This is a genomic window from Bradyrhizobium sp. 192, from assembly GCF_023100965.1.
Taxonomy (GTDB): Bacteria; Pseudomonadota; Alphaproteobacteria; order Rhizobiales; family Xanthobacteraceae; genus Bradyrhizobium; species Bradyrhizobium symbiodeficiens.
Map to the genome: position 1 here is coordinate 914,786 of NZ_CP064690.1, position 57,671 is coordinate 972,456.

Consider the following 57,671-nt stretch of genomic DNA (forward strand, 5'->3'; position numbering starts at 1 on the left):
TTCTTCCAGTCCTATTTACCGAGCCTGTTCAGCGGCTACTTCTTTCTCGCGATGATCCTGGCCTTCATCGCCTCCGGTGCGTTGGGAATGCTCGTGGAATGGGTGCTGATACGGCACCTCTACAAGCGCCCGCTCGACACGCTGCTGGCGACCTGGGGCCTCAGCCTGATCCTGCAGCAGGCCTATCGCTCCGTGTTCGGCGCGCGTGAAGTCGGCGTCGAATTGCCGCAGTGGATGCTGGGATCGCTGCACGTCACCGACAGTATCGAAGTCCCGATCAACGGCGTCTTCGTGATGTGTCTGACCTTGCTGATCACCATCAGCGTCGCCTATGTCATGTACAAATCGCGCTGGGGTCGCCAGGTGCGCGCCGTTGTGCAGAACCGCATCATGGCCGGTGCTGTCGGCATCAACACCGAAAAGGTCGATCGCTACACTTTCGGTCTCGGCTGCGGCATCGCCGGAATCGCCGGCAGCGCCTTCACGATGATCGGCTCTACAGGCCCGACCTCCGGACAGCTCTACATCGTCGACACGTTCCTCGTGGTCGTTTTCGGCGGCGCGGCGAGCCTGGTCGGCACCATCGCCTCGGCCTTCTCGATCTCGCAGACGCAATCCACCCTCGAGTTCTTCATGTCGGGCTCGATGGCCAAGGTGCTGACGCTGCTCGCCGTTGTCGGAATCCTGATGCTGCGGCCGCAAGGGCTGTTCGCCCTCAAGGTCCGCAAGTGAGAAATAGAGGCTGATGCAATGACCGACAATCGGTTCTTCAATCGATCGGAGCTCATCGGGATTCTCGTGCTCGCGGTCTTCCTGGTGGTGGTGCTGCCGCTCACGCTCGACGTCTTCAGGCTCAATCTGGTCGCGAAATACCTGACCTATGCCTTCGTCGCGCTGGGATTGGTGATCTGCTGGGGCTATGGCGGCATTCTCAGCCTCGGCCAGGGCGTGTTCTTCGGGCTCGGCGGTTACTGCATGGCGATGTTCCTCAAGCTCGAGGCATCGAGCGTGGAGAACACCAAGATCCAGTCGACCCCCGGAATTCCGGACTTCATGGACTGGAATCAGATCACGTCGCTGCCGCTGTTCTGGCAGCCGTTTCACAGTCTCACCTTCACCATCCTCGCCATTATCCTGGTTCCCGGCATCTTCGCGCTGATCATCGGCACCGCGATGTTCAAGCGCCGCGTCGGCGGCACCTATTTCGCGATCATAACCCAGGCGGTTGCGGCCATCCTCACCATCCTGATCGTGGGCCAACAGGGCTATACTGGCGGCATCAACGGCATGACCGATCTGCGGACGCTGAAGGGGTGGGACATCAGGCCCGATCACGCCAAGGTCGTGCTGTACTTCTTCGAGGTCGGATGCCTGCTCGTCTGCATCATGATCGCGCAGTTCGTCCGGCACTCCAAGCTCGGACGCATCCTGGTCGCGATGCGCGAGAAGGAGGATCGCGTCAGGTTCTCCGGCTACAGCGTCGCGAATTTCAAGATCTTCGCCTTCTGCATCGCCGCCGTGTTCGCCGCGATCGGCGGCGCCATGTTCGCACTCAATGTCGGCTTCATGTCGCCGTCCTTCGTCGGCATCGTGCCGTCGATCGAAATGGTGATCTACACCGCGGTCGGCGGACGGTTGTCGATCCTCGGCGCGGTCTACGGCACGCTGCTGGTCAATTTCGCCAAGACCAGCCTGTCGGAGACGTTTCCCGAATTGTGGCTGTTCGGACTTGGCGGATTGTTCATCGCCGTGGTGCTCGCATTTCCGAACGGCCTTGCCGGAATCTGGGGCGACTATGTGCAGCCGCGCATCGACCGCCTGATGCCGTCGCGCAAATCGAAACCCGACGGTTGGACCGATAGCTCGGTCGCCGACGGCGCTCCGGCAGAGTGAGGAGATAGATCATGCTCGTCGGTCATCAGCCCAAGGAATTCCTGCTTGCTGTCGAGGCCCTCACGGTGTCGTTCGACGGGTTCAAGGCGGTCAATGATCTTTCCTTCTACGTCGATGAGAACGAGATCCGCGTCATCATCGGTCCCAACGGTGCCGGCAAGACCACGGTGCTCGACCTGATCTGCGGCAAGACCAAAGCCACGTCGGGTTCGATCCAGTTCCGCGGCAAGGAGCTGACGCGGATGAAGGAGAACGAGATCGTCAAGACCGGCGTCGGCCGCAAGTTCCAGAACCCCTCGATCTACGACGATCTCACGGTGTTCGAGAATCTCGAGATTTCCTATCCGCGCGGACGCTCGGTGTTTGGCGCGCTGACCTTCACCCGCGATGCCGCGGTGCGCGACCGGGTGCACGAGGTCGCCGAGATGATTTTCCTGAAGGATCGGCTGAACATGAGCGCCGATCTGCTCAGCCACGGCCAGAAGCAGTGGCTCGAGATCGGCATGCTGCTGATCCAGGATCCCGACCTTCTGATGCTGGACGAGCCGGTCGCCGGCATGAGCGTGTCCGAGCGCACCAAGACCGCGGAGCTGCTCAATCGCATCATCAAGAACCGTTCGGTGCTGGTGATCGAGCACGACATGAAGTTCGTCGAGGACATCGCGCACAAGGTCACTGTGCTCCACCAGGGCCAGATCCTCTCGGAGGGGACCATGGAGAAAGTGCAGAACGATCCCAAGGTCATCGAAGTCTATCTCGGCCACTAAGGAGCGCGCGATGCTGGCTATTTCTGATCTCCACGTCGCCTACGGCCAGAGCGAGGTGCTGCACGGCCTCAACGTCAAGGTCGCGCCCAACGAGATCGTTGCGATCATGGGCCGCAACGGCATGGGCAAGACCACGCTGATGAAATCGCTGATGGGCATCCTCCCTGCGAAGAGCGGCTCGGTGACCATGGACGGCGCCGAGCTCGGCGGCCTGCCGAGCTATGACCGCGTGGCCAAGGGTCTCGCCTATGTGCCGCAGGGCCGCATGATCTTTTCGACCATGACGGTGAAGGAGAACATCGAGACCGGTCTCGTCGTCTCCGGCGGGACCGAGGTCCCCGCCGATATCTACGAACTATTCCCGGTGCTGCTGGAGATGAAGGGCCGCCGCGGCGGTAATCTCTCCGGCGGACAACAACAGCAGCTCGCCATCGCGCGTGCGCTGGCGACCAAGCCGAAGGTGCTGCTGCTGGATGAGCCCACCGAAGGCATCCAGCCCTCGATCATCAAGGAGATGGCGCGCACGCTGAAGCGCATCCGCGATGAGAAGGGCTTGTCGATCGTCGTGTCCGAGCAGGTCCTGAGCTTCGCGCTCGATATCGCCGACCGCGTGCTGGTCATCGAGAACGGCGCGATCGTGCGCGACGATCCGCGCGACGCCGTCGATGCCGCGCAGGTCTCGAAATATCTGTCCGTCTAACCAACCGTGTAAAAGGGGAGCTTCTCGATGCCAGAGACACTGATCAAGGTCGATCTCACCAAGTCGGCCTACGAAAATGACATGGTGCACAACCGCTGGCACCCCGATATCCCGATCGTGGCTTGGGTCAATCCCGGCGACGATTTCATCATCGAGACCTATGACTGGACCGGCGGCTTCATCAAGAACAATGATTCCGCCGACGACGTGCGCGACATCGACCTCTCGATCGTGCACTTCCTCTCCGGTCCGATCGGCGTCAAGGGCGCCGAGCCCGGCGACCTTCTCGTCGTTGATCTGCTCGACGTCGGCCCGATGAAGGAGAGCCTCTGGGGCTTCAACGGCTTCTTCTCCAAGCAGAACGGCGGCGGCTTCCTGACCGACCACTTCCCGTTGGCGCAAAAGTCGATCTGGGACATCAAAGGCCTCTACACTTCGTCGCGCCATATCCCCGGCGTCAACTTCGCCGGCCTGATCCATCCCGGCCTGATCGGCTGTCTGCCTGATCCGAAGATGCTGGAGACCTGGAACAAGCGCGAGGCCGAGCTGATCTCGACCAACCCGACCCGCGTGCCCGGCCTGGCCAACCCGCCCTTCGCGGCGACCGCCCATGGCGGCCGCGCCAAGGGCGACGTGAAGGCCAAGATCGGCGCGGAAGGCGCCCGCACCGTGCCGCCGCGCGAGCATGGCGGTAATTGCGACATCAAGGATCTCTCCCGCGGCTCGAAGATCTACTTCCCGGTCTACGTGCCCGGCGCCGGTCTTTCGATGGGCGATTTGCATTTCAGCCAGGGCGACGGCGAGATCACCTTCTGCGGCGCCATCGAGATGGCCGGCTGGCTGCATCTGAAGGTCGAGGTGATCAAGGACGGCATGTCGAAATACGGCATCAAGAACCCGATCTTCAAGCCGTCGCCGATCACGCCGAACTACAAGGACTATCTGATCTTCGAGGGCATCTCGGTCGACGAGGCCGGCAAGCAGCATTATCTCGACGTTCATATCGCCTACCGCCAGGCCTGCTTGAACGCGATCGAGTATCTGAAGAAGTTCGGCTACTCCGGCGCCCAGGCCTATTCGATCCTCGGCACCGCGCCGTGTCAGGGCCACATCTCCGGCGTGGTCGACGTGCCCAATGCCTGCGCCACGCTGTGGCTGCCGACGGAGATCTTCGACTTCGACGTGATGCCGTCGTCGGCAGGTCCCATCAAGCACATCAAGGGCGATATCCAGATGCCGATTTCGCCGGACAAATGATCCCTGCACGACGGGATGCGGGGCGGTGTGTACTTGCCGCCCCGCACCCGCCGCGAGGAGTGATGAACAGGCGACAGCGTGGGGATGATGCGATGCCGGTCTACGAATATCTCTGTGACGATTGTGGTCCGTTCAAGGATCTGCGCCCGATGGCGGAATGCGACGATCCGCAGAGCTGCCCGCACTGCGAGACGATGGCGCCTCGGGTGATCCTGACCGCACCGAATTTCTTCTGCATGCCGTCGGAGACGCGTAAGGCGCATGCCGTCAACGAGCGCAGCTCGCACGCGCCACAGACGCTTGCGCAGTACAAGGCCTCGCACGGTCCCGGCTGCGGCTGCTGCTCGTCGGGCAAGACGGTGAAGGACAGGGGCTCGCCGGACAAGAAGAAGCCGGCGCGGCTGGTGACGAAGACCAGGAGCGGCGCGAAGGGCTTTCCAACGGCGCGTCCCTGGATGATCAGCCACTAACGCAGGCGATGACCTCAAACGAATAAAAGACAGGAGCGCTCAACATGCTTCACGGTGACATTTCCAGCAGCAATGACACGGTCGGCGTCGCCGTCGTCAATTACAAGATGCCGCGCCTGCACACCAAGGCCGAGGTGCTCGACAACGCCCGCAAGATCGCCGACATGGTGGTTGGCATGAAGGTCGGCTTGCCTGGCATGGACCTCGTCATCTTTCCCGAATACTCCACGCAAGGGATCATGTACGATTCCAACGAGATGTACGAGACGGCATGCGCGGTGCCCGGTGAGGAGACCGCGATCTTCGCCGAGGCCTGCCGGAAGGCGAAGGTATGGGGCGTGTTCTCGCTGACGGGCGAGCGCCACGAGGAGCATCCGAACAAGGCGCCCTACAACACCCTGATCCTGATGAACGACAAGGGCGAGATCGTACAGAAGTACCGCAAGATCATGCCGTGGGTCCCGATCGAAGGCTGGTATCCCGGCAATTGCACCTACGTCTCCGACGGCCCGAAGGGCATGAAGGTCAGCCTGATCATCTGCGACGACGGCAATTTTCCGGAGATCTGGCGTGATTGCGCCATGAAGGGCGCCGAGCTGATCGTGCGCTGCCAGGGCTATATGTATCCGGCCAAGGAGCAGCAGGTCCTGATTTCCAAGGCGATGGCCTGGGCCAACAACGTCTATGTCGCGGTCGCCAATGCCGCCGGCTTCGACGGCGTCTATTCCTACTTCGGCCACTCCGCGATCATCGGCTTCGACGGCCGCACACTCGGCGAGTGCGGCGAGGAGGATTACGGCATCCAGTACGCACAGCTCTCGAAGCATCTGATCCGCGATGCGCGCCGCAATGGCCAGTCGCAAAACCATCTCTACAAGCTGGTCCACCGCGGCTATACCGGCATGATCAATTCCGGCGAGAGCCCGCGCGGCGTTGCGGCCTGTCCCTATGATTTCTACAAGAACTGGATCGCCGATCCCGAAGGCACACGGGACATGGTCGAGGCGATGACCCGCTCGACGCCGGGGACCGACGAGTGCCCGATCGATGGCATCCCGAATGGCTCGTCTCCGAGCAACTACTAAGGCATGATCCGGGAAAGTGCGCAGCGGCTTTCCGAAAAGATCATGCTTGAACACAACCTGAAGCGCGATGGCGATCTATCCTGATCGCATCGCGCTTTAAGGCATTGCCGGCACCAACCCCCGCTTCCGCGCGCGCAAGGGCATCGTGCGCTGCGCGTGATTCTATCGCTTCTGCTGTACAGGTTTGCGCGGCGGGCGCGGTGCGGCGGCGGGCGTGGGCGTCCCGCTCATCTTGTTGGCGGCCTCGCTGACGTCGAGCAGCGAGCGACGGATGTCCTCGAGGTAGCCGGCCGATTTCTTCTTCATGGTGTCGGCAAGCTCGTGCAGCCCCTGTATCTTTTCGAACAGTTCGTCGGCCTTGCCGTCGACGAAGCCGGGCACTGCGCCCTCGATCTTCGTGACCGCCTTGTCGAAGCCCGCGAAGGCGCTGTCGACCTTGGCCATGACGGAGTCGATTTCGCCGCCCTTGCTCCGGAGATCAGCGGTGTAGTCCTCGAACGTGCGCAGGCCTTCCTTGATCGCGGGTGCGTTGCTGACGATCGTGCGGTCGACGCTGTGCAGGGTGTCGACGATGGTCTCGGCGTCGCTGAGGTCGGCGGTCAGTACGGGGACGCCGTCCGCGTCCAGCGGCACCGGCGGCGCGGAGGGCGCGCCCCCGATCAGCGAGATCGCGGCAACGCCGGTGAGGCCCTGGAACTCGATGCCCGCCACGGTGTCCTTGCGGATCGGCGCGGTGTTGTCGAGCATCACCAGCGCCACGATCCTGCGCGGGCTGTCCAGCTTGATCGACAGGATCTGGCCCGCGGGCACGCCGTCGAAATTGACCGGTCCGCCGCGGCGCAGCCCGGAGGCCGAGCCGCCCTCGAATACCACGCGCAACTGGCTGCGGCTCTGGATGGTGCGCCATTTCTGCAAGCCGAGCACGCCGCCGAACGCCACGGCGATCACCGCCAGCGTCGCCGTTCCAATCACCAGATGACTCGCGCGTGCCATGCGGGAGGTTTTACGGCCAAAGCAGGGAAGTTGGAAGGAGTTCGCGATGTTAAGTGGGGCGAGTTAGCGCAGCGTAACCCGCCGCCGTCTTCTCCCCCCGCGGCGGATTACGCTGCGCTAATCCGCCCTACGCGTTTCTGGCGCTTCAATGCCCGGCCGCGCGTTTTGCCGCGGCGTTGTTGAGGACGATCAGGGCGTCGACCGCCACGCCCGTCCGGGTGTTGATGAGGAACGGGTTGATGTCGATCGAGGCGATCCGATCGCCGGCATCCGCGATCAGATTGGACAGGCCGACCAGCGCCTTCACCGCGGAGGCTTCATGCAGGGCCGGCTTGCCGCGATAGCCGCGCAGCTTGATACCGGCCTTGGTGCGGCCGATCAGGAGCCGCGCCTCGGCCTCGTCCAGCGGCGCACCGGCGAGCGCGACGTCCTTCATCAGCTCGATGTCGACGCCGCCGGTGCCGAACAGCACGACCGGCCCCATCTCGGCATCGAGCGAGGCACCGACCACGAGCTCCAGCTCGGCCTTGACCTGCTGGGCGATCAGGATGCCGTCGAGCTTCGGCCTGCCCTTCAGCTTCGCGACCCGTGCGGTGATGTCGGCAAACGCCTTCTTCACCTCGGCGGCGCTGTTCAGGTTCAACACCACGCCGCCGATGTCGGACTTGTGCAGGATCTCGGCGCTGACGAGTTTTGCCACGACCGGAAAGCCGATCTGCTTGGCGATCTTCACCGCCTCGGCCGCCGTCTGTGCGATCGCCTCCTTCGAGATCGGAATGCCGTAGGCCTTCAGCAGCTTCTTCGAGGCGACCTCGTCGAGCGCGGCACCGCTGGCCGATTTCAGCGCCTTCTCCAGCACGGCGCGCGCGGCGGGTTTGGAGCTCGAGACGATATCGGGTACCTCCTTGCGCAGCCTGGCATAGTCGAGCAGCGACTTGATTGCGGTCACCGCGCGGTCCATGCCCTGCATGACCGCGAGATGCGGCAGCGACTTGCGCAAGGATTTGGTGAACTCGGTGAAACCGATCGACATCGCGCTGATATAGATCACAGGCTTGCCGCCCTGGCGCGCCATCTCGTCGACGATGCGCAAATTGCGCTCGCGCAGCTCGTGCGGAGCCTTCGGCAGCTCGGCATCGACGATGACGATGTCGATATCCGGATCGTCGATCATCAGCTTGATCGACTTCATATAGACCGAGGGATCGACGACCGCGGCAAAGCCGGCGTCGAGCGGGTTGCCGACGATCGAGCCCGGCCCGAGCATCTTCGCCAGTTCGGCGCCGACATGCGGGCTCAGCGGCGCAAAGTTCAAGCCCTCGGCATAGAAGGCATCCAGCAGCATGCCGCGTTTGCCGCCCGACAGCGTGACGGCGGCGAGCCGGTCGCCCTTGGGCACGGCGGAATGAACGAAGCACTCGGTGGTCTCGATCAGCTCGTCGAGGCCGCCGACCCGGATCACCCCTTCGCGCGTTGCTACGGCGTCGAACGTCTCGATCGAGCCCGCGAGCGCGCCGGTGTGGGCCATCGCCGCGGCGCGGCCGCCTTCGGAGGCGCCGAGCTTGAGCGCGATCACGGGCTTGCTCGCGGCGCGCGCCGCCTTGCAGGCGTCACGAAACGCCTTGGTGTTGCGCACGCCCTCAAGATAGACGACGATCACCTTGATGCTCGGATCCTCGGCGAAATAACGCATCAGGTCCGGCGTCTCGAGTCCGGCCTCGTTGCCGGTCGTCACCATGTATCCGACACCGACACCCCGATCCTCCAGCGCCTGGCGGATCGCCATGACGATGGCGCCGGACTGCCCGGCGATCGCCACTGCACCCTGCTCCATGGTGACGATGCGGTCGTCGATGTTGGTGAAGAGCTTTTCGCCAGCGCTCAGATTGCCGAGGCAATTCGGGCCGGTGACGGCAAGTCCCGTCTCGCGTATCGCCGCTTGCAACTCGGCCGCGAGCTTCTGGCTTTCCTCGTCCTGCAACTCGCTGAAGCCAGAGGTGACGATGGTGGCCGACCGTGCGCCGGCTGCCGCGGCGTCGCGGATCACCTGCACCGCAAAGCGCGCCGGCACCAGCACCAGAACGTGGTCCGGCTTCTCCGGCAGGCTCGCGAAGTCCTTGTAGCAGGGCACGCCCCAGATGGCTTCCCGCTTGGCGTTGACCGGATAGAGGCCGCCCTCGTACCCGTATTTGATCAGATTATTCCAGATGCGTTCGGCATAATTGCCGGGCTTGTCGGTCGCGCCCACCAGCACGATGTTGTGCGGGTGCAGCATGGCGTGGATGCCCTTGACGATGTCTCCGGCGTCGGGCGATGGCGACCAGGGGCGCGGAGAAACCGATGCGGCGGGCACTTGAGCTTCCATGCGCTTCCTTCACTTCTTGTTCTTGTTGCAACGCGCTGTCGCGCGCCGGCTTCGGGGGCTGATCGTGGCCGCTCCATGCCGCGAGACGGAATGGGCAGGATGTGACGACAAGGCTAGCATCACGAGACTTTTGGCGAAAGTGCGAACGGTCCGGCAAGATGCCAGGAAACCGTGACCCTTATTCTCTCAAATGGCAGTCATGCCGCTGCTGTCCATCGTGGTGCCGACCCTCGATCGTCCCGACACGCCTCGCCACGCGCTCGCGACCATGGCGTGCCAGCCTGCGCATGCAGATTGCGAGTTCATCGTTCAGAACAATGGCGGCAATCCCGAGATCGCGAAGATGGTCGCAGATCTTCGATCAAGGTGGCATGCAGCACATAGCGCTCCGGGCCCGACGTGACGGCGTCGAACGGCCAACAGGTCGTAAGCACGAGTTCCACACCCTGCGTCGAGGGATCGATGCCCGACGTGTCGAAACGGACAACGGCCGAAGAATCCGCCCGATAGCGAAAATGCCTGCCGTCGCGGCGCGTGATCTCAAGCACGTCACCGACGGCGACATTCCGCAGGAAACGGAAATGTGTGTCGCGATGCGCTGCGTATACGGCAACTCCACGCTCGCCGGCATCAACCGTTTGCTGGATATGGCCCGGCCCGAAGGCGAGCGCCTGGCCGCTGGTGCCTTCCAGCACGATCACGCTGGCGCCAATCCGCTTCACCTCGATCCGCGCGACCGGCCAAGTGTCGGCCCATGCCCACGGTTTGACCGGCTCGCCCGCCGCAAGGCTCTTGTCGAAGGCGCGCTCAAGCAGCACCTGCGCCAGCCACGCCTTGGCGTGGATGTAGGCGCCGTCGCCAACCAGGATGAGGCCGATCAGGGCCAGAGTCAGGGGAAATAAGAGGCGGGGCATGGCATGGACTCTCGTCGCTTCGCTCGCCGCGATGACAGTACGAAAAAGGCGCGCGCGGCCGTTGGTATGGGACGGGCAGCCGCGCGCGCTAACAGGGGAGCTCGGGGAGGCTCCTCTCTCAAGCGGCGTCGGTGAGCAGGAGCCGACGCCGTTTGAACACGAACAGGCTTAAGGCGAGCACGATCAGGATCAGGCCTGCGATCATCTTCAGCTCGGCTGAGGTTGCGGTCTTGGGCAGACGGATCGCATCAGGCGCTGCGGGTGCCGGACGCCGCGCCGCCGGTGCGGTACGCGCATCGGCATGCCGTTCGCGCAACTGCGCCGGGATCTGCGGCCGTTCGCCGAACACCTTCTCGAAGTCCCAGCCGGCCGGCAGGTTGATCGGCAATTCGCTGAGCTTGAGCGGCGCGCCTTCGGGCCGGCTCGGCGTCTTGTCGACGGCGACAAGGCTGGTCAGGCGCGTGACGATCTGATGGTCGAGCGCCAGCGCCAGGATCACCTTGTCGGCCTCCTCGGGCGCGAGCTCCCGCATCGCGCGCGCCACTTCGGCGTCACCGATCTTGCGCTTGGCCCAGAGTTTCGACAGGCCGTTGCCTTCGGCGGCATCTTGCAGCGGCAGCGTCACCGACCATGGACGATCACCGACGCGCCCCTTGATCTCGAGCGAGCCTGCGAGCTTGTCGAGCCTTGCCGCCAGCACCAGCGGCTCGTCGCGATAGACGTCGGGGATGATCGCCGGGGTGACGTCGGCCCTGGCCTCGGAGAATTTCGCGGTGAGCCCGGTCACGGCCGGATTTTCGAGCTTGGCGAACAAGCCGCGCATGCGCTCCTCCACCTGCTCGACGGATCCGATATGGGTGAAGGCGCCCCGGCCGAGCTCGGCGGCGCGTGTCATCAGATAGGTGTTTGGCGCCGACCCGATGCCGACCATGAAGACGCGCGAGCGGCCGCGCATCGCCGTGATGGCTTCGAACAATTGCTGCTCGTTGCCGATTGCGCCGTCGGTCAGGAAGACGACCTGGCGAACCATGCCGGTGTCGCCGAGCTTGTCGGCCAGCGCGGCGCGCATCGCCGGCACCATCTCGGTGCCGCCGCGCGCCTGCAACGCGCTCACGAACGAGGTTGCCTCGCCGACATGGGCGGCGTCTGCCGGGACGGAGGTGGGAAACAGCAGGTCCATGGTATCGTCGAAACGGATGACGTTGAAGCGGTCGGTCGGCTGGAGCCGGGACAAGGCGTAAGCGAGGCTCGCCTTGGCCTGGACGATCGAGGTGCCGCCCATCGACCCCGAATTGTCGATCACGAACACGACCTCACGCGGTAGCGGCTTTTGCGCCGTCTGCTCGGCGCTGGGCGGAGTGACGAAGGCGAGCAAATAGTCGGAGTCGCCGACATGTTCGCGGAACAGGCCGACCGACGGCGCCTTCTCGGCGGCGGGCTTCCAGGTCAGCTCGAAGTCGCAGTCCGCCGGAACGGCGCCATCGGCGAGCGTGACGACACGCGCCATGTTGTCCGGGCTCTCGATCTTGACGTTATGGTGATGACTCCTGACCTCGCCGAGCGCGAAGCCGGCCTTCAGGCGCACCGTGATGCTGGTCGGATAGACCGGTGCATTCCTGGCGGGATCCAGCACAGGCGGCGTGATGCGGTCACGGTCCGGCACGGGATCCGAGGTCACCGCGCCCCAGCCCGATCCGTCCTTGCGGAAGTCGACGCTCTGGACGATCGGCGCCGGATTGTAGCGCGGTCCGACCACCAGCGGCAGGCGCAGTGAATATTCGTTGCCGGATTGATGCACCGGCTCCTGATATTCGATCTGCACCAGCACGGTCTCGCCGGGGCCGATGTTGGCGACCGAATTGGTGAAGATGTTCGGCCGTTCCTGCTCGGTGAGTGCCGCCTTCTGGCCGGCGCGGCGTGCCTCTTCGTAGATCACGCGGGCCTGCTGCCGTTCCTTGATATCACCGACGATGACGCGACCGCCGACCACCATCTTCAGCGTATCGACGGCGCCGCCGGTCGCGAGCGGATAGACGTAGGTTGCCTCGACCCAGTCCTTGGTCGGGTTGCGGAAGATTTGGGTGACGCGCGCGCGCAGCGTCGGGCCGGAGACCATGATGTCGATGTCAGTGTCGAGGCGGATCGCTTCGGTGGTGGCGCCATCCTCCTTCAGGAGCAGGGAGCCGGACTTGGCGTCGCCGGGCTGAAGCAGGCTCGCCTGCTCGATCGTTGCCGACCAGCTGGTCCCGAAACTGACCAGCAGGGCCACGAAGGCCATCAGCATCACCGCGACGCCTTGCGCGAGAAGAAACAACCCGAGCTTGATCAGCGCCTTCAACATGGGGTGCTCTTCGCTATCGGCCGTGTCGTAGGTGTCCATTGGTCTGCTCCCGGAGGGACGTTTGCTGGCTCTGAGCATTCGCTGGGAGGGGTCGATTTCGCGAGCAGAATGATCGGTCATGTTCCGCCGCGGCCGGCCCGGGCGGGCCGCCGCGGGGCGCTCATGTGCGGTTTTGTGCTGGTTTGTCCGCCCTGCTAGAGTGGCCGTGCTGGAGCAGGGCTAGCGATGCAGATGCAGGACAAGATCACCGACAAGCAGCTTTCGGACGAGCAGAGCCGCGAGATCGCCGAGACCATTCGCGAGGAGCTCGCCCGACGCCGAATCTCCCGGCAGACGCTGGCCGAGCAGGCCAAGCTAAGCCTGTCGACGCTGGAGAAGGTGCTCGGCGGGCGGCGACCGTTCACGCTGGCGACGACGGTCCGGCTGGAGCAGGCGCTGGGCGTCTCCTTGCGCAAGAACCCGGTCGTGGCGGCGCCTCAGGCCGCCAATGATGTCGCTCCCGACAGCCTCGGCTCCTATGCGCATCGCGCCGTGACCTGGCTCGAGGACGTCTACATCACGTTGCGGCCGTCCTTCGGCGACAAGGACGCAATCTTTGCGTACCGCACCGAGATCGTCTGGGAGCCGAAGGTCTCTTCGCTGGTCTTTCGGGAGGGCGATCGGACCGATGCCGCCTACGAGCATACCGGCGAGGTTGCCGTCCCGCATCAGTCAGGCTTCATCTACCTCGTCATCATCAAGCACGGCCAGCATCGCGTGATCACGGTGTCGCGGCCGACGGTCGCCGGCGAGATGTACGGAATCATCTCGACGCTCCGCGCCGGCCCTGGCTCGCAGTTGACGCCGATCGCGGCGCCGATCGCCTACGTGCCGCTGAAGAACATCTCGAAGCCGTCGCTAGGACGAATCGGCTCCGATGATGCAAGCTACGAATTATATCGAAAGCACCTGCGCCGCACAGTGGAGGAGTCTTTCGCGTTCTTCGTATCGGGATAGCTCGCCTCGCGGGTGCAAAAAAAATAGCGGCCCTTCGGCCGCTATTTCGTCGAGATCGGTTCGCCGGCCGCGACCTTAGCCGCCAGTTTCGGCGCTGATGATATCGCCGAACAGCTCCCATTGCCCCTTCTTGAAGCGCCACATCTTGAGCTGCTCGATCGGGGCGAAGTCGGTCGCGGATGTGTTGATCTTGATGCCGGGGATCAGTGTGTCAGGCGCGAAGTCCTTGAGGCTGGCGGCCTGCTTCATCACGTTCTCGCGGGTGAGATTGTCACCTGCTTGCTTCAGCACCTGCACCATGGTCTGCGACGCGGCGTAGCCATAGGCCAGGTTGGCGTCCGAGATGTTGGCGCCGGGCATGTATTTGTCGATGAACGCCATGAACTTCTTCATGCCCTCATCGTCTTTCCACTGGGGATCCGAGGGGTCCTTGAGGTAGCCCGCCGAGAGCACGCCCTCGGACGCTTCCAGGCCGGCCGGCTTCATCACCGCGCCGATCGAGACCGAGACGTCGGTCATCAGGTGCATCGGCTTCCACTCGAGCTCGGCGATCTTCTTGATCGCCTGTGCCGCGAATTTCGGGGTTGCGATGTTGACGAAAACGTCGGCGCCGGTGCCCTTGAGCTTGACGATATGGGCGTCGATCGAAGGCTCCGACGTTTCGTAGCTCTCTTCGGCAACGATCATCTTGGACGCCTTGTCGCCGAACACCTCCTTGATACCTGCGAGGTAGTCCTTGCCGAAATCGTCATTGGCATAGAAAATCGCGACCTTGCCGTCCGGCTTTTCCTTCAGGATGTACTTGGCGAAGATCTGGGCCTCGACCCGGTAGCTGGGCTGAAAGCCCATAGTCCAGGGAAAGTTCTTCGGGTCGTTCCACTTGCTGGCGCCGGTGGCGAGGAACAGCTGCGGCACCTTCTTGGCATTGTGATATTTCTGCACGGCTGTCTGGGTCGGCGTGCCCAGCGCGTTGAAGATCAAAAATACCTCGTCGCTCTCGATCAGCTTGCGGACCTGCTCCACGGTCTTGGGTGGCGAATAGCCGTCGTCATAGGAGATCCAGTTGATCTTGCGGCCGTTGATGCCGCCCTGGTCGTTGATCATCTTGAAATAGGCTTCCTCGGTCTTGCCGATGATGCCGTAGGCCGAAGCGGGGCCGGAATAGGCCTCGACATTGCCGATCTTGATCTCGGTATCGCTGGCGCCGGTGTCGTATTTCTTCTGCGCGAAAGCGCCCTGGTTGGAGAGCAATGTCAGGGCAGTTGCCGCGGCGAGCAGGACGAGTTTCTTGTTCTTCATGGAAATTCCTTGAGGTTTCTTGTTGGATGGAGCAGGCACGTCAAAAAGAAAAAGCGCCCGCGAGGGGCGCTTGGGGTCAGGCGTTGGCGACTTTCTTGTCGACTTCGGAAGTGACTGAGAAGTCCTTGCGCAAGGTCGGCTTGTGGATCTTGCCCGTGGCGTTGCGCGGCAGCGCTTCGACGAAGCGGATCTGGCGTGGGCATTTGAAACGCGCCAGATTGGCCGCACAATGCGCGATGACATCGGCCTCGGTCAGCTTTTGTCCCGGCTTGACCGCGACAATGGCAAGGCCCACTTCACCCCATTGCGGATCGGGAACGCCGATCACGGCGGCTTCGGCAACGGCCGCGAGTTGGTGCAGGACGTTCTCGACTTCGGCCGGATAGACATTCTCGCCGCCGGATATGTACATGTCCTTCCAGCGGTCGACGATGTAGTAGAAGCCCTCTTCGTCGACGCGCGTCGCATCACCGGTGTGTAGCCAGCCGTCGGTGAAGGAGGATTTGTTCGCCTCGGGTCTGTTCCAGTAGCCCGGCGTGATGTTGGGTCCCTTGACCCAGAGCTCGCCAAGTTCGCCGACATCGGCATCGGTGCCGTCGGGCCGCACGATCCGCACCTCGGTGTGCAGCACCGGTTTGCCGGCGGAGCCGGCCTTCCGCGCCGCATCCTCGCGGTCGAGCACCAGAACCGCCGGCGAGGTCTCGGTCATGCCGTAACCCTGCTGGAGCGCGACGCCTCGCGCCTCCCAGACTTTCAAGAGTGGCACCGGCATCGGCGCACCACCGACACCGCCGACGATCAGCCGGCCGAGATCGGTCGTCGCGAAGGCGGGGTGTTGCGCCATGAACTGGTAGATCGCGGGCACGCCGAAGAACACGTTGATGCCCTGCGCGGGATCGTTGATCAGGCCGAGCGCGGCGCCGGGATCGAACGCGCGCATGATCATCACGGTGCCGCCGGCGTGCAGCACCGGATTGGTGTAGCAATTGAGCCCGCCGGTGTGGAACAGCGGCAGCACGGTGAGCAGCACCGAGGCCGGCCCGATGCAGGCGGGGCCGCCGAGATTGACGCAATTCCAGAAGGTCATGCCATGGGTGATGGTCGCGCCCTTCGGATGTCCCGTCGTGCCGGACGTGTACATGATGGTCGAGACGTCATCGAGTGTGACCTGCTCGATCGTCTCGAGCGGCCGTGCGGCCGCGATACCGGCCTCATAGGACCCGCCGGGGCCGAGCAGCAGGCTGGTTGCGATGCCGCACCGCTTTGCAACAGCAAGGGCGGTCTCGGCGAGATCGGTGTCGTGGATCATCACCTTCGGCGCGCAGTCGGCGGTGATGAACTGAAGCTCGGGGACGGTGAGGCGGGTGTTCAGCGGTACGAAGATCGCACCGAGGCGCCCGCAGGCGAATTGAACCTCCAGCGTGTCGGTCGTATTCAGCGCCAGCACCGCGACGCGGTCGCCGCGTGAGACGTTCAGCGTGTGGCGCAGGAACGAGGCGAGGCGCGAGACGCGGGCGTCAAGCTGCGCATAAGTGAAACGGCGCTCGCTCGCGAGGTCGATCACCGCGACCTTGTCAGGCGTGCGGCGGCCATGATGAACGATCCAGTCGTAGTAACGAACGGCCAAGAATTCCTCCCTCGGCGGCTGGTGCCGCCTGCATCCCAATTGTCGTGCACCATGCCCGGCGTGGCCTCGGGGCCAGCCGGAGTTGGTGCATCGACGTCTTTTTTTGATTTGGAGTTGGCGCGCGAGGGGTCAAAATCGTCTTGCGTTGAGTTGCTAGGCCAGAGCCTGCGCTGAAGTGGTTCGCCGGTCAGCCACTCTGCGCAAGTGAGCCGCCGATGTTCCGGCCATGGTGAGCGAGACGAATCCGTCCGCGAGGCGAGACTGCGATGAAGAGCCCGTTCTATACCGCCGAGCACGACGCCTTCCGCGACATGATGCGCCGCTTCGTCGAGAAAGAGATCACCCCGTTTGCCCATGAATGGGACGAGGCCGGCGAATTCCCGCGCGCGCTGTACCGCAAGGCGGCCGAGATCGGCCTGTTGGGGCTGGGATTCCCCGAGGAATATGGCGGGATCGCCGCCGACCAGTTCATGAAGATCGTGGCCAGCCAGGAGCTGGCGCGGGCGGGCGCCGGAGGCGTCAGCGCCAGCCTGATGAGCCACACCATCGGCTCGCCGCCGATCGCGCGGGCTGCGCGACCCGAGGTGAGGGCGCGCGTGCTGCCGCAGGTGCTGTCGGGCGACAAGATCTCCGCCCTCGCGATCACCGAGCCCGGCGGCGGCTCCGATGTTGCGAACCTCGCCACAAAAGCGCGGCGCGACGGCGATCACTACGTCGTGAGTGGCGAGAAGACCTTCATCACGTCAGGGATGCGGGCCGATTATCTGACCGTTGCGGTGCGCACGGGCGGCGAAGGTGCCGGCGGCGTCAGCCTCCTCCTGATCGAGGGCGACACGCCCGGCCTGTCCAGGACGAAACTGAAGAAGATGGGGTGGTGGGCCTCCGATACCGCGACGCTGCATTTCGACGCATGCCGCGTGCCGGCCGAAAATCTGATCGGCGAGGAAGGCCAGGGATTCAAGATCATCATGCAGAACTTCAACAGCGAGCGCATGGGCATGGCAGCAGGCTGCACCGCCTTCGCGCGGGTCTGCCTCGACGAGGCGATCACCTATGCGAAGGAACGCAAGACGTTCGGCAAGCCGCTGGCACAGCACCAGGTCATCCGCCACAAGATCGTGGATATGGCGCAGAAGGTGGCCGCAAGTCAGGCGATGCTGGAAATGCTGGCGTGGCGGCTCGAGCAGGGCGAGAGCCCGGTTGCGGAAATCTGCATGATGAAGAACCAGGCAACGCAGACCATGGCCTTCTGCGCCTCGGAGGCCGTGCAGATTTTCGGCGGCGCCGGCTTCATGCGCGGTATCAAGGCCGAGCGCATCTACCGCGAGGTCAAAGTCAACGCCATCGGCGGCGGCACCGAGGAGATCATGAAAGATCTCGCGTCGCGGCAGATGGGGTTGTGAATGTCTTCTCCGTCATGCCCGGGCTTGTCCCGGGCATCCACGTTCTTGCTGCCGCGTGACGAAGGCGTGGATGGCCGGGGCAAGCCCGGCCATGACGAGCACATCAGAGATACCGAGAGCTGAGCTGACAAAATGCTATTCACCGCCGACCACGACGACATCCGCCGTTCCCTGCAAAAATTCATCGCCAATGAAATCAATCCTCACGTCGATGACTGGGAGAGGGCCGACATCTTTCCGGCGCACGAGCTGTTCAAGAAGATGGGCAGCCTCGGCTTCCTCGGCCTGAACAAGCCCGTGGAGTTCGGCGGCTCGGGCCTCGATTATTCCTACGCGCTGATGATGGCGGAGGAGCTCGGTGCCATCACTTGCGGCGGCGTGCCGATGGCGATCGGGGTGCAGACCGACATGGCGACGCCGGCGCTGGCGCGGTTCGGCTCGGACGAAGTGCGGCGCGAGTTTCTGGCACCCTCGATCTCAGGCGATTTCGTCGCCTGCATCGGCGTCTCCGAGCCCGGCGCGGGCTCCGACGTCGCCTCGATCAAGACCCAGGCGCGCTCCGACGGCGACGATTACGTCATCAACGGCGGCAAGATGTGGATCACCAACGGCACCCAGGCCGACTGGATCTGCCTGCTCGCCAACACCGGCGACGGGCCGGTTCACCGCAACAAGTCGCTGATCTGCGTCCCCATGAAGAGCAAGGGCGTCAACGTCGCGCGAAAGCTCGACAAGATGGGCATGCGCTCGTCCGACACCGCGCAGATCTTCTTCGACGAAGTCCGTGTGCCCAAGCGCAACCGGATCGGCGATGAAGGCAAAGGCTTCACCTATCAAATGATCCAGTTCCAGGAGGAGCGGCTCTGGGGCGCGGCCGCCTGCCTGAAGTCGCATGAATACATCATCAACGAGACCATCGAATACACCCGCAACCGCAAGGCTTTCGGCCAGAGCATCCTCGACAACCAGGTCGTGCACTTCAAGCTGGCGGAGATGCAGACCGAGGTCGAGCTGCTGCGCGCGCTGATCTATCGCGCCGCCGAGCAACTGGTCGCCGGCGAGGACGTCACGAAGCTCGCCACCATGGCCAAGCTGAAGGCCGGCCGGCTCGGGCGTGAGCTCACCGACGCCTGCTTGCAATATTGGGGCGGAATGGGCTTTACCAACGAGACGCCGGTCAGCCGCGCCTATCGCGACAGCCGCCTGACCTCCATCGGCGGCGGTGCCGACGAGGTCATGCTGATGGTCCTGTGCAAGATGATGGGCACGCTGCCCGGCAGCAAAGGAAGTTCCTGATGATCACGCTCTATCATTGCGACGCCGCGCGCTCGTTCCGTCCGCTCTGGATGCTGGAGGAGATGGGGCTGCCCTATGAGCTGAAGATGCTGCCGTTTCCACCGCGGGTCTTCGCCAAGGAATATCTCGCGCTCAATCCGCTCGGCACGATTCCCTTCATGGTCGACGGCGAGACGAAGATGACCGAATCCTCCGGCATCTGCCACTATCTCGGCATCAAGCACGGCCCGACGCCGCTGATGGTCGGACCCGAAGATCCCGCCTATGGCGCGTTCCTGAACTGGATGTATTTCAGCGACGCCACGTTAACCTTCCCCCAGACGCTGGTGCTCCGCTACACCCAGCTCGAGCCGGAAGAGCGCCGCAACCCGCAGGTCGCTAGCGACTATGCCAAATGGTTTCTGGGCCGGTTGCGCGCCGTCGAGGCAGCGACGGCAAATGCTGAAACATTGTGCGCCGGTCGCTTCACCGCCGCTGATATTGTCATCGGCTATGCGCTTCGGCTGGCCGACAATATCGGGCTCGCCAAGGATTTCGGGCCAAATGTCGCGGCCTATTGGGCGCGCCTGCAGCAGCGCGGCGGCTTCAGACGCGCTGTTGCTGCGGAGCAAAAGGCCGGCGCCGAGCAGAATGTTGCACCGCGTGTGAGGGCTTAAGCCCTCGCGCAGGCCGGGATTGTGGTCTCATGACGGTTCGGGACGGCCTCATCGCCGTCCTGAACTGATAATGTTTTGCGCTCCATGATAGCGCTATCCCGTCGTGACAGGGCCCAGATTTCCGCTAAGGTGATTTCCGTCCGCAGCGGCCACAGAGCCGCGCGAGGAGGATCCCAATGGAAGATATCGGTCGCGAATCCGACCATCTGATGCTGATCACACCCGAGCGCGTCTTCTATGCCGGTCTGCTCGGCCGTCCCCGCAAGCGGACCCCCGGCTGCTGTCATGTCTATGTGGCCGTGAAGGGCAACCTGCATTTGACCATCGACGACGCTCTCGCCACCGGTGAGCTGTTCGTCACCCTGCCGAACCAGCGGCATTCCATCGCTAGCGACTACCGCACTGCAATCAGCGTGACGCTCGAGCCGGAGAGCATGCCTGATGGCGTGATCGAGGCCTTGGCCCAGCGGCTGACGGGACCTGACAGGGCGGTCTATGCGCGCAAGATCCTCGCCGCCTACGCGCTGCTGCGCCAGCGCCGCTATGGCGACATCACCACCGCCGAATTCGACGAGATGTGCTTTGGCGAGGCACTGCCGCGCCGTGTGCTGGACCCCCGCGTGATGCGCGCTGTTGCCCGCATCGGCCGCTTCACGGGCGAGCCCGTGACCGCGGATACATGTGCCGCGGACGCGGGTCTCTCCGCCTCGCGCTTCCTGCACCTGTTCAAGGAGGAGACCGGCATCTCCTTCCGTTCCTTCCGCGCCTGGAAGCGCGCTCGGCATTTGCTGCACTTCGCCAATCAGGATCTGAACCTCGCCCATCTCGCGCAGGACATCGGCTATCCCGATTCCACTCACTTCAGTCATTCGATTCGCCGCTTCTACGGCCTCAAGCCGCGCGCGATCTTCGTCGGCTCGCGCGACCTTGCGATCTATCGCAGCACCGAGACGGTGAGGCTGGCGGAGGCGAGCTAGGCGTTGGTCTTGTAGGGTGGGCAAAGCGACAGCGTGCCCACCATCTTCCCCAAGCCCCGAGACGCGGTGGGCACGGCGCAAGTGCGCCTTTGCCCACCCTTGTATTAGCGCATCGGTATAGGATTGGCCCCGTTCCGTGAGGAATGGCCCAGCCCGGGTGGCCACCCTGGCTGGGCCGCCGATCGATCGGATCGATGCCCACCGAAGCCTTGAGGGCTGCGTTTCGTAGCAAGATCGCGGTCGGCACTTCATCGGGACCCGCATGGTTGAACGAACTTCAGGTTCGCATAACAAGGGAGGGTCGAGGAAGATGGCCAAGCGTAACACGATCTGTGCCGGGATCGATACCGGCAAACGCAAGCTCGACGTGGCGATCGATGGCAACTCTGAGCAGTTGCGGGTCGACAACACGGCAAGAGGTCACCAGGCGCTGGTGGAGTGGTTGAAGTGCCGCAAGGTAAAGAGGGTCGGGATCGAGGCAAGTGGAGGCTACGAGCAGGCGGTCGTTGCGGAGCTGCGGCGCAAGCGTTTCGTCGTCGTGCTGTTTCAGCCGAAGCAGGTCCGCGCCTATGCCACGTTCCGTCTGCTGCTGGCTAAGAACGACAGGATCGACGCGGCGCTGATCGCGACGTGCACTGCCGCGGTCAAGACGATCCATCCTGCACCGGATCCGCGGTTGCAGCCCTTTGCCGAGCATCTGACCATGATCGATCAGATCACGGAAGACATCGCAAGGCTGAAGAACCGGCTCGAGAGTTGCCGCGACAAGCGGATTCAAGGGGTTTGGAAGGCGCAGATCGCGCTGTTGGCAAAGTCCAAACGAGCCGAGTTCAAGGCGCTGCTGGCGGCGATCCGCAAGCATCCTGATCTCGCCGCACGGCTCGATCTGATCTACAGCGTCGCCGGCTGCGGTCTGCCGACCGCGGCTGCCGTCCTGATCAGGATGCCCGAGATCGGCAACATCACACGCGAACGGGCCTCAGCTCTCAGTGGACTGGCGCCTTACGACGACGATAGCGGCGAACGATCCGGTGCCCGTCACATCAAAGGTGGCCGTGAGCGGCTGCGTTGGGCGCTCTACAACGCGGCTCTTCCGGCATCCTCCCGATGGAACCCGCAGATGAAGGCTCTCTATACAAGGCTGATCGCCGCCGGAAAATCTCATAAATGCGCGCTGGTCGCTTGCGCCAGAAAGTTGCTCGTCACGATCAACGCCGTGGTCGCCCGCGGAACTCCGTGGATCGCCGAAGCGCCTCAAACTGCCAAGCTGCCCGCCACCTGATCGCGTTTCTTTGTTCGATCAGGCGGCCGTTTCTTCGTCCCGACCTTCCGCCTGGACGACGCCGTGCGCCGCGGCCGTCAAGGTTGGCCGTCGCGAACGCCCCGCGTCAAACTCGCTGCCGCCAGGCCACACCTTGACGGCTGCAAGCCCGGCGTCATGCTTGCGGAAAATCGGGAGAACCTTAATGGTTGCTACGGGCTATCGCCCTTTTCCAGCTTCTCCGCGCAAGAAGCCGCATGCCGCGCATCACATGATCGCAAGCGTTGAATTCTCAACGTGCGAGACATTTTTGGCATGAGCGACAAGGCCGTCATCACCTGCGCGCTGAACGGCGTGCTCACCGACCCAAAGCAGCACAACGTGCCGGTCACGCCCGAGCAGATGGCGCGCGAAGCCAGGGCTGCGTTCGATGCCGGCGCATCCGTCATGCACATCCATCTGCGCCAGCAGGCGCCTGGAAAGGGACACCTGCCGTCCTGGGAGGTCGCCGTCAGCAAGGAGATCCAGCAGGCGATCCGCGAAGCTTGTCCCGGCGTGATCATCAATCACACCTCGGGCGTGTCAGGGCCGAATTACTCCGGCGCGCTCGACTGCATTCGCGAGACCAGGCCGGAGATCGCCGCCTGCAACGCCGGCTCGCTGAATTATCTGAAGGTGAAGGCCGACAACAGCTGGGCCTGGCCGCCGATGATGTTCGACAACGCGGTCGAGAAGGTGAAGGATTATCTCGACGTCATGAACGCGGTCGGCACCATCCCCGAGTTCGAGTGCTTCGACGTCGGCATCGTCCGCTGCGTCGGCATGTACACCCAGGTCGGCATGTACAAGGGACCGCTCGAATACAATTTCGTCATGGGCGTCGCGTCGGGAATGCCTTCGGACCCGGAGCTGTTGCCGATCCTGATCAAGCTGAAGCGCCCCGAGGCGCATTTTCAGGTTACCGCGATCGGCCGCGAGGAAATCTGGCCGCTGCACCAGCGCTGCGCCGAGCTCGGCGGCCATTTGCGCACCGGTCTCGAAGACACCTTCTATCTCGCCGACGGCAAGAAAGTGACCTCCAACGGCCAGTTGATCGAGGCCATCGCCGCCTGCGCAAGGCGCGCGGGCCGCGAGATCGCAAGCCCCGCCGAGGCGCGGAAGATCTTTGGTACGAATCGGTAGCCACACACTCCGTCATTCCGGGATGGCCCGGAATCCATAACCACGATCGGGAATATGGACTCTCAGATGCGCAATTGCGCATCTTAGCTCGCGCTACGCGCGCCCCGGAATGACGATTGGGATCAAGTCATGTCCATTCTCGAAAACACCATCTCCCCCGGTAGCGCTGCCTACCACGCCAACCGCGATGGCATGCTCGGCCTGATCGACCGCATGCGCGCGCTCGAAGAGCGCACGCGCACGGCGTCGGCGGCGGCAAAGGATCGCTTCCACAAGCGCGGGCAGCTGCTGCCGCGCGAGCGCGTTGCGCTGGTGCTCGATCCCGGTGCGCCCTTCATCGAGCTGTCGACGCTCGCCGGCTACATGTTCGATGTGCCGGATGTGAGCAAGAGTGTGCCGGGTGGTGGCGTCATCGGCGGCATCGGCTTCGTTTCGGGTATTCGCTGCATGGTCAGTGCCAGCGATTCCGGCATCGACGCCGGCGCGCTGCAGCCCTACGGCCTTGACAAGACGATCCGTGTGCAGGAGCTCGCGCTGGAGAACAAGCTGCCTTACGTCCAGCTCGTCGAAAGCGCCGGAGCCAATCTCTTGCGCTACCGCGTCGAGGATTTTGTTCGCGGCGGCAATATCTTTCGCAATCTGGCGCGGCTCTCGGCCGCGGGCCTGCCCGTCGTGACCGTGACACACGGTTCCTCGACCGCGGGCGGCGCGTACCAGACCGGCCTGTCCGACTACATCGTCATGGTGCGCGGCCGCACCCGTGCTTTCCTTGCGGGCCCGCCGCTGCTCAAGGCCGCGACCGGCGAGATCGCGACCGAGGAAGAGCTCGGCGGCGCCGAGATGCACACGCAAGTGTCCGGCCTTGGCGACTACCTTGCCGAGGACGATCGCGATGCGTTGCGCATCGCCCGCGAGATCATGGCGGCGCTGGAATGGGAGCGGCCAGGCAAGCCGGCCCGGGAATTCAAGCCGCCGCACTACGATCAGGATGAGCTGCTCGGCATCATGCCGATAGACCACAAGCGCTCCGTCGACATGAAGCAGGTGATCGCGCGCATCGTCGACGACTCCGACTTCACCGAGATGGCGCCGAATTACGGTCCCGCCACGGTCTGCGGCCATGCCCGCGTCGAAGGCCAGGCGATCGGCATCATCACCAACAACGGTCCGCTCGATCCCGCCGGCGCCAACAAGGCGACGCATTTCATCCAGGCGTGCTGTCAGACCCGCACGCCGATCCTCTACCTCAACAACACCACCGGCTACATGGTCGGCCGAGCCTATGAAGAAGCTGGCATGATCAAGCACGGCTCCAAGATGATCCAGGCGGTGACCTCGGCGACGGTGCCACAGATCACGATCTATTGCGGCGCCTCGTTCGGTGCCGGCAATTACGGCATGTGCGGCCGCGGCTTCCATCCACGCTTCTGCTTCTCCTGGCCCAACGCAAAGACAGCCGTGATGGGCGGCGAGCAGGCCGCCGAGACCATGGCGATCGTGACCGAGGCTGCCGCAGCCCGCCGCGGCAAGCCGGTCGAGAAGGACAAGCTGGAGGCCATGAAGGCGCAGATCATCGGCGTGTTCGATGGCCAGATGGACGTGTTCTCGACCAGCGCGCGCGTGCTCGATGACGGCGTGATCGATCCGCGCGACACCCGCGCGGTGCTCTCGGAAGTCTTGGCCATCTGCCGCGAGGGCGATGCGCGGACGCCGCAGCGCATGCAGTTTTCGGTGGCACGCCCATGAGGAACGGATCAGTGCAGCACCGGCCGTTCTCCAGGGTCCTGGTCGCCAACCGCGGCGAGATCGCGCTCCGCGTGATGCGCAGTGCGCGAAAGCTCGGGCTTGGTGTCGTTGCGGTGTATTCGGATGCGGATCGGGATGCGCTTCACGTGAAGCAGGCCGATCAGGCCGTGCGCATCGGCGAAGCCTTGCCGGCGCAGTCCTATCTCAACATCCCCGCGATCATCGCCGCGGCGAAAGCGAGCGGCGCGGACGCGGTTCATCCTGGCTACGGCTTTCTCGCCGAGAACGAGGACTTCGCGCAAGCCTGCAAGGAGGCCGGTCTCGTCTTCATTGGTCCCTCGCCGCAGGTGATCGAGGCGATGGGCAACAAGGCCGGTGCCAAGGAGATCATGAAGAAGGCCGGCGTTCCCTGCGTGCCCGGCTATCAGGGCGCCGAGCAGGGCGACGAGGTCATGCTCGCTGAGGCCAGGAAGATCGGCTTCCCCGTCATGATCAAGGCGGTTGCCGGCGGTGGCGGCCGCGGGATGCGGCTTGTGACAGAGGCAGCGTCGTTTCCCGATGCGCTGCGCAGTGCGCGGTCGGAGGCGAAGGCGGCGTTCAGCGATGCCACCGTGATACTCGAACGCGCAATCCAGAATCCCCGCCACATCGAGATTCAGGTGTTCGGCGACAGCCATGGCAACGCCGTCCATCTCGGCGAGCGCGACTGCTCGGTGCAACGGCGGCACCAGAAGCTGATCGAGGAGGCACCGTCACCGGCGGTCACGCCGGAGCTGCGCGCGAAGATGGGTGACGTTGCGGTCGCCGCGGTCAAGGCGCTGCGTTATGAGGGAGCCGGTACGCTGGAATTCCTGCTCGATGCCAGCGGCGCATTCTACTTCATGGAGATGAACACCCGCCTCCAGGTCGAGCACCCCGTGACCGAAGCCATTACGGGGCTCGATCTGGTCGAGCTGCAGCTGCGCGTCGCCCGCGGCGAAGCGCTGCCGGTGAAGCAGCAGGACATCAAGTTCTCCGGCCATGCCATCGAGGTGCGGCTCTGCTCGGAGGATGCCGGGCACGACTTCATGCCGCAGTCGGGCCGCATGGCGCTTTGGCGGGTGCCTGAAGGCTTCCGCGTCGAGCACGCGCTGCAATCGGGCTCGGAGATCCCGCCATTCTACGATTCCATGATCGCCAAGGTGATCAGCCATGGCCCCACGCGTGAGGAGGCGAGGGGACGGCTGATCGTGGGCCTGGAGCAGCTCACCGCTTTCGGTGTGACGACCAACCAGGCGTTCCTGATGTCCTGCCTGCGTCATACCGGGTTTGCCGAGGGCGAGGCGACGACAGCCTTCATCGGCGCGTATCGCGACGAGCTGCTGGCACCGCGGGCGGATGCCGTATTCGACACAGCGCTGGCAGGCCTGCTGCTCTACGTCACCAACCCGCGCGCGCCGTCATGGCGGTGTGGCCGCAGCCTGTCGGCGACGTTTCCCCTGCCGGCGAAGATCGAGATCGCCGGTCAGACCTACGAACTCGAGGTCACGCGCGAGCGCGATGGTGGCTACACTGTCGCCAGCGACGGCCGGCAAGACACATTCGAAATTGATCAACTCGATTCCGACGCCATCCGCTTTCGCCACGACGGCGTGACGGACAGCGCAAAGTTCCTGCGCGACGGCGATCGGCTTTACTTCCAGCACCGCGGCATCCCGCTCGCGGTCACCGATCTCACGCTCGCCGCGCCGAAGGCCATTGCCGCCAATGGCGGTGACGGCAAGGTGCGCGCCGCCATGAACGGGCGCGTCGTTGCCGTGCTGGTCAAGCCGGGGGACTCTGTCAAAGCCGGCCAACCGGTGCTGACGCTGGAAGCGATGAAGATGGAGCACGTCCACAAAGCCGGCATCGACGGCGTGGTCGCCGCGATTGAGGTCGCTGAAGGCGAGCAGGTCACCACGGGCAGGATCGTCGCCGAGATCGGAGCATAGTCGGCGCCACGAGCTCCGAAATGGTAGGGGAAAGGCGCAAAGCGTCAGGCGCACCTTCGATGTTCAAAGTGATGGAGAGGCATGGTGGGCGCCGCTTGGCTTTGCCTACCCTCTGCGGCGCGACGTTCGCCAAAAATTTTACGGTATTTCAAAAGGTTAGTTGAATTTTGAACGGGATCCAAAATTTATTTTGAACGGTGTTCATTTTTCGGCTACATATATTGAACATTGTTCAATTGTGGAGCCGGCATGTTGCGCGCCAATGATCCCGTCCAGGCGACCAATCCCACGCTACCCTCGGTATCCCGCCGTCCCCCGTTCGCCGCGCCACAACGCCGCGAGGGTTACGTGATCGGCGCGCTCTGCGTTCTGACGCTGACGGCGCTCCTCGCCCCCGCGCTGCCCGCCGCCGCCTGGCACGTCCCGCACTTCGTCGACAGTCGTACCTGGCTCGGTGTGCCCAACGCCGGCGACGTGCTGAGCAATCTCGCCTTTCTCGCGATGGGCGTTTGGGGTTCGGAGCGGCTGCGCGCCCGCAATGAGGCGCCCGTGGGTGCAAGCTGGTTCTTCGTGGGACTGATCCTCACTTGCCTGGGTTCTGGCTTCTATCACCTGGACCCCGACATGCCGCAACGGCTCGTGGCCGATCGGCTCGGCATGGCGGTGGCGTTCGCGGGCTTTCTGGGCATCGCCGCCAGCGAGCGCGTCAGCGTGCGCGCCGGAGAGGCGGTGCTGGTGCTGATGATGATCGCGGGCCTGCTGGCTGCCTGGGTGGCACGCGAGAATCTCACGCCATGGGTTGTCGTGCAGTTCGGCGGCATGGCACTCGCCGTGGCACTGGCGTTGACGCGCCCCCGGCCTGGCGCGCTCGGCGTGCCGCTCGGGGGAGTGATCTTCTTTTATGTGCTGGCCAAGCTTTTCGAGCTGGGTGACGCGCTCATTTTCGAAGCGACAGGACACATCGTCTCGGGCCACACGCTCAAGCATCTGGCTGCCGCGCTGGCGGCCTGGCCGGTGATCAGGTCGTTGGCGCCAACTGGCTCCGTCCCGTCCCGTCATTGAGCAGGCACGCCACCTGATGCCCGTCGCCGGCTTCCAGCAGCGCCGGCCGTTCAGTCTTGCACCGGTCCATCGCAAACCGGCAGCGGGTGTGAAACGCGCAGCCCGAGGGCGGATTGACCGGGCTCGGCACGTCACCGTCGACCAGCGGCGCGAGCTTCTTCGCGAGCGGATTGGCGACCGGCACCGAGGCCAGCAGTGCTTGCGTATAGGGATGCCTGGGATTGCGGAACAGCTCGTCCTTGCCAGCGATCTCGACGATCCGGCCGAGATACATCACCGCGACGCGGTGGCTGATATGGGCGACCACGGCGAGGTCATGGGCGATGAAGAGATAGGAGAAGCCGTGCTGGCGCTGCAGGTCGATCAAGAGGTTGATCACCTGCGCCTGGATCGAGACGTCGAGAGCGGAGACCGGCTCGTCGCAGACGATCAGGCGCGGCTCGAGTGCGAGCGCGCGTGCGATGCAGATGCGCTGGCGCTGGCCGCCGGAGAATTGATGCGGGAAGTTGCGCATCTGGTCGGGGCGCAGGCCCACCTGCTCGAACAGCTTCGCGACCCGTACCTCCAGTGCCTTGCCGCTGGCGAGCCCGTGCACCGCGAGCGGTTCGCCGACGATGTCGCCGGCGGTCATGCGCGGGTTGAGCGAGGCAAACGGGTCCTGGAACACGATCTGCATCGAGCGCCGGTGCGGGCGCAGTGCCGTCTTGGACAGATGGGTGATGTCCTCGCCGTCGAGCCGGATCCGGCCCGAGGTCGGCTCGACCAGCCGCAGCACGCTGCGCGCCACCGTCGACTTGCCGCAACCGGATTCGCCGACGAGGCCGAGCGTCTCGCCGGCATGAAGCGAGAACGAGACGCCGTCGACCGAGTGTACGGTGCCGACCTGTCGTCGCAGCACGCCGGCGCGCACCGGATAGTGTTTCTTGAGGTCGGTGACTTCGAGCAGGGCCTCGGTCATGCCACCTCCGCGACGTCTTCCGCGCGCCAGCAGGCGGCTAGATGGCCGCCACCCCAATCCGCCAGCGGCGGATATTCTGCCTCGCAGCGCTTGATCGCGAGCTTGCAGCGCGGCGCGAAAGCGCAACCCTTCGGCAGCCGCACCAGCGACGGCACGGTGCCGGGGATTTCGTTCAGCCGCGCCTGCGCCGGAACGCCGGCGGCCGGCACAGCCGGGATCGACGCCATCAGCCCGCGCGTATAGGGATGCTTGGGCGCGGCGAACAGCGCTTCGACGCTGGCTTCCTCGACCTTCCGCCCCGCATACATCACGATCACGCGCTGCGCGGTCTGCGCGACGACGCCGAGATCGTGCGTGATCAGCACGAGCCCGGTGCCGAGCTCCTTCTGCAGGTCGAGGATCAGCGCCAGGATCTGCGCCTGAATGGTGACGTCGAGCGCGGTGGTCGGCTCGTCCGCAATCAGCAGCGCCGGCCGGCACGCCAGCGCCATCGCGATCATCGCGCGCTGGCGCATGCCGCCGGAGAGTTGATGCGGATATTCTTTCGCGCGCCGCGCCGGTTCGGGAATGCGGACCAGACGCAGCATCTCGACGGCGACATTCTGGGCCTCCTTGGCCGAGATGTTCCGGTGCAGCCGCACGGCCTCGACGATCTGGTCGCCGATCCGCATCACCGGATTGAGCGAGGTCATCGGTTCCTGGAAGACCATGGAGATGCGGTTGCCCCTGACAGCGCGCATCTCCGCCTCATCCAGCGCCAGCAGATCGGTGCCTTCGAGCGAGATGGAGCCGCCGACAATGCGGCCGGGGGGATCGGGCACCAGCCGCATCAGCGACAGCGCGGTGACGCTCTTACCACAGCCGGATTCGCCGACGATCGCCAGCGTCTCGCCGCGCTTCACGGTAAAGGAGAGGTCGTCGACGGCCTTGAACAGGCCGGAGTTGGTGAAGAATACCGTCTTCAGGTTCTTCACGTCGAGCACGAGATCGGTTTTTTCAGCCATCAGCCGCGCTGCCGGGGATCGAGGATGTCGCGCAGGGCGTCGCCGAACAAATTGGCGCCGAATACGGCGAGGCTGATCGCGATGCCCGGGAAGATCACCAGCCACGGTGCGGTGCGGACATATTCGGCGGCGGATTCCGACAGCATGCGGCCCCAGGATGGATAAGGCTCGGGAATGCCGAGACCGAGGAACGACAGCGAGGCTTCGGTCAGGATGGTCGAGCCGAGCTGCGCAGTGGCGAGCACGATCAGCGGCGCCATCGTGTTCGGCAGCACGTGGCGGAGCGCGATGCGCACCTCACTCATGCCGATCGACTTGGCGGCCTCGATGAAGGGCAGTTCCCGCAGCGCCAGCGTGTTGGCACGGATGACGCGCGCAACCGTGGGGATCAGCGGAATGGCAATCGCAATGATCACGTTCGGGAGCGACGGGCCGAGTGCCGCCGTCATCACCAGCGCCAGCACCAGCAGCGGCAGCGCCTGGAGCACATCGGAAACGCGCTGGAATACCAGATCGACCCAGCCGGAGAGATAGCCGGAGGTCAGGCCGACGATGACGCCGATCGTGCCGCCGAGCGCGGTCGAGCCGATCCCGACGGCAAGCGAGATCCGTGCGCCGTGGATGATGCGGCTGAACACGTCGCGGCCGAACGAGTCCGTTCCCATCCAGTGCGCCAGGCTCGGGCGAGCCAGAGCGCGGGCCGAATCGATCGAGAGGGGATCATAGCGCGCAATGAAGTCGGCGAAGATTGCCATGAATACGAACACGGCCATGATGACGAGGCCCGCGGCGCCCAGCACATGCCGCTGTGCCAGAAACAGCACGCGCCGCCAGCCGCCGGTCGCATGCGCGCCGGCCCGCCTCAGTTCAACGTCGAAGTCGATCGCGGCCAAATTGATCTCCTAATCCGTGTACCTGATGCGCGGATCGAACACGGCGTAGAGCATGTCGACGATGAAATTCGCGCTCACCACCACGACGGCGATCAGCATCACGAGGTTCTGCACGATCGGATAGTCGCGCCAGCGGATCGCCTCGACCAGGAAGCGGGCGACGCCGGGGATGTTGAACACCGTCTCGGTGACGATCAGGCCGCCGATCAGGAATGCCGCTTCGATGCCGATCACGGTGATGACGGGCAGGATCGCGTTCTTCAGCGCGTGCCGATAGTTGACGGCGGCGTCGGAGGCGCCTTTCGCGCGCGCGGTGCGGATGTAATCCTGGCGCAGCACCTCCAGCATCGAGGACCGCGTGATGCGCATGGTCAGGGCCGCGCTGCGGAAGCCGACGGCGGCGGCGGGCACGGCGTAGGTTGCGAACGCCTCGAGCCAGGTCTGCGGATTCGGATTGAAGATCGGCATCTGGCCGAACATCGCCACCGACGCTGTCAGGATGAGCAGCCCGAGCCAGAACGAGGGCAGCGACAATCCGCTCAAGCTGACGACGCGCAAGGCGTAGTCCAGCCGCGTGCCCTGCTTCACCGCGCTGATGACGCCGAGCGGGATGCCGATCGAGGCCGAGAACAGCAGCGCGAGGCCGGCGAGCCGCGCCGTGATCGGGATCCGCGGCAATATCTCCTGCAGCGCCGGCTTCTCGGAGACGTAGGAGTAGCCGAAGTCACCGCGCAGGAAGCCGCTGATCCAGTGCCAATATTGCATCACCAGCGGCTGGTCGAGGCCGAGCTCCTTCTCCAGATTGGCCTTGTCGGCGGGATCGACATAGCCGGCCGCGGCGAACAGGATGTCGACGATATTGCCGGGCACGATGCGCAGCAGCAGGAAAATGACGATCGAGATCCCGAACAGGGTCACGAGCATCAGGAACAGGCGTCGCACCAGATAGGCAAGCATCCTCCGCCCTCCGCGAGCCGCTAGTCTTCAGCCTGGCGCGCTACTTGTCGAGCCACACATCCTCGTAGCGAAAGCCGTTATAGGAGCTGTTCGACATGATCGCGACGCCCTTGACATAGGGCTGCCAGCACGTGCCGGCCCTTGCGTGGAAGATGATCGGGCGTGCGACATCTTCTTGCAGCTTCTTGTCGATCTCCCACACCTGCGGCTTGCGCTTGGCGATGTCGGTCTCCTGGGACTGCGCGTCGAACAGCTTCTCGATCTCCTTGTTGCAGTAATTGGTGTAGTTCCGCTCCGAGCCGCAGGAATAGTTCTCGTAGAAGGACTGGTCGGGATCGTCGACGGAATTGCCGGTCAGGTTGAGGCCGAGCATGTAGTCCTTGCGCGCGACCTTCGGGAACCAGTTCGCGGTCTCCACGACGTCGAGCTCGCCGTCGATATAGATGCTCTTGAGCTGGTCGATCAGGATCACGGCGGGGTCTCGATATTCCGCGATGTTCCGGGTCGAGACTTTCACCGCGAGATGCTTGTCCGGGCCGTAGCCCGCCTTCTGCATCAGCTTCTTCGCCTCCTCGCGGTTCGCATTCACGTTCGGCCCGTAGCCCGCAATGGTCTCGAGCTTGTCCTTGGGCATGCCCCAGATGCCTTGCGGCGGCGGCAGCATGGTGCCGCCGATATCGGCCTGGCCTTCGAACAGGATATCGACGAAGGCCTTGCGGTCGAGCGCCATCGCCATCGCCCGGCGGATATCGATGTTGTCGAACGGCGGCGAGCTCGAATTGACGATGATGTTGGTCGAAACGTTGGTCGGCTCGACGACGCAGGTCGCGTTCGGCGCCTGCGACTTGATGTCCTTCAGCAGTGGGATGGTGATGTGCGTCGGGAAGGTCATGTCGAACTTGCCGGCGACGAAAGCGAGGATCGCGGTCGAGCGGTTCGTGATGATGGTGTACTCGATGCCGTCGAGATGGGGCAGGCCCTTCTTCCAATAGTCCGGATTGCGCGTCAGCTTGATCGATTCATTGGCCTTGAACTCGACGAATTTGAACGGTCCGGTCCCGATCGGATGGGTGCGCATGTCCGCCGGCGAGACGTGACAGGGATAGATCGGCGTATAGCCGGACGCCAGCATCGCCAGCAGCGAGGGTTGCGGCCGCTTCAAATCGAAGGAGACCTCGAAATCGCCGCTTGTCGTGATGTCGTTGACCTCGCTGTACCAGGCCTTGCGCGGATTCTGCCGAAGCTTCTGCTGTGATTTTCCCATCAGGAGATCGAAGGTGCATTTGACGTCGGCCGATGTGAACGGCTTGCCGTCATGCCATTTGACGCCCTGGCGCAGTTTGAACGTCAGCTTCTTGTTGTCGTTGCCCCAGGACCAGCTTTCGGCCAGCTCGGGCCGAAGGGTATCAGGACTATTCTGCGCGATGTGCTGGTCGTAAATGACGAGATTGTTGAAAACGCCCATGAACGGCACGTTGACCGAATAGGTCGCGCCTTCGAGGATGGATGCGTTTGCCGGACTGTCGCGGTGATACATCCGCAGGACGCCGCCTTGCTTGGGCTCGCCGGCGAGCGTGATGGTTGAGGCCGTCAGCACAGATAGCGCCGCCATTGCGGCGAGCGTCCATACGCTCCGCATGCTCATCCTCCCTGGAGATCGGCCTTTTGCGGCCTGTTTGTGTTGACGATAGCGAGGCGCGCGCAGCGAGGCAACCCGCAAGGACGTCCGACCTCTCGACAATTGGGATGACGGAACGCTCCGGAGTTTCGCCTGCGCACAATGTGAGAGTGCAAGTGCGAACAAGCGGCTGTTGTGCCGAAGTTGCGGGGAGCCTCACACGATCCGTGACGCCTTGTTGCCCCAATACCGGTCCCGCAGCAGGCGCTTGTACAATTTCCCCGTCGGCAGCCGCGGCAATTCCTTCTCGAAATCCACCGAGCGCGGCACCTTCTGCCGCGACAGCGATTTTGCGCAGAACGCGATCAGCTCCTCGGCGAGCGCCGCGTCCGGCGCGATTCCGGGCATCGGCTGCACCACCGCCTTCACCTCTTCGCCGAGATCGGGATTGGGCACGCCGAACACGGCGGCATCGGCGACCTTGGGATGGGTGATCAGGAGATTCTCGCATTCCTGCGGATAGATGTTCACGCCGCCGGAGATGATCATGAAGGTCGCCCGGTCGGTCAGGTACAGGAAGCGGTCGGCATCGACATAGCCGACGTCGCCGACCGTGCTCATGCTGCCGTCGGCCGAGCGCGCCTCCCTGGTCTTCTCCGGATCGCTGAAATATTCGAACGGCGTCGCCGTCTGGAACCACACCTGGCCGGGCGTGCCGGTCGGGCAATCCCGCATGTTCTCGTCGAGGATGTGGAGGTCGCCGAGCAGCACCTTGCCGACGGTACCGCGATGGGCGAGCCATTCCTCGCTGTTGCAGGCAGTGAAGCCGAGGCCTTCGGTCGCGCCGTAATATTCGTGGATGATAGGGCCCCACCATTTGATCATGTCGTCCTTGACCAGCGCCGGGCAGGGCGCCGCTGCATGGATCGCGATCTCCAGCGAGGACAGGTCGTAGCGGCCACGCACCTCCTCCGGCAGCTTCAGCATGCGCGAGAACATCGTCGGCACCAGCTGGGTGTGCGTGATGCCCCAGCGCTGGACCAGCTCGAGGTAGCGTTCGGGATCGAAGCTCTCCATGATGATCACGGTGCCGCCCATGCGGATCGTGAGGTTCACGGCCGCCTGCGGTGCGGAATGATAGAGCGGCGCCGGCGAGAGATAGACCATGCCCTCGCGGTAGTGCCAAAGTTTTGTCAGGAAATCGAACAGCGGCAGATTGTGCTTAGGCGGCTCCTCCGGCAGCGGTCGCAAAATGCCTTTCGGCCGTCCCGTCGTGCCGGACGAATAGAGCATGGCGGTGCCGAGCCACTCATCCGCGATCGGTGTTGTCGGCATATCCGCGGTCACGTCCGCAAGACCGACGATGCGCTCGCTTTCGCCGGGGCCGTCGGCGACGATGCAGAGCTTGATATCGGGACAAGCCTGGATCGCCTCGCGGGCGATGTCGAGCTTTGCCACCGAGGTGATCAGGATCTTCGACTGGCTGTTGACGAGCAGATAGGCGAGCTCGCCCGGCGTCAGGAAGGAGTTGATGCAAGTGTAATACAGCCCGGAGCGCTCGCCCGCGCCGCAGGCCTCGAGATAGCGCGAATTGTTCTCCATGAAGATCGAATAATGGTCGAGCCGCTTCAGGCCGTGCTTGCGGAACAATTGGGCCAGCCGGTTGCTGCGCGCATCGAGCTCGCGATAGGTGACGGCCTCGCCTGTTGCCGCCATGATGAAGGCGGGCTGCAGCGGGCGTAGGCGGGCATGTTGACCTGGGTACATCTATCCTCCGGCTCTGGATCAGGCGGCGAGAAGCAGGATTTCGCGCAAATCGACAGGACCCTCGATCTTGCGAGGATTGCGCGGAATCCAGTTCGTCCGCATCGCCTGTTCGGCGATATCGTCGAAATGCTCGGGCGAGACGCGCACGTCCGCGAGGCTGCGCGGCATGCCGAGCGAGCGGATGAAGGCATCGAGCACGTCGGCAGCGGCGTGGCCGGGATAGCCCATGGCGGCGGCGACGATCATCTGCCGCTCGGCATTGTCGCGCGCGTTCCAGCGCATTACCGCCGGCAGCATGATGCAGGAGGTGTAGCCATGCGGCACGTCGAAGGCCGCGCCCAGCACGTAGCCGATGCCGTGGCTCGCGCCCATGGGAACGCCGGCCGCGAGAGCGCCCATCGATAGCCATGTGCCGATCTGCGCATCCATCCGCGCGTCGAGATCGGCGGGATCGGCTTTCACCCGCGGCAAGGCGTCGGCGAGCATCGCGAGGCCCTTCACCGATTGCGCGTCGGCGTAAGGATGCGTCTCGCGCGAGCAGATCGCCTCGACGCAATGGTCGATGGCGCGGACCCCGGTCGACAGGAACAGCCATTCCGGCGTGTGCACGGTAATGGCGGGATCGAGGATGGTCGCGCGCGGCACAGCCAGCGGGTGCCGCAGCATCTGCTTCACGTTGGTGCGGCGGTCGGTGACGCCCGCGATCGCGCTGAACTCGCCGCCGGCGATCGTGGTCGGCACGCTGACCTGCCGCACCGTCGGCGCATTTATCTCGGGCGCTATGCCCTTGTGCACGCGGATGCGCTCGATGCCGTCGACATCGTCGACGCCGTTGGCGAGGCAAAGCTGTACCGTCTTGGCACCGTCGGTGATCGAGCCGCCGCCCACGGTGACGATCAGATCGGCACCCGCCTCGCGCGCGGCATTTGCAGCCGCGATCACCGCCTCGCGCGGCGTATGCGCCGGCATCGCATCGAACAGGCCGGCGCAGCGGGAGCCCAGGGCCTGCTTGATCTTCTCGATTTCATTGGTCTGCCGGTTGAGCGTGCCCGACACCATCAGGAAAGCACGATGTGTTCCCAGCCGGTCCATCTGCGCGACGATGGCCTCGGTCGCAGGATGGCCGAACACGACCTCCTCGATCGCGCCGAAAACGACACGTCCTTGATGCACGCCTGTCCTCCCGGACAATTCGTCTTGTTTTTGTGAAAGTAATCTAGCCGAGCCACCGGCTCCCGTCATGTGCGAAGGCGCTGGCTTGTTTCCTTGACCAGCCCCTGGGGCCCTCCAGGAGAGGGTGGCATCGTGCCTTCGTCACCAGTTTCGCGTCGCGTGAGAGAGCTCCGCTCGGGTCCGTCACCCCGCCATCCGGTCAGGGTGCGCTTGGACGCCCCGCACGCGCTTTGGCCTTGAAGTGTTCATCAACTCCACCCATCTTGGGACGCCCGCGGGTAAATGCCTACCCTGCTTTTTCCGCGGCTTTTGACAAAGGACGATGCGAGGACCTGGGATGGCTGGACCGGATGGAAGCGAGCGACTTGTCAAAAAGCACGAATTCTTCCAGCCGCGGCATTACGCACTAGCGGGTCTCCTCGTCGCTTCGTTCGCGCTCACCGGTTGCGGGCAGCCGACCTCGCAAGCAGCCGCGCAGCAGCCGCCGCCGGTGACGGTCGCCCAGCCGGTCAAGCGCACCGTCACCGATTGGGACGAGTTCACCGGACGCTTCGAGGCGGTCGAGGAGGTTCAGGTGCGCCCGCGCGTCGGCGGTTTCGTCAACTCGGTCGAATTCCAGGACGGCGCCATCGTCCATCAGGGCGATCTGCTCTATGTGATCGACCCGCGTCCATTCGAGGCCGTCGCCACGCAGGCGGAGGGACAGCTGTCGGATGCCCGCGCCAAGGTGGAGCTGGCCAAGCGCGAGCTCGACCGCGGCCTCAGCCTGGTGCAGACCAGCGCGGTCTCCGAGCAGGTCGTCGACCAGCGCCGTCAGGCCCTGCAAGCTGCGCATGCCGCGGAGGTGCAGGCGGAAGGCGCGCTGAAAGCCGCCAGACTGAACATCGAATTCACCCATGTGACGGCACCGTTGACCGGCCGCGTCAGCCGCCATCTCATCAGCCCCGGCAATCTCGTGCAGGGCAGCGACAATGGCTCTTCGACTCTCCTGACCTCGATCGTCACGCTCGACCCGATCTACGTCTATTTCGACATGGATGAGGCGACCTTCATGAAATACAGCAAGCTGTGGTTCGAAGGCCGGCGCCCGAGCTCGCGTGACACGGCCAATCCGGTGCAGGTGACGCTGGCCGGCGAAACCAAGCCGTCGCACGAAGGCACCATCAACTTCCTCGACAACCGGCTCGACGTTTCGACCGGCACGTTGCGCAGCCGCGCCGTGGTCAAGAACACGGACCTGTCGATCCTGCCCGGCCAGTTCGGCCGCGTCCGGCTGATTGGCAGCGCGCCCTATGAGGCGCTGCTGATTCCGGACGTCGCGGTCGCGACCGACCAGTCCCGCAAGATCGTGTTCGTGGTGAAACCCGACGACACCGTCGAGGCGCGCCCTGTGGTGCTCGGGCCGCTCGACGAAGGCCTGCGCGTGATCCGGGAGGGATTGAAGGCCGATGACCGCGTCATCGTCAACGGCATCCAGCGCGCCCGTGTCGGCGCCAAGGTCACGCCGCAGACGGCGCAAGCCCCAGCCGGTGGCAAGTCATGAATCTCGGCCGTCTCTCCATCAACCAGCCGATCCTGGCAATGGTGCTGTCGATCGTGCTGCTGATCGTCGGCGCGCTCGCTTACACCACCCTGCCGGTGTCCGAATATCCGCAAGTGGTGCCGCCGACCGTCGTCGTCACGACGCAATATCCCGGCGCCTCCGCGCAGACCGTGTCCGACACGGTGGCGGCTCCCATCGAGCAGGAGATCAACGGCGTCGAGGACATGCTGTATCTCTACAGCCAGGCCACCTCGAACGGCCAGCTCACCATCACCGTCACCTTCAAGCTCGGCACTGATCTCGACAAGGCCCAGGTGCTGGTGCAGAACCGCGTCGCGATCGCGCAGCCGCGCCTGCCCGAGGAGGTCCAGCGCAACGGCGTCACCACCCGCAAGAACTCGCCCGACATCCTGATGGTCGTGTTCATGCTGTCGCCGGACGACACTTTCGACCAGCTCTACATCTCCAACTACGCGCTGCTCCAGGTCCGCGACCAGCTGCTGCGTCTCGACGGCGTCGGCGACATCCAGATGTTCGGTGCGCGCGACTATTCGATGCGGCTGTGGCTCGACCCTGATCGAATTGCCAATCTCGGCCTGACCTCGGCGGAGGTGCTGGCTGCGATCCGCGCCCAGAACGTGCAGATCGCGGGCGGCCAGATCGCCGAGCCGCCGATCGCCGATCGCGCCTTCCAGCCCAACCTCACCTTCACCGGCCGCCTGAAGGACCAGAAGCAGTTCGAGGACATCCTGATCAAGGCCGGCTCCGACGGCCGTATCGTGCGATTGCGCGACGTCGCCCGCATCGAGCTCGGCGCGCTCTCCTACACCACCAACAGCTTCCTGCTGCGCAAATCCGCGGTCGCGATGCTGGTGACGCAGCGGCCGGGATCGAACGCGCTCGCCACCGCGAAGAACATTACCGACACCATGACGAGGCTGAAGGAGAGCTTTCCGAAAGGCCTCGACTACAATATCGGCTATAATCCTACCGAGTTCATCGCCCAGTCCGTCCACGAACTGATCAAGACCATCTACGAAGCCATGCTGCTCGTGGTCATCGTCGTGCTGGTGTTCCTTCAGGGATGGCGGCCTGCGATCATTCCGATCATCGCAATACCTGTGTCGCTGGTCGGCACCTTCGCGGTGATGGCGGCGCTGGGCTTCTCCATCAACAACCTCACACTGTTCGGTCTCGTCCTCGCCGTCGGCATCGTGGTCGACGACGCCATCGTGGTGGTCGAGAACGTCGAGCGCCACCTCGAGCACGGCATGAGCCGACGCGACGCCGCGCTCAAGACGATGGAGGAGGTCGGCGGCGCGCTGGTCTCGATCGCGCTGGTGCTTTGCGCGGTGTTCGTGCCGACCGCGTTCCTCGGCGGCATCTCCGGGCAGTTCTTCCAGCAATTCGCCGTCACCATTGCGGTTGCGACCGCGATTTCCTGCTTCTGCTCGCTGACCCTGTCGCCCGCGCTGGCCTCGCAGATCCTCACGCCGCACGTGGAGAAGCGGCCGCCGGCGAGCTGGAATGTCATCGCGCGGGCGTGGGGTGCCTTCACCGGCGTGTTCAACCGCGTGTTCGACCGGCTGGCGCACGGCTATGCCGGGCTTGCCAATTTCGTCATTCGGCATTCGGTGGTGATGATCCTGATCTACGTCGTGCTGATCGGCAGTGCCGGCTGGCTGATCGCGACCACGTCGCAAGGCTTCATTCCGGCGCAGGACCGCGGCTACGTCATCATCTCCGCGCAATTGCCGGGCGCGGCGTCGCTGGCGCGCACCACGGAGGTCGTGCGCGAGATCGAGCGGATCTCGCTCGATACGCCGGGCATCGTCCGCGTCGCTGCCTTCGCCGGCTTCTCGGGCGCCACCCGCACGCAGGCCGGCAATGCGGCCGCGCTGTTCCCGGTGTTCGACGAGCCTGAGGCTCGGATCAAGAAAGGGCTCACGGCGAATGCGATCACGGCCGAGTTGCGCAAGCGCCTGTCCGCGATCCAGGGCGCGTTCATCATCGTGATCCCGCCGCCGGCCGTACCGGGCATCGGCACCGGCGGCGGCTTCACCATCCGCATCCAGGACCGCCAGGGCCGCGGACCGGAGATGCTTGCCGCAGCCACCGACGAGCTTGTCGCCGCGGCGCGCAAATCGCCCTCGCTGCTCGCTCCCACGGTGTTCTCGCCGTTCTCGGCCAACACGCCGCAGCTGTTCGTCGACATCGACCGCACCAAGGCGCAGAAGCTCGGCGTACCCATCTCGAATATCAACGACACGATCCAGAGCTATTTCGGATCGACCTATGTCAACGACTTCAACCTGTTTGGCCGTACCTATCACGTCACCGCGCAGGCTGACTTCCCGTTCCGGAAAGAGCCGAGCGATCTCGCGCGCCTGCGCACGCGCAACGCCTCCGGCGATATGGTGATGCTCGGCAGCGTGGTCGAGTTCAAGGATGTCTCGGGTCCCGACCGCGTCGCGCGCTACAATCTCTATGCGGCGTCCGAGCTCCAGGGCGAGCCGGCGCCGGGCACCAGCTCGACCACGGCGCTCAACACCATCAAGAAGCTGGCGGACGACACCTTGCCGAGCGGCTTCACCTTCGAATGGACCGACCTGTCCTATCAGCAGATCACCGGCGGCAATGCCGGCCTCTACGTGTTCCCGATCTGCGTGCTGTTCGTTTATCTCGTGCTCGCCGCACAATATGGCAGCTGGACCCTGCCGTTCGCGGTGATCCTGATCGTGCCGATGTGCCTGTTAGCTGCCACCATCGGCGTGCGCATCATGGGGCAGGACGTCAACATCCTCACCCAGATCGGCTTCGTCGTGCTGGTGGGGCTGGCGGCCAAGAACGCGATCCTGATCGTCGAGTTCGCGCGCGACATCGAGAACGAGGGCAAGCCGCGGCTGGAGGCCGTGATCGACGCCTGCCGGCTGCGCCTGCGGCCCATCCTGATGACGTCCTTCGCCTTCATCCTCGGCGTGCTGCCGTTGGTGATATCGAGCGGCTCCGGCTCGGAGATGCGGCAGGCGGTCGGCGTCGCCGTCTTCTTCGGCATGATCGGCGTCACCCTGTTCGGCCTGTTGTTCACGCCGATCTTCTACGTGGTGGTGCGGAACCTGGCCGAGGGGCGGAACGAGGGGAAGAAGCCGGAGGCCGTGGCTTCTTAAGTGCTGGCCATGGCCACCGGCGTTTCAACATCCTCGCTGTCATCCCCGCGAACGCGGGGATCCATAGCCCCAGGGAGAAGTTTGGCGCGAAGCTGGCAACTCCGAGTCGTCGCCAAACCTCTCCCTGTGGTTATGGGTCCCGGGCTCGCGCTGCGCGCGCCCCGGGACGACACTATTTCTTGGTGGCGGCCTCCATACTAACGGCGAACGTGAAATGGATGGGCAGGCGCGGGGTTCTTCACTAAGATCCGCGCGATTTCAAAACAGAAAACTGCTGGGAGCTAACAGATGAGATCAGCACTTTTGGCCGCCGTCGCAACCTCCGCCCTGGTGCTGGCGGCGCCGGCGTCTGCGGAAGGCGTCAAGATCGGCATTCTCAACGACCAGTCCGGCGTCTATGCCGATTACGGTGGCAAATGGTCGGTCGAGGCGGCCAGGATGGCGATCGAGGATTTCGGCGGCGAGGTGCTGGGGCAGAAGATCGAGCTCGTCACCGCCGACCATCAGAACAAGCCTGACCTCGCGACCTCGATCGCGCGGCGCTGGTACGACGTCGAGAACGTCGACATGATCACGGAGCTGACGACCTCCTCGGTCGCGCTCGCGATACACGAGCTCTCCAAGGAAAAGAAGAAGATCGACATCGTCGTCGGCGCCGCGACCTCCCGCCTCACGGGCGATGCCTGTCAGCCATATGGGTTCCACTGGGCCTACGACACCCGCGCGCTCGGCGTCGGCACCGGCGGTGCGCTGACCAAGGCCGGCGGCGACACCTGGTTCTTCCTCACCGCCGACTACGCCTTCGGCTACGCACTGGAGAAGGACACCAGCGAGATCGTCACCGCCAATGGCGGCAAGGTGGTCGGCTCGGTGCGCGTGCCGCTCAACTCCTCGGACTTCTCCTCCTTCCTGCTGCAGGCGCAGAGCTCGAAGGCCAAGATCGTCGGCCTCGCCAATGCCGGCCTCGACACCACCAACTCGATCAAGCAGGCCTCCGAGTTCGGCATCGTCTCCGGCGGCCAGAAGCTCGCCGGTTTGCTCATGACCGTGGCCGAAGTTCACGGCCTCGGTCTGCAGGCGGCACAGGGCCTGGTGCTGACGGAAGGCTATTATTGGGATGTCAACGACAAGAGCCGCCATCTTGGTGAACGCTTCTTCAAGCGCACCGGTCGGATGCCGAACATGATTCAGGCCGGCACTTATTCGGCGACGTTGAGCTATCTGAAGGCAGTCAAGGCCGCCGGCACCAAGGATCCCGACGCTGTCGCCAAGAAGCTGAAGGAGCTGCCGGTCGACGACGACTTCGCGCAAGGCGGCAAGGTTCTCGAGAACGGCCGCATGGTCCACGACATGTATCTTTTCGAGGTGAAGAAGCCCTCGGAATCGAAGAAGCCCTGGGACTATTACAAGCTGCTCGCCACCGTTCCCGGCGACAAGGCCTTCTTCACCGCCAAGGACAGTGGCTGCCCGCTGACGAAGTGACGCTCTGGTGTCCCGGACGCGCTGCAGCGTGAAGCGCTGCTGCGCAGAGCCGGAACCCATGCGCCTCTACGTTCGATGCCACATGGGTCCCGGTTCGGCGGCGCAGCGTTGCACGCTGCACCGCGCCCGGGAGACGAGAATGCGTGCTGCGGCGTCTCACACCAGCCGCAACACCACCGCCCCCAGCGCCCCCGCCCATAATGCGATGGCGGCGATGCCCTGGATCGCAAAGCCCGGACCGCGCTTGGCGGCCGCCTTCGAATAGCCGATGAAATAGACGATGCGGCCGATGATCCAGACCGCGCCGATCGCTGCTGCGATGCCGTCGCCGATATAGACCGCGAACAGCCAGAGCGCCGGCAGAAAGATCGGCATCCATTCCAGCGTGTTCATCTGGATGCGGAAGGCGCGTTCGAAATCCGGATGGCCCGACATTGCCGGCACCTTGACACCGGTCTTGCTGCGCGAGCGCGACACGTTGATGCAGGTGAAGAAATAAAACGCGATCGCCAGCAGCGTGACGAGAGCGGTGAAATGATACATCGCGGAATTCCTTTGAAGAGGTCGCGGCTTCAATAGCCGGTCAGCTCGAGATAGCCAACGCCGTCATGCGTCCCGGCGAAGCTGATCGGCCCCTCCCAGTAGGAGAAGCCGGTCCCCATCCAGGCTTTTGGATTGAGTGGCCTGCAGAGGATCGAGAACGATCGCGACGGGATCGCGATTTGCCATTCCACCGGCAGCTTGCGCCCGGCGACCTCCGCTGTCGCCTTCGGGATCATTTGAATGTCGCCGCCCGCGATCATCTGCGTCTCGCCAGCAGCGCTGATCCAGTTGCCGAACGGATAATCCCGGCCGTCCTTCTGCCGCAGCCGGTACAGCATCAGCTTGTCGCCGGACGCGAGATGCAGCGACATCCAGTCCCAGCCGGTCTGATCGGTATCGAGCGGCTGGCTGCTCCATTCGCGGTCCATCCAGGCCTGGCCCGAGACATCGACCGGCTTGTCGTCGATGGTGAGCGTGCCGCGGGCGCGGTAGAACGGCTGGCTGTAATAATAGGACGCCTGGCCGCGCTCCGACTTGCGGCTGTAGCCGCGGTCGCCCTGCAGCACGACCGGACGATCGGCCTCCAGCGTCAACGCGTAGCTGAAATCGGTGCTGGACGCCTTCAGCGCCAGCGGCGCCAATGTGCGATCGTCGGTGCGGTCAAAACCCTTCAGCTCCCAATCGTCGATCCAGGCATCGAACGGCTTGGCCGTGACGCCGGCCTGGCCCACGCCGCCGCGTGAAAAGACCTCGTTGAAGCGGTGGGTGTCGGCGCGCGTCACCGCGGCATGCGCCATCCACACCTGCTGATTGGCCCAGCCCTCTCCTTGCGGGCCCGGCTGCGCCGCCTGACGGAACAGCGTCCATTGCAGGCCGCAAGCCGCGCCGCTGGAATCGACGAGGTTTGCCGTGAGATACCACCACTCGATCCGAAATTCCGGATGCGGTCCGTGATCGTCAGGAAAGGCAAACAGCTTGTCCGGCGTCACCTTCGCAAAGCCGTCCGCGGTTTCGCCGAGGCCGGCATAGCCCTGCGCGCCAGCGCGATGAGCGAGCGCCAGTGCAGCGATGCCGCCGGCGAAGGCGCGGCGCGAGATCCGATCAGCGCTCATTGGCAAACACCTTGACGAGGCTGGCCGGCTGCATCCGCGCCAGCCTTATCACCGGCAACAGCGCCGCAAGCAGCGACGCGACCAACGCCACCGCGACCAGCTCGACCAGTTGCAGCGGGAATACATGGAACGGCAGCCGCCAGCCGAACGCCTTCACGTTCACGATCGCGATCAGGCACCACGCCACCAGCAGCCCGAGCGGCACCGCCAGCAGCGCCGTGAACAGCGCCACCGACAGCGTCTTGGTCAATTCGATCGCGGCAAGGTGCGGCCGCGTGATGCCGATCGCCCATAGCGGCGCAAGCTGCGGCAGGCGGGAATTCGCCAGCGTCAGCAGGCTCGTGAACAGCGCGATCCCGGCGACACCGAGCGTGAAGGCATTCAACGCGGACGTGACGGCAAAGGTGCGGTTGAAAATCCGGATCGATTCGGCCTTCACCGTCGTCTGGTCGGCGACACTGCGGTCGTCGAGCGCAAACTGTCTCTGCAAATCCGCGATCAGGCCGGGGATGTTCTCCTTGGCGACGATCAGCCCGATCCGCGTCTGCGGCGTCTGCGGAAACTGCCGGATCAACGCGGCGACGTTGACGGTCAACTGTCCCTTGGGGTTACCGTAATCGGCGTAGATGCCGACGATGTCGAGCTCCCAGCTCCCGCTGGGCGCCGGCACCTCGACGACGTCGCCGATGCGGACGTTGAGACGGCGGCTGAGCTGCTCGCTGATGAAGGCGGCCTTACCCGGCACAAGCCGGGTCCAGGCCTGCGGCGCGGCCTCCAGCAGCGGCCAGCGCTCGCGATAGAGCGCGTGGTCGGGCAGGCCGAGCAATTCCACCGGTTGGCCCTGAACCTGCGTCTCGGCGCGGCCACCCGACAGGATCGCCTGCACGTCGCTGCGCTCCTTCAGCCAGTTGCGGATCGCGACGCCTTGCGCGTTGTCGGAGGCGCTGATGTAGACGTCGGCTGCGAGCCGACCGTTGAGCCAGCCGAGGAAGGTGCGGCTGAACGTCTCCACCATGGTGGAGACCCCGACATTGACGGCGAGGGCGAGCAGCAGCGCCATCAGCGCCAGCGATAGTCCGGAGAGTTGCTGCCGGCTGTCCGCCCAGAACCAAAGCGCAAGCGGTCTTCGCGCAGCGCATTGCCCTGCGAGCAGGAGAAGTTCGAGGAAGGCCGGCAGGATCAGCGCCGCACCGAGCATCAAGGCCGCCAGCAAGCCAAAGCCTGCGATCAGCGATTCGCCATAGGCAAGCAGCAGCAGCCCGACCGCGAACACGACGCAGGCGGCAAGACTCTGCAGGACCAGCCAGCGGCGCTGCCGCTGTTGCCAGGCGCGTGGCTGCGCCGTCGCCAGCACCGGCATTCTGATCGCCTTGATCAGGCTGGTCGTCGCCGCAACGAGTGCGCCGGCAATGCTGATGCCGATGCCGGCAAGCCACCATTCGGGCCGCAAGCTGAGCTGACCCGGGATCTGCGCGTCATAGAGTCCGCGCAGCGATGCCGCGACATCGGGCAACAACACCGCCGCGATGAAATAGCCGCAGACGAGCCCGATCAGCCCGGCGATCAGGGCCAGCGCCACGAGCTCGACCACCAACACGCTGTTGACCAGCCGCGCCGAGGCACCGCAGGCGCGCAAGGTGCGCAGCATCGGCAGTCGCTGCTCGAAGGCGAGGCCGACCGCCGAATTGACGATGAACAGCCCGACGAAGAACGACAACAGGCCGAACGCCGTGAGGTTGAGATGAAAACTGTCGGTGAGGCGCTCCAGCTCGGTCTCCGCAGTCGGTTCGATGAGCTGCAACTGGTCGCCGACCACGCGGGCCAGCGGCGCGGGCTTGCTCTTTGGTCGGCCGATCAGAAGCCGCGAAACCTGATCCGGCTTGTTCAGCAGACGCTGCGCCACGCCGATATCGACCACCAGCACGCCCGGTGCGAGCTGCGGCAGCACGCGCAGCGGCGGCAGCTTTGCGCCGTTGCTGATCGGGAGCGACGCACCTTCGGTTTCCTGCAAATCGCTCAGCGTCTCCGGTGCCACCAATGTCTGGCCCGGCGCCGCCACGAAGCTGCTCAGGTCGGAGGCGCCGAGACGCGGTGCGTTGCCGATTTCGACCGGCAGCGTCACCGGCTCGATGCCGAGCAGCCGCACCGAGCGGCCGTTGACCTGGACGCGGCCCTCCAGCGTCGGCGACACCGGCCAGCCGGCGCGGCGGAGTTTCACGTACAACTCTTGCGGAAAGGTCGCCGCGTCAGGCGCGACCAGCATCGCGGTGCGTGCGCCACCAAAGGTCGCCGCGGCGCGGTCATAGGCGGTGCGGGCCTGCTGGTTGATGGCCTGCACACCGCTCCACAGTGCCGTCGCCGCGATCAGCCCGACCAGAAGCGTCGCGAACTGCATCTTGTGACGCCGCCAATGACTGAGCAGCACCGCGAGCACCCACAGCGCGCGTCTCATGCGATCCGCCCCGCATGCAAAGTGAGATGGCGGTCGAGCGTCGCTGCCAGATGCAGGCTATGCGTCACCATCAGGAAGCCGCAGCCGGTGCGCGCGACGAGGTCGCGCGTCAGCGCCAGCACATTCTCGGCGGTGGCCTCGTCGAGATTGCCGGTCGGCTCGTCCGCCAGCAGCAGCGATGGCTTTGTCGCCAGCGCCCGGCCGATCGCGACCCGCTGCTGCTGACCGCCGGACAATTGCTCGGGATAGCGCTTCAGGAGAGCGCCGAGCCCGAGCCGCTCGACCAGTTCCTTGGTCCAGGCCGCATCGTGACGCTCGGCGATCCGCGCCTGAAAGGCCAGATTGTCCGCGACCGACAGGCTCGGGATCAGGTTGAATTGCTGGAAAACCAGCCCGATCCGGTTGCGCCGCAAGCGGGCGCGCCCCGCATCGGACAGCGCGGTAACCTCGATGTCTTCGAGCCGGATCGTGCCTCCATCGGCGGCGTCCAGCCCCGCGATCAAATGCAGCAATGTGCTCTTGCCGCTGCCGGACTCGCCGGTCAGCGCGACGCGTTCGCCGGCCCTGAGGTCGAGATCGACGCCACGCAGCACATGCACCGGCTCGCCGGCCGAGGAGAAGGTCTTGGAGAGATTCTTGATGCTCAACACGATGAATGGCGCCGGGCGGAATTAGCGGAATTGCTGCGTAGCACACTTGCTGCGGAAATGCCGGGTTGCGTTGGTCTCGAAGCCGTTGTTAGCTCCCAAGACGGCCAAATCAAAAAAGTGCCAAAAGCCAAAAAAGACATCGATGGGGGAGAATCATGAGCGTTGAGCGAACGACGGAGGTGGCCGGCAAAACGATCGGCACCAAGGCAACGCCGAAGGGCGCCTGGACCGTCACGTTTCTCCTCTTTCTCTTCATGGTCGTGAACTTCGCCGACAAGATCGTCGTCGGTCTCGCCGGCGTGCCGATCATGACCGATCTGAAGCTCAGCCCGGAGCAGTTCGGCCTGCTCGGCTCCTCGTTCTTCTTCCTGTTCTCGATCGCCGCCATCGTGGTCGGCTTCATCGTCAACAAGGTGCCGACGCGCTGGGTGCTGCTGGCGCTCGCGGTAATCTGGGCGCTGGCGCAGTTTCCGATGGTCGGCACCGTCTCCTTCACCACCCTGTTGATCTGCCGCATCGTGCTGGGCGCCGGTGAAGGCCCGGCCTTCTCGGTCGCGGCACACGCGATCTACAAATGGTTCCCCGACGAGAAGCGCACGCTGCCCACCGCGCTCCTGTCGCAGGGCTCGGCCTTCGGCGTGATCCTGGCGGTGCCGGCGCTGAACTGGGTCATCGTCAATCATTCCTGGCACTATGCCTTTGGCGCCCTCGGTATCGTCGGTCTGATCTGGGTCTGTGCCTGGCTCGCGCTCGGCAAGGAAGGCCCGCTGGAGGACACGCAGGTCCTGGCCGCGACCGAGCAGAAGATCCCTTACTTGCAGCTCCTCACCTCGCGCACCTTCGTCGGCTGCGTCGCCGCGACCTTCGGTGCTTATTGGGCGCTGTCGCTCGGCCTGACCTGGTTCACGCCGTTCATCGTCAAGGGCCTCGGTTTCTCGCAGAGCCAGGCCGGCTTCATCTCGATCCTGCCCTGGGTGTTCGGTGCCACCATCGTCATTCTCACCGGCTGGATCTCGCAGGTGATGATGGCCCGCGGCTACAACACCCGCGTGGCGCGCGGCGTGCTCGGTTCGGTGCCGCTGGTGCTCGGCGGGCTGATCCTGGCGATGATGCCGCATGTCCAGGGCGCAGGCCTGCAGATCGCACTGCTCGTGGTCGGCTCGGGATTGTGCGGGGCGATCTACGTGGTCTGCCCGCCGATGCTCGGCGAGTTCACGCCGGCGTCGCAGCGCGGCGCCGTCCTCGCGATCTACGGCGCGCTCTACACGCTGGCCGGCGTCATCGCGCCGGCCGTGATGGGAGCAATGATCCAGCGTGCCGGCAGCATGATCGACGGCTACATGACCGGCTTCACCATCAATGCCGTGATCATGGTCGGCTCCGGCCTGCTCGGCCTGCTGCTGCTGTGGCCGAACACGGAAAAGGCCAGGCTGACCCGCGGTGCGGCTCCGCAAGGCGCAGCGCTGAAGGGCGCGGTGTCGCCGACGTAAGGGGGCTCTGGCTCTCTCTTACCCTCCCCCTTCAGGGGAGGGTAAGGCGATTGCCTCGCTAGTTAATCCCCTGCGCCCCACGAATCAGCTTCCCTGGCCGTCGTCCTGTCGCTTCACCGTGCCGACGCGTCACCACGCCCGAGACGATCGTGGCATCATAGCCGTCGACGTCCTGCAACAGCCGTCGCCCACCCACCGGCAGATCGTAATGCACCTTCGGCGGGTGCAGATGCAGCCGGTCATAATCGATCACATTGAGGTCGGCCTTGTAGCCCGGCGCAATCAGCCCGCGATCGGTGAGGCCGACCGACAGCGCGGTCTTGCGCGACTGCGCCGCGACCACGAACGGGATCGACAGCTTCTCGCCGCGCCTGCGGTCGCGCGTCCAGTGCGTCAGCAGATAGGTCGGGAAACTGGCGTCGCAGATGATGCCGCAATGTGCGCCGCCGTCGGACAGGCCAGGCACCGATTGCGGGTCGATCAGCATCTCGCGCGTCGCATCGAGATTGCCGTCGGCATAATTGAGGAAGGGCACATAGAGCATGCCGCGGCCCTCGTCCGACAGCATCGCTTCATAGGCGAGCTCTTCCGGCTGGCGTCCCTGCCGCCGTGCCTGCGGCCCCAGCGCGTTCTCCGGCGGCTGCTCGTAATCGGGGGGATCGCCGAGCAGGAACATCTTGTCGTAGTTGGGCCGGAAGAACAGCGGATCGTCGGTGGCGGTCGCTGTCTCGCTCAGGATCGCCTTGCGCACCTCCGGTTGATGCAGCCTCGCCAGCCGCTCCTGCAACGGCAGATGCGCGATTGCCTGGTAGCTCGGATGAGTCTGGAACGGGTTGCGCGACAGCTCTAACCCGAGCAGCAGTCCGACCGGGCGCGCCGCGATCTGCGCGGTGATGGAGAGGCCGCGTTTGGCGGCCGCGTTGATCTCGTCGAGCGTCTGGCGCCAGCGCTGCGGCGCCTTGTCGTTCTGCGTGATCGAGAACGAGATCGGGCATTTCGTGCTATCTGCGACCCGCAGCATCATCGGCAGGTCTTCGTGGATGGTGGAGAGATCGAGCACGAATTGCAGCACGCTGCGGCCCTGGCTGTGCATCGCGCCGGCGATCGCGGTGAGCTCGTCCTCGCCGGCCTTCAGCGTCGGCGTGAAATCGCCGGTCGAGGTGCGGTGGTTGAGCGTGCGCGAAGTCGAGAAGCCGAGCGCGCCGGAGCGGACCGCTTCGCCCGCCAGCTTCGCCATCGCGGCGTTGTCATCGGCAGTCGAGGGATCGCGGCGCGCGCCGCGCTCGCCCATGACATAGACCCGCAGCGCCGCATGCGGCAGCTGTGCGCCGACGTCGATGTCGAAATCGCGCTTCGAGAGCCAGTTCATGTAGTCCGGAAAGCTCTCCCAGGCCCAGGGAATGCCTGCGCTCAGGACAGGCTCGGGAATGTCCTCGACGCCTTCCATCAGCTGGATCAGCCTTGTGTGATCGGCCGGCTTGCAAGGCGCGAAGCCGACGCCGCAATTGCCCATGATCGCGGTGGTGACGCCGTTCTGCGAGGATGGCGTGATATCCTGACTCCAGGTGACCTGGCCGTCATAGTGGGTGTGCACGTCGACGAAGCCTGGCGTGACGAGCTTGCCGCGCGCGTCGATTTCCTCGCGGCCCTTGGCCGAGATCTTGCCGACCTCGGTGACCTTCCCGCCGCTGATGGCGACATCAGCCTCGAACAGCTCGCCGCCGCGACCGTCCGCAACGGTGCCGCCGCGGATCACGAGGTCAGGATTGCTCATGGTGCTTCTTCCCGGTTTGTTGTTTTGCTTGGGCGCATTTTCGGTTGCGCAGTCGCAGTGTCAACCGCGGGGAAGTGCGCTCAGGGTTGCGTTGCAGCCTTGGCCGGCTTCCGTTCCGTGAACGGCGACAGCAGCACGGTCGCGACCATGAAGATCACCGACGCGCCGAACACCCAGTGCGGCGCGCTCTGGTCCATGATCCAGCCGAACAGCAGCGGCGAGACGATGCCGCCGAGGTTGAAGCCGGTGGAGACGATGCCGAAGGCGCGTCCCGCGGCGCCTGCCGGCGCGGCATTGCGCACCAGCATGTCGCGCGAGGGTGCGATCACGCCGGAGAGGAAACCTGCAGCGGTCATGGTCGCGGTCAAGGCCCAGCCCGGCAGCGTCACCAGCGCGATCAGCAGCACGATCGCCGCGTTCGCGGCAAAACAGGCCGCGGCGACATAGCCATGGCGTTCGGTGTGATCGGCAAGGAAACCGCCGGCCAGCACGCCGGCGGCGCTGGCGCCGAGGAACGCGGTCAGCGCGACGTTGGCGATCGAATAGGAGGTGCCGTAGCCGCTCATCAGCGCCACCACGCCGAAATTGTTGATGCCGGCCACCGACAGGCTGAGCAGCATGAACAGAGCGGTCAGCGTGATCAGCGCCGGGGTGATGACGGCCTGCTTCGGCGCGTTCTCGTGGCCCGGCTTCTTCTTGTGGGCGCCGGCCTCGGGGATGCCGATGGCCACCAGCAGCAGCGCCACCAGAATGGCGATGGCGCCGGATGCGATCAGCGCGCCGACCCCGCCCGACACGATGACGAGCGCGGCGACGATCGCCGGCGTCACGGCGCCGCCGAGATAGCCGGCAAAGGTGTGAATCGAGAAGGCGCGGCCCATCCGCGCCTCGTCCATGTGCTCGGCCAGGATGGCGTAATCGGCGGGGTGATAGACGCTGTTGGCGAGCCCGAGCAGCACGGCGCAGGCGATCAGCGAAGCGTAGCTCACATGCAGGCCGAGCAGGATCAGCGCGCAGCCGCCGAGCATCAGCCCGATCAGCAGGATTTTGCGCGCACCGAAATGGTCGACGAGATAGCCGGTCGGCGCCTGCGTCAGGCCGGAAACGACGGCAAGCGTGGTCAGCGAGAAGCCGAGCTCGACATAGCCGACGCCGAGCTTGTCCTTGAGGAACGGGAACAGCATCGGCAGGACCAGCAGATGGAAATGGCTGACCCAATGCGCGATCGAGATTCCGGTCAGCGTGCGGAGCGCGCTGTCCGCCTTGCCTTGCTGCGGTGCGGCAAGAATGTCGACCATTGCAGTTTCGGTTTCACTCCCTGGAAGGCGCGCAAACTATCGGGGAGAGCGGTTATTTGTCCATGAACGCAGGCGCATGGCAGCTAGCGCGGGTGGGGGCGACCCCGGCGTGCGCCCCTCACAACGGCTCGTCATCCGGGCCATAGCGGTCGCGCTTGGGCGTTGCGATGTCGCCGTCCTCGTAGTCGTCGTCATCGAGAGGCGGCGGAGGTGTCTTCACCTTGCCTTCCGCCGGCTTCTTCTCGGCGATCTTGTTCTCGGCGACCTTGGGCGGCTCGCTTGGTTTGCAGATCCTGGTCATGCCTTGTCCCGGATGGTGATGCTGCATCCGATCCTACCCGGAACATATGTGCAGTTTCTGACCTATCGCAAGCAGGCCGTCAGTGCACCAGCGGCCCGCCTGCCTTCTTCCAGGCGTCCACGCCGCCGGCGATGTGGGCGGTGTTGGACAGGCCGGCCGCCTTGGCGGCAGCCACCGCCATCGCCGAGCGCTCGCCGAACGCGCAGAAGAACACGATGCGGCGGCCGGTGGCGGCGGCGACCTCGCGCAGCATGCCGCCCGGTTTGAGGCTTTCCTCGACGGACGGATAGGGCGTATGCAGCGCGCCTTCGAGCATGCCGTGCTTCATCCGCTCGTTGGCTTCGCGCAGATCGACCAGCAGCATGTCGGGCCGGCCGAGGACGCGGATCGCCTCGACCGCGCTGAGCGCGCGACCTTCCTTCTCCAGCTCTTCCTGATGCAGGCCGACATGCATGTTGGCGGGCACCGCCACGTCCATCATCTTCGGGTTGGGCAATTTCAGGTTTGCCATCAGCTCGATATATTCGTCGACCGAGCGCACCTGGAGCCGCGGATTGTAGCGCTTCTCCTCGCCGATGGTGGAGACGGTGTCGCCCTTGTAGTCATGCGCCGGGAACACCATCGTCTCCTCCGGCAGCTTGAGCAGCCGGTTGAAGATCGAATCGTACTGCGCGCGCGAAGAACCGTTCTGGAAATCGGTGCGGCCGGTGCCGCGGATCAGCAGCGTGTCGCCGGTGAAGACGCGATCGCCCATCAGATAGGAATAGGAATCGTCGGTGTGGCCGGGCGTGTACATCACGTCGAGCGACAGGCCCTCGATCGTCACCTTGTCGCCGTCGGCGACCCGCATCGCCACCACGTCGGCCTTGGTCTGGTCGCCCATCACGGTCATGCAATGGGTGCGGTCGCGCAGCTCACCGAGGCCGGTGACGTGGTCGGCATGCAGATGGGTGTCGACCGCCTTGACCAGCTTGAGGTCGAGCTCGCGCAGCAATTGGCAGTAGCGATCGACCTTCTCCAGCACGGGATCGAGGATCAGCGCCTCGCCGCCGGGGCGGCTGGCAAGCACGTAGCTGTAGGTACCCGAAACGCTGTCGAAGAGTTGGCGGAAGATCATGGCAGCACCCGGCATGGAACTGATTTCGAGGATTCTACTACGCCCGGGGCCAGAAAGAGAAGCAATTCACTGTGTGGACCATGAAGTTTGGAAGATTTTGTTTGGCGTGAAGCGCGCCCCACCCGCCCGTCATCGCCCGCGAAAGCGGGCGATCCAGCATTCCAGAGGCCGTAGTGGGATACGGAAAAGCCGCGGCGTACTGGATTCCGCGCTTTCGCGGGAAATGACACCGGGTCTGTCGCGGCGGTGTGCCAAAAGCTCAGGAACAACCCTACGGCCGCACCACCGTATACCCGTTCTCCGCCAGGAACAGGATCTGCCCGACGCCCACCTGCACCGGTGTCGCGGCGGGGATGAAATCCGGCCGCTTGCCAGTCTCGCGTTCGATCGTATCGACCGTGTTGAGGCAGATGTCGAACCGCACGCCCTGCGCGATCAGGCTTTCGACCTGCTTGCGGCGCTCGCTGCCGGACAACAGGAGATCGATGCCGGGCCCGAACGTCACCACTTCGATCGCGATCTTGTCGGGAGCGTAGGCCTTCAGAAGATTGTTGGCGACGCTCAGCAGCAGCGCTTGCTTCTTCGCATCGCCGTCGGAGAGCTGCAGCACGATTCTGTGCTCCGCGAACGGCTTGTCCTGAAGCGGCACCTGCTGCGCCGAGGTCGGCGAAATCGCGGTTCGGACCAGCAGCGCCAGCATCAGCGCAAATGAGATCTGCGCTCGCCTCATCCCTGTCCCGCAATGCCCGGATTGTCCTCGACGCCCCTCAGCGTCACGCCGGAGCCGAGCCGCTCCTGAAACATCCGGCCCGAGCGCAGATATTTGCCGACGACATCCCACACCGGCGCGCCCTGCTGGCCGTTGACCGAAGCCCAGCCTGCGACCTTGTAGCGGTGGTGGGCGCTGAGCGCCTTGCCGTTATTGAGCTTCAACTCCGAGATGCGGCCGCCGATAGCGCCCGTCGGCGTGCAGGTATAGCTGAGCCCGCCGGTGCGCACCATGTCGCCGCCCTGCTGGTAATAGGGGTCGGCATTGAAGAGGTTGTCGCAGACGTCTTCCAGCACGTCCTTGATCTGGGCGCCCGTCATCTCCTGCACGTAGGTCTCAGGATAGGTGATCGCGGTCTCCGCCAGCAGATCCTCCATGGTCAGCGGCTGGCCTGACAGCGCGGTAATGCCCCAGCGGAACCCCGGCGACAGCGCGATCTCGGCATCGAGCTCGGTGCGCAGCGCGGTGCAGATCAGCTCGTCGACCGGCCCGGAGAAATTGCCGCGGCGATAGAGCAGGCGGTCGGGTGTTGCGATCTTCTCCGACCAGTCGGTCACGTGCGGCGCGCGCAGCCGGCCGATCAGCTCGGCCATGGCGGGATCGGGCTTCAGCAGCTCGGAATAGACCGGCAGCAGGCGATAACGAACGTCGCCGACCTTGCCCTTGTCGATCGCAAGGTCGAGCACGGCGAGGAATTTTCCGTTGGAGCCGGCATTGGTGACGAGCGTGGTGCCGGCGGCGTTCTTCACTGGCATCGGCTGCGGCACGGCGTCATGGGTATGGCCGCCGAGAATGACGTCGATGCCGGTGACGCGACTTGCGAGCTTGAGGTCGACGTCCATGCCGTTGTGCGACAGCAGAACGACCGCATCGACCTTGTCGGCGCTGCGCAAGGCATCGACATGCTTCTGCAATTCCTCCTCGCGGATGCCGAAGGTCCAGTCCGGCGTAAACCGCTTGGGATGCGCGATCGGCACGTAGGGGAAAGCCTGGCCGACGATTGCGATCCGATGACCGCCGATCTCCTTGACGACGGAGGGCTTGAACACGCGCCCGGTCGCCTTGTCGAAGGCGGGGGCGTCGTTGAACGCGGCTTCCTCGGTCAGGAACACGTTCTGTGCCAGGAACTCGCCCTTGAAGCGCTCCAGATTGTCGCGCAGCACCTGCTCGCCATAGGTGAACTCCCAATGCCCGGTCATCGCTTCGATGCCGAGCAGATTGGCGACCTCGACCATGTCGCGACCCTGCATGACGTTGGCAAGCCCGGTGCCCTGCCAGAGATCGCCGCCGTCGAGCAGCAGCGAACGCTTCTCGCCGACCTCGTCGCGCAAGCGATCGACCAGCGTCTTCAGATGGGCAAAGCCGCCGAGCTTGCCGAAGCGGCCCGCGGACTTGTCGAACTCGAGACAGGTGAAGGCATAGGCATCGGCGCTGTCGGGGCGGATGCCGAACCGGTCGAGGAAGGCGCGGCCGACCAGATGCGGCGGTCGCCCCGCCATCTCACCGATGCCGATATTGACACTTGGTTCGCGGAAATAAGCCGGATTCAGCTGCGCATGCGTGTCGGTGATGTGCAGGATCCGCGCATTGCCGAACCTTTCGAGGTCGTAAATGCTCGCCGTCTCGGTGCCCCGCGCAAGCCGCGGCAGACCGAGCGATGCAGCGGCAAGGCCCGCGCTCTTCAGGAAATCACGGCGGCGGATCGCCATCCAAAAAATTCTCCGCGCCCTCAACGATCGCAAGACGGTTCCACTTAAGGCCCAGTCTAGCGGATTTCCATCGCTTTCCAGGCTTCTTTTTCGGTCGTCGCCTGGAAGATCGACGCTTTTGCCAGCGCCTCGGCTTCCCTGGCTGCGGCTGTGGCGCGGTCGAAATCGCCGCCATCCGCCGCTTTCCTGGCCGCGGCCAGCGTCGCGACGGTTACGGTCCACTGATTGCGCAAGCCGGCAGCCTCCTTCGATGCGGCTTCGGCGGTGGCGTAGGCCGCCTTGTAATCGGCTTCATTTGCCGCGCGCGCCGCTGGCGCGAGGCTCAAGGCCAGCAGCATGGCGAGGGGAAGTGACCGCTTCATGGCCGCGCTCCCGGGCCTGAGATCGGCAGGCCGTTGGCGACGTAGGACAGGAAATATTCGACGTCGCGGTATTCGTCCGACTGCGGCTCCAGCGGAACCGCGCGGGTCTGGCTGTTGCAGGTGACGAAGCGGCGGCTGATGGTGCCCATGCCGCTCCATTCGGAGCGGTAGATTGGCATCGCGTTGAGAATGCCGAGCGCCGGCGCCAGGACCTCGGCACGGATGCGCTCGCCCGGGCTCTGCACATGGCAGCTCGCGCATGAGAAGTTCATCTGGCCGCGCCGCGTGTAGAAATAGCGCTTGCCGTTCTCGAACGCCGCGAGCGCGCGCGGGTCGTCGGGAATCCTGATGTCCATCGGCTTGCCGCGCGAGGTGAAGGCCATGTAGGCGGTGAGCGAGGCCATCTCGTCCTTGACGTAGGAATAGGGTTGTTCGCCATTGGCCTCGCGGCAGCGGTTGAGCGCGAGCTCCAGCGTGACGACCTTGCCCTCCTTCCCGTCGAAATAGGGATAGTTCTGGCGGATGCCGACGCCGCCATTGGGGAAGCAATCGGCATAGGTCTTGCCGTTCTTGAACGGGGTCGCGAACATCTCCTTGCCGGCGTCGAGCGCGAATTCGTAAGGCGGGAATTCTTCCTTCTCCTGCCATTGCCGCTTCATGTCCGCATTCATGGAATAGGGACCGTTGACGAAGTCCTCGTGCTTCACGTCAGGAAATTTCTGGAAGAAGAAGCTTTGGAACGCCTTGGCGTCGGCAACGGGATCGACCTTGTCCGCCGCGACGACGCGCGGCGAGGTGAGGGCGAACGCTGCGAGAGCGGCGCCGAGCGAGCCAAGCAGCAGGGCGGATCGGGTCTTCATCACGCGATCTTCGCGGTGGTCGTATCCGACGCACCCTTGTTGTCGGTCCAGGAGATCTTGAGCTCGTCGCCCTTCTTCGCCCCCTTGAAGCTGAACTTGACGTAGGGGTCCTTGGAGACCGCGGTACCCCAATCGGCGACGAAGACGTCCTTGCCGTTACATTCGAATGTCAGCTGCTGGATGTAGTGTGCCGGGATCACCTCACCCTTGGGATCTTTGACCAGGCCGGTATCCATGGGGTGCTGGATCAGCGCCTGCACCTCGGTGATGTCGCCATTGGATGTTGCGCGCACGCGAATGCTTGATGCCATCGGACCGATCCTCCTAGCCGCCGCAGCCGCCGACGGTGACCTTCACTTCCTTGGTCGCGCTGTAGAGCTTGCCGTCAGCCTCGACGATGGCGACCAGTTTG

The 57,671-nt window shown here is 64.4% G+C and carries 48 protein-coding genes (2 of these 48 running past the window's edge); 21 read left to right on the top strand and 27 right to left on the bottom strand.

From position 1 onward, the window contains the following. From urtB to IVB24_RS04280, 7 genes are all read left to right on the top strand, one after another. Nucleotides 1–732 carry the 3' portion of an urea ABC transporter permease subunit UrtB gene (gene urtB / locus IVB24_RS04250; protein WP_094976247.1) on the top strand. It extends 195 nt beyond the left edge of the window, so the window shows 732 of its 927 coding nt (coding positions 196–927); its start codon lies beyond the left edge, outside the window; its stop codon occupies nt 730–732. A gap of 18 nt (nt 733–750) precedes the next feature. Beyond that, entirely contained in the window at nt 751–1,893 is a 1,143-nt protein-coding gene (urtC, locus tag IVB24_RS04255; protein ID WP_094976248.1) for an urea ABC transporter permease subunit UrtC, read from the top strand. Nucleotides 1,894–1,904: 11 nt separating this feature from the next. Continuing rightward, a complete protein-coding gene (gene urtD / locus IVB24_RS04260; RefSeq protein ID WP_027531396.1) occupies nt 1,905–2,660 on the top strand; it encodes an urea ABC transporter ATP-binding protein UrtD in 756 nt (251 codons plus the stop codon). A gap of 10 nt (nt 2,661–2,670) precedes the next feature. Then, a complete protein-coding gene (urtE, locus tag IVB24_RS04265; RefSeq protein ID WP_094976249.1) occupies nt 2,671–3,360 on the top strand; it encodes an urea ABC transporter ATP-binding subunit UrtE in 690 nt (229 codons plus the stop codon). A gap of 27 nt (nt 3,361–3,387) precedes the next feature. After that, nucleotides 3,388–4,617 carry a formamidase gene (fmdA, locus tag IVB24_RS04270; protein WP_247772143.1) on the top strand — a complete coding sequence of 410 codons (1,230 nt, stop codon included), beginning with the start codon at nt 3,388–3,390 and terminating at the stop codon, nt 4,615–4,617. A 92-nt stretch (nt 4,618–4,709) separates the two neighbouring features. Next, nucleotides 4,710–5,087 (top strand): zinc ribbon domain-containing protein, encoded by a 378-nt coding sequence (locus IVB24_RS04275; protein WP_094976251.1) that lies wholly within the window; start codon nt 4,710–4,712, stop codon nt 5,085–5,087. Nucleotides 5,088–5,131: 44 nt separating this feature from the next. After that, entirely contained in the window at nt 5,132–6,172 is a 1,041-nt protein-coding gene (locus IVB24_RS04280) for an aliphatic amidase (RefSeq protein ID WP_247772144.1), read from the top strand. Between the two features lie 162 nt (nt 6,173–6,334). Here IVB24_RS04280 and IVB24_RS04285 read toward each other — a convergent pair whose 3' ends face one another. From IVB24_RS04285 to IVB24_RS04300, 4 genes are all read right to left on the bottom strand, one after another. Then, complete coding sequence (locus IVB24_RS04285) at nt 6,335–7,165, bottom strand: MlaD family protein (protein WP_247772145.1); 831 nt, start codon at nt 7,163–7,165, stop codon at nt 6,335–6,337. 145 nt (nt 7,166–7,310) lie between these two features. Beyond that, entirely contained in the window at nt 7,311–9,530 is a 2,220-nt protein-coding gene (locus IVB24_RS04290; protein ID WP_247772146.1) for an acetate--CoA ligase family protein, read from the bottom strand. Between the two features lie 302 nt (nt 9,531–9,832). Beyond that, complete coding sequence (locus IVB24_RS04295; RefSeq protein WP_247772147.1) at nt 9,833–10,444, bottom strand: class GN sortase; 612 nt, start codon at nt 10,442–10,444, stop codon at nt 9,833–9,835. A gap of 118 nt (nt 10,445–10,562) precedes the next feature. Further along, nucleotides 10,563–12,824 carry a marine proteobacterial sortase target protein gene (locus IVB24_RS04300; protein ID WP_247772148.1) on the bottom strand — a complete coding sequence of 754 codons (2,262 nt, stop codon included), beginning with the start codon at nt 12,822–12,824 and terminating at the stop codon, nt 10,563–10,565. A 186-nt stretch (nt 12,825–13,010) separates the two neighbouring features. On the opposite strand from IVB24_RS04300, the gene IVB24_RS04305 reads away from it, so the two are divergent. Then, nucleotides 13,011–13,781 (top strand): helix-turn-helix transcriptional regulator, encoded by a 771-nt coding sequence (locus tag IVB24_RS04305; RefSeq protein WP_247772149.1) that lies wholly within the window; start codon nt 13,011–13,013, stop codon nt 13,779–13,781. A gap of 75 nt (nt 13,782–13,856) precedes the next feature. On the opposite strand, the gene IVB24_RS04310 is transcribed toward IVB24_RS04305, so the two are convergent. Together IVB24_RS04310 and IVB24_RS04315 are read right to left on the bottom strand one after the other, a co-directional pair. After that, entirely contained in the window at nt 13,857–15,080 is a 1,224-nt protein-coding gene (locus IVB24_RS04310) for an ABC transporter substrate-binding protein (protein ID WP_094976258.1), read from the bottom strand. A 76-nt stretch (nt 15,081–15,156) separates the two neighbouring features. Next, complete coding sequence (locus IVB24_RS04315) at nt 15,157–16,707, bottom strand: long-chain fatty acid--CoA ligase (RefSeq protein WP_247772150.1); 1,551 nt, start codon at nt 16,705–16,707, stop codon at nt 15,157–15,159. Between the two features lie 266 nt (nt 16,708–16,973). Here IVB24_RS04315 and IVB24_RS04320 point away from each other — a divergent pair, with 266 nt between their 5' ends. From IVB24_RS04320 to IVB24_RS04360, 9 genes are all read left to right on the top strand, one after another. Beyond that, entirely contained in the window at nt 16,974–18,110 is a 1,137-nt protein-coding gene (locus tag IVB24_RS04320) for an acyl-CoA dehydrogenase family protein (RefSeq protein ID WP_247772151.1), read from the top strand. Between the two features lie 132 nt (nt 18,111–18,242). Beyond that, nucleotides 18,243–19,406 (top strand): acyl-CoA dehydrogenase family protein, encoded by a 1,164-nt coding sequence (locus tag IVB24_RS04325; RefSeq protein ID WP_247772152.1) that lies wholly within the window; start codon nt 18,243–18,245, stop codon nt 19,404–19,406. Next, a complete protein-coding gene (locus IVB24_RS04330) occupies nt 19,406–20,062 on the top strand; it encodes a glutathione S-transferase family protein (RefSeq protein ID WP_166467770.1) in 657 nt (218 codons plus the stop codon). The genes IVB24_RS04325 and IVB24_RS04330 overlap by 1 nt, the downstream gene beginning before the upstream one ends. A gap of 176 nt (nt 20,063–20,238) precedes the next feature. Beyond that, nucleotides 20,239–21,039 (top strand): AraC family transcriptional regulator, encoded by an 801-nt coding sequence (locus tag IVB24_RS04335; protein WP_140481596.1) that lies wholly within the window; start codon nt 20,239–20,241, stop codon nt 21,037–21,039. A gap of 310 nt (nt 21,040–21,349) precedes the next feature. Next, on the top strand, nt 21,350–22,321 hold the full coding sequence (locus IVB24_RS04340; RefSeq protein ID WP_247768358.1) for an IS110 family transposase: 972 nt from the start codon (nt 21,350–21,352) through the stop codon (nt 22,319–22,321). A 294-nt stretch (nt 22,322–22,615) separates the two neighbouring features. After that, nucleotides 22,616–23,482 (top strand): 3-keto-5-aminohexanoate cleavage protein, encoded by an 867-nt coding sequence (locus IVB24_RS04345; RefSeq protein ID WP_140481595.1) that lies wholly within the window; start codon nt 22,616–22,618, stop codon nt 23,480–23,482. A 129-nt stretch (nt 23,483–23,611) separates the two neighbouring features. Next, nucleotides 23,612–25,228 carry a carboxyl transferase domain-containing protein gene (locus tag IVB24_RS04350; protein WP_247772153.1) on the top strand — a complete coding sequence of 539 codons (1,617 nt, stop codon included), beginning with the start codon at nt 23,612–23,614 and terminating at the stop codon, nt 25,226–25,228. Beyond that, nucleotides 25,225–27,198, top strand: coding sequence for an acetyl-CoA carboxylase biotin carboxylase subunit (locus tag IVB24_RS04355; protein ID WP_247772154.1), 1,974 nt, complete (start codon nt 25,225–25,227; stop codon nt 27,196–27,198). The genes IVB24_RS04350 and IVB24_RS04355 overlap by 4 nt, the downstream gene beginning before the upstream one ends. 249 nt (nt 27,199–27,447) lie before the next feature. Then, nucleotides 27,448–28,260, top strand: a complete 813-nt coding sequence (locus IVB24_RS04360) for a hypothetical protein (RefSeq protein ID WP_247772155.1) — start codon at nt 27,448–27,450, stop codon at nt 28,258–28,260. Here IVB24_RS04360 and IVB24_RS04365 read toward each other — a convergent pair. The 7 genes from IVB24_RS04365 to IVB24_RS04395 form a co-directional block, all read right to left on the bottom strand. Further along, the gene (locus tag IVB24_RS04365) at nt 28,217–29,218 is read right to left on the bottom strand and encodes a dipeptide ABC transporter ATP-binding protein (RefSeq protein ID WP_140481591.1); all 1,002 of its coding nucleotides are present in this window, start codon (nt 29,216–29,218) and stop codon (nt 28,217–28,219) included. The genes IVB24_RS04360 and IVB24_RS04365 overlap by 44 nt on opposite strands. Beyond that, on the bottom strand, nt 29,215–30,222 hold the full coding sequence (locus tag IVB24_RS04370) for an ABC transporter ATP-binding protein (RefSeq protein ID WP_247772156.1): 1,008 nt from the start codon (nt 30,220–30,222) through the stop codon (nt 29,215–29,217). Before IVB24_RS04370 ends, IVB24_RS04365 begins: the two co-directional genes overlap by 4 nt. Beyond that, complete coding sequence (locus tag IVB24_RS04375; protein WP_094976270.1) at nt 30,222–31,115, bottom strand: ABC transporter permease; 894 nt, start codon at nt 31,113–31,115, stop codon at nt 30,222–30,224. Before IVB24_RS04375 ends, IVB24_RS04370 begins: the two co-directional genes overlap by 1 nt. A 9-nt stretch (nt 31,116–31,124) precedes the next feature. Next, nucleotides 31,125–32,072 carry an ABC transporter permease gene (locus IVB24_RS04380; protein ID WP_094976271.1) on the bottom strand — a complete coding sequence of 316 codons (948 nt, stop codon included), beginning with the start codon at nt 32,070–32,072 and terminating at the stop codon, nt 31,125–31,127. A 40-nt stretch (nt 32,073–32,112) separates the two neighbouring features. Continuing rightward, nucleotides 32,113–33,711 (bottom strand): ABC transporter substrate-binding protein, encoded by a 1,599-nt coding sequence (locus IVB24_RS04385; RefSeq protein ID WP_247772157.1) that lies wholly within the window; start codon nt 33,709–33,711, stop codon nt 32,113–32,115. 195 nt (nt 33,712–33,906) lie between these two features. Continuing rightward, on the bottom strand, nt 33,907–35,457 hold the full coding sequence (locus tag IVB24_RS04390) for an AMP-binding protein (protein WP_247772158.1): 1,551 nt from the start codon (nt 35,455–35,457) through the stop codon (nt 33,907–33,909). An 18-nt stretch (nt 35,458–35,475) separates the two neighbouring features. Beyond that, nucleotides 35,476–36,630 (bottom strand): iron-containing alcohol dehydrogenase, encoded by a 1,155-nt coding sequence (locus IVB24_RS04395; protein ID WP_247772159.1) that lies wholly within the window; start codon nt 36,628–36,630, stop codon nt 35,476–35,478. 337 nt (nt 36,631–36,967) lie between these two features. Between IVB24_RS04395 and IVB24_RS04400 the strand changes: the two genes are divergently transcribed. From IVB24_RS04400 to IVB24_RS04410, 3 genes are all read left to right on the top strand, one after another. Continuing rightward, the gene (locus IVB24_RS04400; protein WP_247772160.1) at nt 36,968–38,173 is read left to right on the top strand and encodes an efflux RND transporter periplasmic adaptor subunit; all 1,206 of its coding nucleotides are present in this window, start codon (nt 36,968–36,970) and stop codon (nt 38,171–38,173) included. Beyond that, a complete protein-coding gene (locus IVB24_RS04405; protein WP_247772161.1) occupies nt 38,170–41,340 on the top strand; it encodes a multidrug efflux RND transporter permease subunit in 3,171 nt (1,056 codons plus the stop codon). The genes IVB24_RS04400 and IVB24_RS04405 overlap by 4 nt, the downstream gene beginning before the upstream one ends. A 288-nt stretch (nt 41,341–41,628) precedes the next feature. Beyond that, entirely contained in the window at nt 41,629–42,822 is a 1,194-nt protein-coding gene (locus IVB24_RS04410) for an ABC transporter substrate-binding protein (protein WP_247772162.1), read from the top strand. 156 nt (nt 42,823–42,978) lie between these two features. Here the strand turns inward: IVB24_RS04410 and IVB24_RS04415 are convergent, their stop codons facing one another. The 4 genes from IVB24_RS04415 to IVB24_RS04430 are packed head-to-tail and all read right to left on the bottom strand — an operon-like array spanning nt 42,979 to nt 47,579. After that, nucleotides 42,979–43,365 carry an MAPEG family protein gene (locus IVB24_RS04415; RefSeq protein ID WP_247772163.1) on the bottom strand — a complete coding sequence of 129 codons (387 nt, stop codon included), beginning with the start codon at nt 43,363–43,365 and terminating at the stop codon, nt 42,979–42,981. A gap of 29 nt (nt 43,366–43,394) precedes the next feature. After that, nucleotides 43,395–44,477 (bottom strand): lipocalin-like domain-containing protein, encoded by a 1,083-nt coding sequence (locus IVB24_RS04420; protein WP_247772164.1) that lies wholly within the window; start codon nt 44,475–44,477, stop codon nt 43,395–43,397. Next, on the bottom strand, nt 44,467–46,929 hold the full coding sequence (locus tag IVB24_RS04425) for an ABC transporter permease (protein ID WP_247772165.1): 2,463 nt from the start codon (nt 46,927–46,929) through the stop codon (nt 44,467–44,469). The genes IVB24_RS04420 and IVB24_RS04425 overlap by 11 nt, the downstream gene beginning before the upstream one ends. Next, complete coding sequence (locus IVB24_RS04430) at nt 46,926–47,579, bottom strand: ABC transporter ATP-binding protein (protein WP_094976280.1); 654 nt, start codon at nt 47,577–47,579, stop codon at nt 46,926–46,928. The genes IVB24_RS04425 and IVB24_RS04430 overlap by 4 nt, the downstream gene beginning before the upstream one ends. A gap of 155 nt (nt 47,580–47,734) precedes the next feature. Here IVB24_RS04430 and IVB24_RS04435 point away from each other — a divergent pair, with 155 nt between their 5' ends. Beyond that, a complete protein-coding gene (locus tag IVB24_RS04435) occupies nt 47,735–49,069 on the top strand; it encodes an MFS transporter (protein WP_140481583.1) in 1,335 nt (444 codons plus the stop codon). Nucleotides 49,070–49,127: 58 nt separating this feature from the next. Here IVB24_RS04435 and IVB24_RS04440 read toward each other — a convergent pair whose 3' ends face one another. The 10 genes from IVB24_RS04440 to soxY form a co-directional block, all read right to left on the bottom strand. Then, nucleotides 49,128–50,843, bottom strand: a complete 1,716-nt coding sequence (locus IVB24_RS04440) for an amidohydrolase family protein (protein WP_247772166.1) — start codon at nt 50,841–50,843, stop codon at nt 49,128–49,130. Nucleotides 50,844–50,923: 80 nt separating this feature from the next. Further along, nucleotides 50,924–52,141 carry an MFS transporter gene (locus tag IVB24_RS04445; protein WP_247772167.1) on the bottom strand — a complete coding sequence of 406 codons (1,218 nt, stop codon included), beginning with the start codon at nt 52,139–52,141 and terminating at the stop codon, nt 50,924–50,926. A gap of 118 nt (nt 52,142–52,259) precedes the next feature. Next, nucleotides 52,260–52,442: a hypothetical protein gene (locus tag IVB24_RS04450; protein WP_094977020.1), complete on the bottom strand. Its 183-nt coding sequence runs from the start codon at nt 52,440–52,442 to the stop codon at nt 52,260–52,262. Between the two features lie 79 nt (nt 52,443–52,521). Beyond that, nucleotides 52,522–53,559 (bottom strand): MBL fold metallo-hydrolase, encoded by a 1,038-nt coding sequence (locus IVB24_RS04455; protein WP_140483657.1) that lies wholly within the window; start codon nt 53,557–53,559, stop codon nt 52,522–52,524. A gap of 271 nt (nt 53,560–53,830) precedes the next feature. After that, the gene (locus IVB24_RS04460) at nt 53,831–54,289 is read right to left on the bottom strand and encodes a hypothetical protein (protein ID WP_247772168.1); all 459 of its coding nucleotides are present in this window, start codon (nt 54,287–54,289) and stop codon (nt 53,831–53,833) included. Then, entirely contained in the window at nt 54,286–56,037 is a 1,752-nt protein-coding gene (soxB, locus tag IVB24_RS04465; protein WP_247772169.1) for a thiosulfohydrolase SoxB, read from the bottom strand. The genes IVB24_RS04460 and soxB overlap by 4 nt, the downstream gene beginning before the upstream one ends. Nucleotides 56,038–56,093: 56 nt before the next feature. Beyond that, nucleotides 56,094–56,399, bottom strand: a complete 306-nt coding sequence (locus IVB24_RS04470) for a hypothetical protein (protein ID WP_247772170.1) — start codon at nt 56,397–56,399, stop codon at nt 56,094–56,096. Then, entirely contained in the window at nt 56,396–57,259 is an 864-nt protein-coding gene (soxA, locus tag IVB24_RS04475) for a sulfur oxidation c-type cytochrome SoxA (RefSeq protein ID WP_166476493.1), read from the bottom strand. The genes IVB24_RS04470 and soxA overlap by 4 nt, the downstream gene beginning before the upstream one ends. Further along, entirely contained in the window at nt 57,259–57,570 is a 312-nt protein-coding gene (gene soxZ, locus IVB24_RS04480; RefSeq protein ID WP_247772171.1) for a thiosulfate oxidation carrier complex protein SoxZ, read from the bottom strand. Before soxZ ends, soxA begins: the two co-directional genes overlap by 1 nt. Before the next feature lie 13 nt (nt 57,571–57,583). Then, nucleotides 57,584–57,671 carry the end of a thiosulfate oxidation carrier protein SoxY gene (gene soxY, locus IVB24_RS04485; RefSeq protein WP_094976289.1) on the bottom strand. It continues 398 nt past the right edge of the window, so 88 of the gene's 486 nt are visible here — the last part of the coding sequence; its start codon lies off the right edge, out of view — the gene reads right to left on this strand; it ends in the stop codon at nt 57,584–57,586.

Excerpts from the sequence above, each read along its gene's own strand:
- IVB24_RS04385 (WP_247772157.1), bottom strand. The coding sequence starts at position 33,711 with ATGCGGAGCGTATGGACGCTCGCCGCAATGGCGGCGCTATCTGTGCTG.
- IVB24_RS04330 (WP_166467770.1), top strand. The coding sequence starts at position 19,406 with ATGATCACGCTCTATCATTGCGACGCCGCGCGCTCGTTCCGTCCGCTC.
- IVB24_RS04390 (WP_247772158.1), bottom strand. The coding sequence starts at position 35,457 with ATGTACCCAGGTCAACATGCCCGCCTACGCCCGCTGCAGCCCGCCTTC.
- IVB24_RS04360 (WP_247772155.1), top strand. The coding sequence starts at position 27,448 with ATGTTGCGCGCCAATGATCCCGTCCAGGCGACCAATCCCACGCTACCC.
- urtE (WP_094976249.1), top strand. The coding sequence starts at position 2,671 with ATGCTGGCTATTTCTGATCTCCACGTCGCCTACGGCCAGAGCGAGGTG.
- IVB24_RS04445 (WP_247772167.1), bottom strand. The coding sequence starts at position 52,141 with ATGGTCGACATTCTTGCCGCACCGCAGCAAGGCAAGGCGGACAGCGCG.
- IVB24_RS04405 (WP_247772161.1), top strand. The coding sequence starts at position 38,170 with ATGAATCTCGGCCGTCTCTCCATCAACCAGCCGATCCTGGCAATGGTG.
- soxA (WP_166476493.1), bottom strand. The coding sequence starts at position 57,259 with ATGAAGACCCGATCCGCCCTGCTGCTTGGCTCGCTCGGCGCCGCTCTC.
- IVB24_RS04400 (WP_247772160.1), top strand. The coding sequence starts at position 36,968 with ATGGCTGGACCGGATGGAAGCGAGCGACTTGTCAAAAAGCACGAATTC.
- IVB24_RS04365 (WP_140481591.1), bottom strand. The coding sequence starts at position 29,218 with ATGACCGAGGCCCTGCTCGAAGTCACCGACCTCAAGAAACACTATCCG.
- IVB24_RS04275 (WP_094976251.1), top strand. The coding sequence starts at position 4,710 with ATGCCGGTCTACGAATATCTCTGTGACGATTGTGGTCCGTTCAAGGAT.
- IVB24_RS04460 (WP_247772168.1), bottom strand. The coding sequence starts at position 54,289 with ATGAGGCGAGCGCAGATCTCATTTGCGCTGATGCTGGCGCTGCTGGTC.
- IVB24_RS04380 (WP_094976271.1), bottom strand. The coding sequence starts at position 32,072 with ATGCTTGCCTATCTGGTGCGACGCCTGTTCCTGATGCTCGTGACCCTG.
- fmdA (WP_247772143.1), top strand. The coding sequence starts at position 3,388 with ATGCCAGAGACACTGATCAAGGTCGATCTCACCAAGTCGGCCTACGAA.
- IVB24_RS04300 (WP_247772148.1), bottom strand. The coding sequence starts at position 12,824 with ATGGACACCTACGACACGGCCGATAGCGAAGAGCACCCCATGTTGAAG.
- IVB24_RS04320 (WP_247772151.1), top strand. The coding sequence starts at position 16,974 with ATGAAGAGCCCGTTCTATACCGCCGAGCACGACGCCTTCCGCGACATG.
- IVB24_RS04435 (WP_140481583.1), top strand. The coding sequence starts at position 47,735 with ATGAGCGTTGAGCGAACGACGGAGGTGGCCGGCAAAACGATCGGCACC.
- IVB24_RS04280 (WP_247772144.1), top strand. The coding sequence starts at position 5,132 with ATGCTTCACGGTGACATTTCCAGCAGCAATGACACGGTCGGCGTCGCC.
- IVB24_RS04470 (WP_247772170.1), bottom strand. The coding sequence starts at position 56,399 with ATGAAGCGGTCACTTCCCCTCGCCATGCTGCTGGCCTTGAGCCTCGCG.
- IVB24_RS04455 (WP_140483657.1), bottom strand. The coding sequence starts at position 53,559 with ATGATCTTCCGCCAACTCTTCGACAGCGTTTCGGGTACCTACAGCTAC.
- IVB24_RS04370 (WP_247772156.1), bottom strand. The coding sequence starts at position 30,222 with ATGGCTGAAAAAACCGATCTCGTGCTCGACGTGAAGAACCTGAAGACG.
- IVB24_RS04425 (WP_247772165.1), bottom strand. The coding sequence starts at position 46,929 with ATGAGACGCGCGCTGTGGGTGCTCGCGGTGCTGCTCAGTCATTGGCGG.
- IVB24_RS04310 (WP_094976258.1), bottom strand. The coding sequence starts at position 15,080 with ATGAAGAACAAGAAACTCGTCCTGCTCGCCGCGGCAACTGCCCTGACA.
- IVB24_RS04420 (WP_247772164.1), bottom strand. The coding sequence starts at position 44,477 with ATGAGCGCTGATCGGATCTCGCGCCGCGCCTTCGCCGGCGGCATCGCT.
- IVB24_RS04285 (WP_247772145.1), bottom strand. The coding sequence starts at position 7,165 with ATGGCACGCGCGAGTCATCTGGTGATTGGAACGGCGACGCTGGCGGTG.
- urtD (WP_027531396.1), top strand. The coding sequence starts at position 1,905 with ATGCTCGTCGGTCATCAGCCCAAGGAATTCCTGCTTGCTGTCGAGGCC.
- IVB24_RS04415 (WP_247772163.1), bottom strand. The coding sequence starts at position 43,365 with ATGTATCATTTCACCGCTCTCGTCACGCTGCTGGCGATCGCGTTTTAT.
- soxZ (WP_247772171.1), bottom strand. The coding sequence starts at position 57,570 with ATGGCATCAAGCATTCGCGTGCGCGCAACATCCAATGGCGACATCACC.
- IVB24_RS04290 (WP_247772146.1), bottom strand. The coding sequence starts at position 9,530 with ATGGAAGCTCAAGTGCCCGCCGCATCGGTTTCTCCGCGCCCCTGGTCG.
- IVB24_RS04335 (WP_140481596.1), top strand. The coding sequence starts at position 20,239 with ATGGAAGATATCGGTCGCGAATCCGACCATCTGATGCTGATCACACCC.
- IVB24_RS04410 (WP_247772162.1), top strand. The coding sequence starts at position 41,629 with ATGAGATCAGCACTTTTGGCCGCCGTCGCAACCTCCGCCCTGGTGCTG.
- IVB24_RS04305 (WP_247772149.1), top strand. The coding sequence starts at position 13,011 with ATGCAGATGCAGGACAAGATCACCGACAAGCAGCTTTCGGACGAGCAG.
- IVB24_RS04340 (WP_247768358.1), top strand. The coding sequence starts at position 21,350 with ATGGCCAAGCGTAACACGATCTGTGCCGGGATCGATACCGGCAAACGC.
- soxB (WP_247772169.1), bottom strand. The coding sequence starts at position 56,037 with ATGGCGATCCGCCGCCGTGATTTCCTGAAGAGCGCGGGCCTTGCCGCT.
- IVB24_RS04350 (WP_247772153.1), top strand. The coding sequence starts at position 23,612 with ATGTCCATTCTCGAAAACACCATCTCCCCCGGTAGCGCTGCCTACCAC.
- IVB24_RS04295 (WP_247772147.1), bottom strand. The coding sequence starts at position 10,444 with ATGCCCCGCCTCTTATTTCCCCTGACTCTGGCCCTGATCGGCCTCATC.
- IVB24_RS04325 (WP_247772152.1), top strand. The coding sequence starts at position 18,243 with ATGCTATTCACCGCCGACCACGACGACATCCGCCGTTCCCTGCAAAAA.
- IVB24_RS04345 (WP_140481595.1), top strand. The coding sequence starts at position 22,616 with ATGAGCGACAAGGCCGTCATCACCTGCGCGCTGAACGGCGTGCTCACC.
- urtC (WP_094976248.1), top strand. The coding sequence starts at position 751 with ATGACCGACAATCGGTTCTTCAATCGATCGGAGCTCATCGGGATTCTC.
- IVB24_RS04450 (WP_094977020.1), bottom strand. The coding sequence starts at position 52,442 with ATGACCAGGATCTGCAAACCAAGCGAGCCGCCCAAGGTCGCCGAGAAC.
- IVB24_RS04355 (WP_247772154.1), top strand. The coding sequence starts at position 25,225 with ATGAGGAACGGATCAGTGCAGCACCGGCCGTTCTCCAGGGTCCTGGTC.
- IVB24_RS04440 (WP_247772166.1), bottom strand. The coding sequence starts at position 50,843 with ATGAGCAATCCTGACCTCGTGATCCGCGGCGGCACCGTTGCGGACGGT.